Annotated in this window: 53 protein-coding genes and 1 pseudogene (2 of these 54 cut by a window edge); 28 read left to right on the top strand and 26 right to left on the bottom strand. The window is 42.4% G+C overall.

All coding sequences use genetic code 11. The features are described 5' to 3' along the window. The 3 genes in view from MUCPA_RS34730 to MUCPA_RS34720 are tightly spaced (at most 59 nt apart) and all read left to right on the top strand, a layout consistent with a single transcriptional unit that may run on beyond the window. Window positions 1-306, top strand: partial view of a universal stress protein gene (locus MUCPA_RS34730; protein ID WP_008513237.1) — the 3' end only. 531 nt of this gene lie to the left of the window's left edge; the window shows 306 of its 837 coding nt (coding positions 532-837); its start codon lies off the left edge, out of view; its stop codon occupies window positions 304-306. A gap of 37 nt (window positions 307-343) precedes the next feature. Then, on the top strand, window positions 344-1,183 hold the full coding sequence (locus tag MUCPA_RS34725; RefSeq protein ID WP_008513235.1) for a universal stress protein: 840 nt from the start codon (window positions 344-346) through the stop codon (window positions 1,181-1,183). A 59-nt stretch (window positions 1,184-1,242) separates the two neighbouring features. Beyond that, a complete protein-coding gene (locus MUCPA_RS34720) occupies window positions 1,243-3,936 on the top strand; it encodes a cation-translocating P-type ATPase (protein WP_233276823.1) in 2,694 nt (897 codons plus the stop codon). Window positions 3,937-4,313: 377 nt separating this feature from the next. On the opposite strand, the gene MUCPA_RS34715 is transcribed toward MUCPA_RS34720, so the two are convergent. Together MUCPA_RS34715 and MUCPA_RS34710 are read right to left on the bottom strand one after the other, a co-directional pair. Next, window positions 4,314-5,393, bottom strand: a complete 1,080-nt coding sequence (locus tag MUCPA_RS34715; RefSeq protein ID WP_233276822.1) for an AI-2E family transporter — start codon at window positions 5,391-5,393, stop codon at window positions 4,314-4,316. Window positions 5,394-5,422: 29 nt separating this feature from the next. Further along, window positions 5,423-5,908: a hypothetical protein gene (locus MUCPA_RS34710; protein ID WP_008513228.1), complete on the bottom strand. Its 486-nt coding sequence runs from the start codon at window positions 5,906-5,908 to the stop codon at window positions 5,423-5,425. Window positions 5,909-6,033: 125 nt separating this feature from the next. Here MUCPA_RS34710 and MUCPA_RS34705 point away from each other — a divergent pair, with 125 nt between their 5' ends. The 14 genes from MUCPA_RS34705 (at window position 6,034) to MUCPA_RS34640 (ending at window position 19,545) form a co-directional block, all read left to right on the top strand. Continuing rightward, window positions 6,034-6,378: a hypothetical protein gene (locus tag MUCPA_RS34705; RefSeq protein ID WP_040626841.1), complete on the top strand. Its 345-nt coding sequence runs from the start codon at window positions 6,034-6,036 to the stop codon at window positions 6,376-6,378. After that, window positions 6,375-6,881 carry a universal stress protein gene (locus MUCPA_RS34700; protein ID WP_040626839.1) on the top strand — a complete coding sequence of 169 codons (507 nt, stop codon included), beginning with the start codon at window positions 6,375-6,377 and terminating at the stop codon, window positions 6,879-6,881. The genes MUCPA_RS34705 and MUCPA_RS34700 overlap by 4 nt, the downstream gene beginning before the upstream one ends. 51 nt (window positions 6,882-6,932) lie before the next feature. Further along, window positions 6,933-9,461, top strand: coding sequence for a cation-translocating P-type ATPase (locus MUCPA_RS34695; RefSeq protein WP_008513224.1), 2,529 nt, complete (start codon window positions 6,933-6,935; stop codon window positions 9,459-9,461). Further along, window positions 9,458-10,573, top strand: a complete 1,116-nt coding sequence (locus MUCPA_RS34690) for an Acg family FMN-binding oxidoreductase (RefSeq protein ID WP_008513223.1) — start codon at window positions 9,458-9,460, stop codon at window positions 10,571-10,573. The genes MUCPA_RS34695 and MUCPA_RS34690 overlap by 4 nt, the downstream gene beginning before the upstream one ends. A 69-nt stretch (window positions 10,574-10,642) precedes the next feature. Then, window positions 10,643-11,098, top strand: a complete 456-nt coding sequence (locus MUCPA_RS34685; protein WP_008513222.1) for a hypothetical protein — start codon at window positions 10,643-10,645, stop codon at window positions 11,096-11,098. Window positions 11,099-11,114: 16 nt separating this feature from the next. Then, window positions 11,115-11,927: a DUF6544 family protein gene (locus tag MUCPA_RS34680; RefSeq protein ID WP_008513220.1), complete on the top strand. Its 813-nt coding sequence runs from the start codon at window positions 11,115-11,117 to the stop codon at window positions 11,925-11,927. 63 nt (window positions 11,928-11,990) lie between these two features. Continuing rightward, window positions 11,991-12,827, top strand: a complete 837-nt coding sequence (locus tag MUCPA_RS34675; protein WP_040626837.1) for a PstS family phosphate ABC transporter substrate-binding protein — start codon at window positions 11,991-11,993, stop codon at window positions 12,825-12,827. Window positions 12,828-12,830: 3 nt separating this feature from the next. After that, window positions 12,831-13,721: a phosphate ABC transporter permease subunit PstC gene (gene pstC, locus MUCPA_RS34670; protein ID WP_008513215.1), complete on the top strand. Its 891-nt coding sequence runs from the start codon at window positions 12,831-12,833 to the stop codon at window positions 13,719-13,721. Further along, window positions 13,718-14,563, top strand: a complete 846-nt coding sequence (gene pstA / locus MUCPA_RS34665; RefSeq protein ID WP_008513213.1) for a phosphate ABC transporter permease PstA — start codon at window positions 13,718-13,720, stop codon at window positions 14,561-14,563. Before pstC ends, pstA begins: the two co-directional genes overlap by 4 nt. After that, entirely contained in the window at window positions 14,556-15,317 is a 762-nt protein-coding gene (gene pstB, locus MUCPA_RS34660) for a phosphate ABC transporter ATP-binding protein PstB (RefSeq protein ID WP_008513211.1), read from the top strand. Before pstA ends, pstB begins: the two co-directional genes overlap by 8 nt. 281 nt (window positions 15,318-15,598) lie before the next feature. Further along, window positions 15,599-16,138 carry a cupin domain-containing protein gene (locus MUCPA_RS34655; RefSeq protein ID WP_008513210.1) on the top strand — a complete coding sequence of 180 codons (540 nt, stop codon included), beginning with the start codon at window positions 15,599-15,601 and terminating at the stop codon, window positions 16,136-16,138. Window positions 16,139-16,237: 99 nt separating this feature from the next. Then, window positions 16,238-16,483: a hypothetical protein gene (locus tag MUCPA_RS34650; RefSeq protein WP_008513208.1), complete on the top strand. Its 246-nt coding sequence runs from the start codon at window positions 16,238-16,240 to the stop codon at window positions 16,481-16,483. 14 nt (window positions 16,484-16,497) lie between these two features. Then, complete coding sequence (locus MUCPA_RS34645; RefSeq protein ID WP_008513207.1) at window positions 16,498-17,574, top strand: glycoside hydrolase family 130 protein; 1,077 nt, start codon at window positions 16,498-16,500, stop codon at window positions 17,572-17,574. 399 nt (window positions 17,575-17,973) lie between these two features. Then, window positions 17,974-19,545, top strand: coding sequence for a sensor histidine kinase (locus MUCPA_RS34640; protein ID WP_008513205.1), 1,572 nt, complete (start codon window positions 17,974-17,976; stop codon window positions 19,543-19,545). Window positions 19,546-20,014: 469 nt separating this feature from the next. Here the strand turns inward: MUCPA_RS34640 and MUCPA_RS34635 are convergent, their stop codons facing one another. Then, window positions 20,015-20,467: a pyridoxamine 5'-phosphate oxidase family protein gene (locus tag MUCPA_RS34635; protein ID WP_008513203.1), complete on the bottom strand. Its 453-nt coding sequence runs from the start codon at window positions 20,465-20,467 to the stop codon at window positions 20,015-20,017. Window positions 20,468-20,528: 61 nt separating this feature from the next. Next, window positions 20,529-21,089, bottom strand: a complete 561-nt coding sequence (locus MUCPA_RS34630; protein ID WP_008513201.1) for a helix-turn-helix domain-containing protein — start codon at window positions 21,087-21,089, stop codon at window positions 20,529-20,531. Between the two features lie 484 nt (window positions 21,090-21,573). On the opposite strand from MUCPA_RS34630, the gene MUCPA_RS34625 reads away from it, so the two are divergent. The 6 genes and pseudogenes from MUCPA_RS34625 to MUCPA_RS39665 all read left to right on the top strand — a co-directional run bounded on the left by MUCPA_RS34625 (window position 21,574) and on the right by MUCPA_RS39665 (window position 27,592). After that, entirely contained in the window at window positions 21,574-21,927 is a 354-nt protein-coding gene (locus MUCPA_RS34625) for a cupin domain-containing protein (RefSeq protein WP_008513200.1), read from the top strand. Next, window positions 21,920-22,564 (top strand): HAD family hydrolase, encoded by a 645-nt coding sequence (locus tag MUCPA_RS34620; protein ID WP_008513198.1) that lies wholly within the window; start codon window positions 21,920-21,922, stop codon window positions 22,562-22,564. Before MUCPA_RS34625 ends, MUCPA_RS34620 begins: the two co-directional genes overlap by 8 nt. Continuing rightward, window positions 22,551-23,750 carry an acetate/propionate family kinase gene (locus tag MUCPA_RS34615; protein WP_008513196.1) on the top strand — a complete coding sequence of 400 codons (1,200 nt, stop codon included), beginning with the start codon at window positions 22,551-22,553 and terminating at the stop codon, window positions 23,748-23,750. The genes MUCPA_RS34620 and MUCPA_RS34615 overlap by 14 nt, the downstream gene beginning before the upstream one ends. Window positions 23,751-23,756: 6 nt before the next feature. Continuing rightward, window positions 23,757-26,147: a phosphoketolase family protein gene (locus MUCPA_RS34610; RefSeq protein WP_008513194.1), complete on the top strand. Its 2,391-nt coding sequence runs from the start codon at window positions 23,757-23,759 to the stop codon at window positions 26,145-26,147. After that, window positions 26,140-27,177, top strand: coding sequence for a class I fructose-bisphosphate aldolase (locus tag MUCPA_RS34605; RefSeq protein ID WP_008513192.1), 1,038 nt, complete (start codon window positions 26,140-26,142; stop codon window positions 27,175-27,177). Before MUCPA_RS34610 ends, MUCPA_RS34605 begins: the two co-directional genes overlap by 8 nt. 23 nt (window positions 27,178-27,200) lie before the next feature. Then, window positions 27,201-27,592 (top strand): annotated as a pseudogene (locus MUCPA_RS39665) (triose-phosphate isomerase). Window positions 27,593-27,727: 135 nt separating this feature from the next. Here the strand turns inward: MUCPA_RS39665 and MUCPA_RS34595 are convergent. Continuing rightward, complete coding sequence (locus MUCPA_RS34595) at window positions 27,728-28,492, bottom strand: PRC-barrel domain-containing protein (RefSeq protein WP_008513190.1); 765 nt, start codon at window positions 28,490-28,492, stop codon at window positions 27,728-27,730. Between the two features lie 271 nt (window positions 28,493-28,763). On the opposite strand from MUCPA_RS34595, the gene MUCPA_RS34590 reads away from it, so the two are divergent. Together MUCPA_RS34590 and MUCPA_RS34585 are read left to right on the top strand one after the other, a co-directional pair. Continuing rightward, window positions 28,764-29,546, top strand: a complete 783-nt coding sequence (locus MUCPA_RS34590) for an HAD-IIB family hydrolase (protein WP_008513189.1) — start codon at window positions 28,764-28,766, stop codon at window positions 29,544-29,546. After that, the gene (locus tag MUCPA_RS34585) at window positions 29,533-30,606 is read left to right on the top strand and encodes a glycoside hydrolase family 130 protein (protein ID WP_008513187.1); all 1,074 of its coding nucleotides are present in this window, start codon (window positions 29,533-29,535) and stop codon (window positions 30,604-30,606) included. Before MUCPA_RS34590 ends, MUCPA_RS34585 begins: the two co-directional genes overlap by 14 nt. Window positions 30,607-30,659: 53 nt before the next feature. On the opposite strand, the gene MUCPA_RS34580 is transcribed toward MUCPA_RS34585, so the two are convergent. The 9 genes from MUCPA_RS34580 to MUCPA_RS34545 form a co-directional block, all read right to left on the bottom strand. Further along, entirely contained in the window at window positions 30,660-32,489 is a 1,830-nt protein-coding gene (locus MUCPA_RS34580; RefSeq protein WP_008513186.1) for an ABC transporter ATP-binding protein, read from the bottom strand. Continuing rightward, a complete protein-coding gene (locus tag MUCPA_RS34575; RefSeq protein ID WP_008513184.1) occupies window positions 32,486-34,210 on the bottom strand; it encodes an ABC transporter ATP-binding protein in 1,725 nt (574 codons plus the stop codon). Before MUCPA_RS34575 ends, MUCPA_RS34580 begins: the two co-directional genes overlap by 4 nt. 13 nt (window positions 34,211-34,223) lie before the next feature. Continuing rightward, window positions 34,224-34,625: an MFS transporter gene (locus tag MUCPA_RS34570; RefSeq protein ID WP_008513182.1), complete on the bottom strand. Its 402-nt coding sequence runs from the start codon at window positions 34,623-34,625 to the stop codon at window positions 34,224-34,226. An 81-nt stretch (window positions 34,626-34,706) separates the two neighbouring features. Continuing rightward, window positions 34,707-35,363, bottom strand: coding sequence for a BON domain-containing protein (locus MUCPA_RS34565; protein ID WP_008513180.1), 657 nt, complete (start codon window positions 35,361-35,363; stop codon window positions 34,707-34,709). A 138-nt stretch (window positions 35,364-35,501) separates the two neighbouring features. Then, the gene (locus MUCPA_RS34560) at window positions 35,502-35,897 is read right to left on the bottom strand and encodes a hypothetical protein (RefSeq protein WP_008513177.1); all 396 of its coding nucleotides are present in this window, start codon (window positions 35,895-35,897) and stop codon (window positions 35,502-35,504) included. A 102-nt stretch (window positions 35,898-35,999) separates the two neighbouring features. Further along, window positions 36,000-36,653, bottom strand: coding sequence for a BON domain-containing protein (locus MUCPA_RS34555; protein WP_008513176.1), 654 nt, complete (start codon window positions 36,651-36,653; stop codon window positions 36,000-36,002). Window positions 36,654-36,762: 109 nt separating this feature from the next. Then, a complete protein-coding gene (locus tag MUCPA_RS34550) occupies window positions 36,763-37,194 on the bottom strand; it encodes a cupin domain-containing protein (RefSeq protein ID WP_008513174.1) in 432 nt (143 codons plus the stop codon). A gap of 35 nt (window positions 37,195-37,229) precedes the next feature. Continuing rightward, complete coding sequence (locus tag MUCPA_RS37390) at window positions 37,230-37,457, bottom strand: SHOCT domain-containing protein (protein ID WP_008513172.1); 228 nt, start codon at window positions 37,455-37,457, stop codon at window positions 37,230-37,232. A gap of 120 nt (window positions 37,458-37,577) precedes the next feature. Continuing rightward, window positions 37,578-39,644 (bottom strand): copper-translocating P-type ATPase, encoded by a 2,067-nt coding sequence (locus MUCPA_RS34545; RefSeq protein ID WP_008513170.1) that lies wholly within the window; start codon window positions 39,642-39,644, stop codon window positions 37,578-37,580. A 353-nt stretch (window positions 39,645-39,997) separates the two neighbouring features. On the opposite strand from MUCPA_RS34545, the gene MUCPA_RS34540 reads away from it, so the two are divergent. Beyond that, on the top strand, window positions 39,998-41,077 hold the full coding sequence (locus MUCPA_RS34540; protein WP_217220375.1) for a lysylphosphatidylglycerol synthase transmembrane domain-containing protein: 1,080 nt from the start codon (window positions 39,998-40,000) through the stop codon (window positions 41,075-41,077). Window positions 41,078-41,086: 9 nt separating this feature from the next. Here the strand turns inward: MUCPA_RS34540 and MUCPA_RS34535 are convergent, their stop codons facing one another. The 12 genes from MUCPA_RS34535 to MUCPA_RS34480 all read right to left on the bottom strand — a co-directional run bounded on the left by MUCPA_RS34535 (window position 41,087) and on the right by MUCPA_RS34480 (window position 55,276). Further along, window positions 41,087-44,617: a chemotaxis protein CheB gene (locus MUCPA_RS34535; RefSeq protein WP_008513165.1), complete on the bottom strand. Its 3,531-nt coding sequence runs from the start codon at window positions 44,615-44,617 to the stop codon at window positions 41,087-41,089. 192 nt (window positions 44,618-44,809) lie between these two features. Beyond that, entirely contained in the window at window positions 44,810-45,847 is a 1,038-nt protein-coding gene (locus MUCPA_RS34530) for a zinc-dependent alcohol dehydrogenase family protein (protein WP_008513162.1), read from the bottom strand. A 103-nt stretch (window positions 45,848-45,950) separates the two neighbouring features. After that, entirely contained in the window at window positions 45,951-46,505 is a 555-nt protein-coding gene (locus MUCPA_RS34525; RefSeq protein WP_008513161.1) for a helix-turn-helix domain-containing protein, read from the bottom strand. Next, a complete protein-coding gene (locus tag MUCPA_RS34520; protein ID WP_008513159.1) occupies window positions 46,502-46,759 on the bottom strand; it encodes a hypothetical protein in 258 nt (85 codons plus the stop codon). Before MUCPA_RS34520 ends, MUCPA_RS34525 begins: the two co-directional genes overlap by 4 nt. 233 nt (window positions 46,760-46,992) lie before the next feature. Beyond that, a complete protein-coding gene (locus tag MUCPA_RS34515) occupies window positions 46,993-47,994 on the bottom strand; it encodes an MlaD family protein (protein WP_008513158.1) in 1,002 nt (333 codons plus the stop codon). A gap of 6 nt (window positions 47,995-48,000) precedes the next feature. Next, the gene (locus MUCPA_RS34510; protein ID WP_008513157.1) at window positions 48,001-48,780 is read right to left on the bottom strand and encodes an ABC transporter ATP-binding protein; all 780 of its coding nucleotides are present in this window, start codon (window positions 48,778-48,780) and stop codon (window positions 48,001-48,003) included. A gap of 5 nt (window positions 48,781-48,785) precedes the next feature. Next, window positions 48,786-49,556, bottom strand: a complete 771-nt coding sequence (locus MUCPA_RS34505; protein WP_008513155.1) for an MlaE family ABC transporter permease — start codon at window positions 49,554-49,556, stop codon at window positions 48,786-48,788. Between the two features lie 43 nt (window positions 49,557-49,599). Further along, window positions 49,600-51,252, bottom strand: a complete 1,653-nt coding sequence (locus MUCPA_RS34500; RefSeq protein WP_008513154.1) for a L,D-transpeptidase family protein — start codon at window positions 51,250-51,252, stop codon at window positions 49,600-49,602. After that, window positions 51,252-52,856: an oleate hydratase gene (locus MUCPA_RS34495; protein WP_008513153.1), complete on the bottom strand. Its 1,605-nt coding sequence runs from the start codon at window positions 52,854-52,856 to the stop codon at window positions 51,252-51,254. Before MUCPA_RS34495 ends, MUCPA_RS34500 begins: the two co-directional genes overlap by 1 nt. Window positions 52,857-52,921: 65 nt before the next feature. Next, complete coding sequence (locus MUCPA_RS34490; protein ID WP_008513150.1) at window positions 52,922-53,581, bottom strand: BON domain-containing protein; 660 nt, start codon at window positions 53,579-53,581, stop codon at window positions 52,922-52,924. Window positions 53,582-53,857: 276 nt separating this feature from the next. After that, window positions 53,858-54,703 (bottom strand): CHAD domain-containing protein, encoded by an 846-nt coding sequence (locus MUCPA_RS34485; RefSeq protein ID WP_008513149.1) that lies wholly within the window; start codon window positions 54,701-54,703, stop codon window positions 53,858-53,860. A 90-nt stretch (window positions 54,704-54,793) separates the two neighbouring features. Then, window positions 54,794-55,276, bottom strand: a complete 483-nt coding sequence (locus MUCPA_RS34480; protein ID WP_233276821.1) for a DsbA family protein — start codon at window positions 55,274-55,276, stop codon at window positions 54,794-54,796. A 363-nt stretch (window positions 55,277-55,639) separates the two neighbouring features. Here MUCPA_RS34480 and MUCPA_RS34475 point away from each other — a divergent pair, with 363 nt between their 5' ends. Together MUCPA_RS34475 and mgtA are read left to right on the top strand one after the other, a co-directional pair. Next, window positions 55,640-56,500, top strand: a complete 861-nt coding sequence (locus MUCPA_RS34475) for a universal stress protein (protein ID WP_008513147.1) — start codon at window positions 55,640-55,642, stop codon at window positions 56,498-56,500. Window positions 56,501-56,504: 4 nt separating this feature from the next. Then, window positions 56,505-57,671: the 5' end (the start) of a magnesium-translocating P-type ATPase gene (mgtA, locus tag MUCPA_RS34470; protein ID WP_008513145.1), read on the top strand. Its footprint extends 1,371 nt past the window's final position; 1,167 of the gene's 2,538 nt are visible here — the first part of the coding sequence; the start codon lies at window positions 56,505-56,507; the stop codon falls past the right edge of the window.

Here is a 57,671-nt window from a genome sequence, read left to right as displayed (position 1 = left end):
ATGCCCTGGTTACGTAGTAAACCTACCGAGGTGGTATCCGTTGCCGATGAAAAAGAGTACATGGAATTCCCCCGCGAAACCGTGGTAAAAGAATTTATTGCCTGCCATTATCCAGATGCTGATTATACAATGTTAAATGGCGACCCGGAAAATGAAGTGGTCACCTATCTTGAAAAAAGCGGTAAAAACTGCCTGATCGTATTAGGTGCTTATCATCGAAACGCCGTTTCGCGCTGGTTTAAATCAAGCATGGCCGATAGATTGATGAAGGATATTCATATGCCTTTATTCATTGCGCATCATTAATCAATGCTGTATTAAGACAGCTTAACTACAATTAATTATGGAAAAGATACTTGTTACAACAGATCAGTCCACTAATTCAAAAGCCGCCATCCGGTTTGCTGTCAAATTAGCGAAGCAACGTAAAGCAGAATTGATCATCCTGCATGTTTACCATCTTTTAAAGCCTTTCAATTGGAGTGACAGTGAATTTAAAGAGTATGGCGATGCATTCAGGGAGAAAATAGCAACGGAATTAACATCATTCATTGCCGAAATCTATCATGATATTCATGAACCCGAAATCCAGCATCAATTGGTGCTGGTATCCAATATCGATGTGGTAGATGGCATTATGCAATATGCAGCTAAACATGATTGTTCTTATATCTGTATCGCTACCCGCGGTGCTGGTGTATTGACTAAAATATTTGGAACCCATACCGCCAAACTAATCACTCATTCCCATATACCGGTGATCTGCATACCAAGTGGTTATCATTTAAAAGAGCTGAAAAATATTCTTTATGCGTCTGATATGACCGATTACGAAAGAGAATTGGTAAAGATTGTTGCTTTTGCAAGGCCCATCAACGCAAGCGTGGAGATGATGCATATCTCTTATCCCTTCGAGTTTAGTTTTGATAAAGAATTGATGGAAGCCACTTTAAAGAAAAAAGCAGATTACGAAGTGACCATTCTTAACAAAAAAAGAGACATTACCAATACCCTGCTGGAAGATATAGAAGATGCGATTAAGGCTAGCAAATCTTCGCTTTTGGTTTTATTTACGCATCAGTCAAGATCTGTGTTTGAAAAGCTATTTTACCCATCCAATGCAGAGGATTACTCATTTTATGGAAAGATACCGCTGCTAACTTTCAATAAAAATGAAAACTAAATAAAGATGGCCTGTTTCGATTTTTTGTCTTAAATATATATTAACCCTTTTCTATGCTAATGAAATACCCTTTAGATCATCCGTTTTCGTTAGCTGCCGAAGATGTTGTAAAACAAATACAAACCGACATTCACAAAGGGATTAGCCAGAACGAAGCGGTTAAGCGATCGGAGATGTATGGGCCGAATATCTTTAAGAGGCAAAAGCAAAAAAGCCTTTGGTGGATCATGCTGGTGCAATTTAAAAGCCCCATAGTTTATCTGCTGTTTTTTGGCGCGGTCGTGTCCCTTTATTTTAAGGATGTATTGGAAACCATTGCTATCCTGGTTGTTATTGTGATCAACGCCCTGATCGGTTTTTTTATGGAAATGCAGGCCCGTAGCTCGATGAACGCGCTCAAAAAAATGGATATTATACTGGCCAGGGTGATCCGTGAGGGAAAAACCAGGGCTATCCCGTCCGAACAGTTGGTACCCGGCGACCTCGTACCGCTGGAGGCTGGGGATATCATCCCTGCTGATGGCCGTTTAGTAGTTGTAAACCGTTTGCAATGCGATGAATCTTCATTGACCGGGGAGTCACTCCCATCTGATAAAGCTATTGATGCGTTAAAAGAAGGTACAGTTATTGGCGACCAGCATAACATGGTTTTCAAGGGCACCTCAGTCATTAACGGCAATGGAAAAATGGTGATCACCGGTATAGCCGCCCAAACCCAATTGGGGACTATATCTTCCCTGGTGGCAAGCGCCGCTGATACCATTACTCCGCTTGACAAGAAATTAAATAAGTTGAGCCGTAAACTGATCTGGATAACATTAGGTATGACGGCAATCTTTGCGGTAACCGGTTTTATACAGGGTAAGGCGCTGTTGACGATTATCGAAACCTCCATAGCGCTGGCCGTGGCTGCCATACCCGAGGGTTTACCTATCGTGGCAACCGTAGCTTTATCATACGGTATGTTGCTCATGGCTAAACGAAACGCGATCGTGAAAAAATTATCTTCCGTAGAAACGCTGGGCAGCACCGGGGTGATCCTGACGGACAAAACGGGCACGTTAACAGAAAATAAGATCCATGCCGATACTTTCGCCTTTCCGGATGAAAACGTAAAAGTTCATATTGAAGATCATGTATTAAAATTCCCGGAAGGGGTAATCAAATCAAGCGTCGAAAATTTTAACAAACTGTTATTGACAGGCATTTTGTGTAACGACGCGGTTTTGAGTCCGAATGCAAAAAATAAAGATAATACCAAATATTCAGGTGACCCCGTTGAAGTGGCGCTGTTTCAAATAGCCATAGCCGCAGGCTTGGATACCGCCGTGCTTCTAAAACAATATGTTCGTATCGGCGAAGTGCCATTCAGTTCGGAGATCATGATGATGGGTACTTTGCACCGAACACCCGCAGGGGATTTTGCGGCAGCCAAAGGTTCGGTTGAGCAGTTATTGGAAAAATGCAGTAATGTACAATCGGGTGCGCATATCAAAGTGCTGGATAGCAAGGAGAAAAAGGAAATTCTTTCAAAGTCAGAGCAAATGGCAACTTCGGGGCTGCGGGTACTGGCTTTTGCTTACCGGTCAGCTAAAAGTCTGGATGCAAAAGACTTTATGAATAATTTAACCTATATAGGTATGGCCGGTTTCCTTGATCCGCCCAGGACAGATATTAAAGGTGCCATTTTAAACTGCCGGAATGCCGGAATTAAAGTTGTGATGATCACCGGCGACCATCCCCAAACAGCGCTGAATATCGCCCGGAAAGTGGGTTTGATTGAACAAGATAACCAAAAGGTGATTACCGGTAAGGAATTGCCAAAAAGTGATTCATTAACCAAAGAGTGGCGGCAACGCATACTCGATACCGCTGTTTTTGCACGGGCCTCGCCCAAACAAAAACTGGAGATCGCAGATGTTTTTCAACAGGATGGTTTCATTGTTGCCATGACGGGCGACGGGGTTAATGACGCACCAGCATTGAAAAAAGCTGATGTAGGGATAGCGATGGGCATCAGAGGCACCCAGGTAGCTAAAGAGACGGCCAGTATTATCTTAAAAGACGATTCGTTTACTTCTATTGCCGAAGCAGTAGCGCACGGGCGCGAGATTTTTCAAAACATTCAAAAATTTGTGGTATACCTCGTTTCCTGCAACCTGAGCGAGATATTTATTGTAACTATTTTAGGGATTGTTATGCCCGGAGCTACGTTATTACCTCTACAGATCCTATTTCTTAATATGGTTACCGATATCTTTCCCGCACTGGCACTGGGCTTGGGGTCTGGCGATCAAACTGTGATGCAGCGGCCTCCCCGGGATCCTAAAATGAATATCATCACCAACAAAAAATGGCTGACGATAGCTCTATACTCTGCCAGTATCACCGCCGCAGTGATCATTGCTGTAGTGTATTGTAAAGAAGTGCTGCATAGCGATGACCGTACCTGCAATAACGTAGCTTTTATTACGCTTACTTTTACCCAGTTATTTCATGTGTTCAATATGTCATCGGCTGGTGACCAATTGCTGAATAACGAGATTACAAGGAACAAATTTGTGTGGATCGCGCTCATTATTTGCAGCAGCCTTACTTTTATGGTCTTCGCTGTTCCTGGTATGCGTTTGGTTTTAGGCTTATCCGTACTTTCATTAAAAATATGGATAGTTACGATCATTGTTAGCCTGTTACCGTTGATTACTATCCAGATATATAAAGCCTTTTCTGGAAAGCAACAAGCGAAGGCTTAAATAACCGTTGACTTTTCTTTAACTGCCGATGGATTCCTGGTTTGACCATGCCGGTAAGGATAGGTTAAGCCAAGAAAGCACCTAACCAAATTTTAAAAGTTTCCTAAGTCGTAAAAAAGAAAAACCAAATACTAATTAAGGGATAGTGGTTGCTTTTGAAAAGGTAGCCCAGAATTGTTGTACGATAAATAAAATTAGTAAATAAGTTAATAGCCTGATAGGCATTAATCCCGAAATTTCAGAACAGGTGCGATACGATGTGAAGATTTTAAGCAGTAAGATGACAACCGTTAAAATCAACGTCATGAGGATAAACGGCGCAGGAATTAATACTTGTTCGCCTTATAAATTATCGGGGCTATTGATAATTCCTTACATCAAACCTTCATTGGGCTTTTGGCAGGCCTTTCATCTCCCAGTAGCACGCCCCATTGTTTGTAATTTCCGGACCGGTCAAAAACTATTTTTAAAATGGAAATTATCGGCATCGCCAGAAACATGCCCGATAAGCCAGCCATAACCCCACCAATGATGATCCCAACTATGGAAACCAGCGCATTAATTTTTACTTGTGAACCTACTATACGCGGCATCAGAATATTGTTGTCCAAAAACTGAACGAATGTAATAGCGCCTAAAACGATAAGTACATCGCTGATCTTATCCGATGACGCAAGCGTTAATAATACCCCTAAGATATTTCCGATTAATGCCCCCAGGTAAGGGATCAGGTTTAAAAAAGCGAATATAATACCGATCAACAAGGCATTCTGAATGCCTAATATCCACAATGCTCCGCCGAGCAGTATGATGATATAAGTGATCTGTATCAATAACCCGATAAGGTAGCTTTTTACCATCTTTTCTGTTTGCCTGATTCCTTCTTCAACGTTAAGGTGTTCATTAGCGTTAAACCACATTAAAATAAATTTCAAAAATAAATTCCTGTATAATATGATCAGGTAAATATAAATAGGTAGAAGCCCGATGAATATAATGACGCCGGATAAGGAACCTGCTGCGCCGCTCAGCATTCCGCCTAACGAACTGAACAGCTTTTTGCTCTGTTCATTAATGAATTTCAGTTGTTCTGCCGGAGAATAGCCAAAAGAATTACTGATCCAGATGCTGAGACTATCCAAATGCCTGGTAACTGTTCGCTGTATCTGGGGGAAATCATCCAGCAAAGCCGATACCTGGCTGGTAAACAACCAAATAACAAGGGCCAAGCTAATAATTAATAAAAGTATGGGTAAAAAAATAGCGATACTCTCCGGAATTTTCAGCTTTCGAAACAAGCGAAAGATGGGCATCAGCATGAGTGAGAAGAAAAAGGCCATTAGCAACGGCATAATTACTGTATTCCCTAAAACAATCAATGCCCCTAACAAAAAGAGTCCCAGCAACTCAACTGACCGTTTTACTGTTAAGGGCAAATCTTTAATAGTGGTGCCCATGATAAACATTACTTTTATTAGAGATTAATTTAATCATTGTCTTTCCCGCTTCCTTCTTTCGCAGGCGATATCGCGTTGGTTCCGATCTCGGTATGCCTGATCTGTCCACCGAGGTAACCTGTTCTGGCAACGAGGCCAAATCCGATTAGGGTAGCAAATAATGCGATCAAGGCAATCGGCCGGATCAAGGACTGGCTTTTCCAGGTTACAAAAAGCCCGGCCATCGAAATTACACCGACGACGATCAAACCGATCAAGGATGTCAGCGCAGATTCAGCATGTTCTTCAATCATATTTTTAGAGATTCCTTGTATATGCTCGACAGTTTCTTCTGCACCTTCACCGGTTGCATAAGCTATACCGGCACCTATAGCCGAAATGATCAGAACATGATAAGCGGCGATCAATGTCGTATTGCTTTTTCTCCATATTCCATGGATCAACACAAACGCACCTAATATAGAACCGAATATCGGCAGGTGGGTGATCAGTAAATGGATGTGTGTTTGACTCATGATCTTTTTTATCAAAGATGTCAAATAATGGGCTTGCTTTTAATGACGGCTATCAGCCATTAAAATGATTAAGATCATTATTATCAGTGATTTAAATGCCAGATTTGCAGTCTATAAAAGCTGTTATGAAAACTATCCTGATGCTGACTGATTTCTCCGAAAACGCTACGCACGCAGCCTGTGCTGCGGCCAGTATCGTTGAGAAATTACACACCGATATCCTGCTTTTCAATACCTATTACGATCATCCCATATTGCCAGCTTATGGCGGCGGGCCATGGGTGGTAGAAGAGTTTGTGTTCCGCAAAGAGGATAGTACAGCACAACTTTCGCATTTAGCCATTAAGCTTAGGCACGTCATTGCGGATCCAACAAAAAATGGCTTCAGGCCCAAAACGGATTACCAGAGTGGTGAAGGGTCGCTCGGCGGGAATGTTGAGATTATTCTAAAGGAAAAGAGATTGATATGATCGTGATGGGAGGAAGTACAAACAGCGGCCTTGAACACTTATTTTTTGGCAGCGACACGATGGATGTTATCGATCATGCCAACTGCCCTGTCCTGGTTATACCTCCAAAAGCTTCATTAAAAAAATTAAATAAGGTTACGTTAGCTACCGCATTTGAACTGGCCGATATTAATGCCATCACGTACCTGGTGGATCTGTCTGAGCACATCGGTTTTGAACTGGAAATCGTTCACATATCATTATCGGAAAAGGACGAGGAACCCGTTAAGGAACGGATCCATAATCACGTCCGCGCTTTAAAACAAGCCAATGTCACCTATCAGCAGATCAGGGGAAAAGATGTGATCAAACGGTTAAAAAGAATGTGTAAAGACAACGGCTCAGATATCCTGGCCCTGGTACACTATCAGCACGGTTTTTTTGCCGATATCTTCAGGACGAGTAACACGGAACAGGCACTATCCGGAAATCATTTGCCGATAATGGTCATTCCGTCGCTATAATTAACCCATAAGGTGACTATCATATAGTCCTCCTGTTAAACAATTACCCAGATGCCTTTAGAAAAATTAACTATACAGGGACTAACCGCAGCACAGGTAACTGAAGCCAGGGCCAAATACGGGCGAAACGTTTTAGATTATAGAAAGGAAAACGGGTTTATTGATGCGGTAAAAAGCCTAGCAAAAGAGCCGATGGTAATTTTATTGCTGGTTACCTCGTGTATTTACTTCATCAGTGGAAAAACCGGCGACGGTATTTTTCTGGCTTCGGCAATTGTGCTGGTGGCTGGTATTTCCTTATACCAGGATTCTCGCAGCAGGAACGCACTCGAAAAATTAAAGGAATTTTCCCAGCCGTCCTGCAAGGTAATCAGGAATGGAAAAGTGGAAGAAATAAAAAGTGAAGACCTCGTAATTGGTGATAGCTTAAGGATAGAAGAAGGCACCTCTATTACCGCTGATGGTGTTATCGTTCAATCCAACGACTTTTCTGTTAACGAAAGTATTCTGACGGGTGAATCTTTAGCTGTTTACAAAGATAAAACTGTCATTGACAATTTAATTTTTCATGGAACCACGGTAGCAAGCGGCCTGGCCATAGCAACGATAACCGCCATTGGTAACCAAACCCGGCTTGGAAAAATCGGCAAAAGCCTGGAAGCTATTGTTGAGGAAAAGACACCACTGGAATTACAGATCAACAATTTTGTAAAAAAAATGGTGATTGCCGGTGTTATCGTATTCCTGATTGTGTGGGGCATCAACTATTTTCATTCCGCTAATATTTTAGATAGTTTGATCAAAGCACTTACCCTTGCGATGAGTATTCTGCCGGAAGAGATCCCGGTAGCCTTTACTACTTTCATGGCTTTGGGTGCGTGGCGACTGATGAAGATGGGCATTGTAGTAAAACAGATGAAAACTGTTGAAACGCTGGGCAGTGCATCTGTAATATGTACCGATAAAACCGGGACGATAACGGAGAATAAGATGAGCCTGGCGAGGGTTTATCTGCTGAAACAGAATCAGATTTTAAAAGCAGAAAGCATCACTGGCGAACCTGAAAAGGAATTGATCAGGATTGCGATGTGGGCCAGTGAACCCATACCTTTTGATCCGATGGAAATTGCCCTGCACGAGGCCTATTCAAAAAGCTCCAAAATGGATGAACGGCTTACTTATAAAATGATCCATGAATATCCGCTGGGCGGCAAACCGCCCATGATGACCCACCTGTTCGAGAATGCAGAGGGGGAGCGCATTATCGCAGCAAAAGGTGCACCCGAAGCGCTGATTAAAGTCAGTGATCTGTACGATATCGAGAAAGACCGTATAACTTCTGCAATTAAGCAACTCGCAGCGGAGGGATACCGTGTATTGGCTGTCGGGCAGGCCATTTTTAACGGTAATGAATTCCCAGCTACCCAGCAGGAATTCAAATTTGCATTTAAAGGGCTGGTTGCGTTTTACGATCCGCCAAAGAAAAATATCAGTGCAGTAATGCAGGATTTTTACAAAGCCGGTATCGCAGTAAAGATCATTACGGGCGATAACGCGGAGACTACCGGAGCTATCGCCCGTCAAATTGATTTCCACGGTTTTCATCAATGTATCAGCGGCGATGCGCTGATGCAATTGTCTGACAAAGAGCTCGGGGATAAGGTAGAAACCGTTAATATTTTCACCCGCATGTTCCCGGATGCCAAACTCAGGATCATCAATGCCTTAAAAGCTAAAAACGAGATCGTAGCCATGACCGGCGACGGTGTGAACGATGGCCCCGCACTAAAGGCTGCAAACATTGGCATAGCTATGGGCAAAAAGGGGACAGAAATTGCCAAACAGGCAGCGTCGCTGATCCTGCTGGAAGATGATCTCTCCAAAATGGTTGATGCCATAGCGATGGGCAGGCGCATTTATACTAACTTAAAAAAGGCGATCCAGTATATTATCTCCATCCATATCCCTATCGTATTAACTGTATTTATTCCTTTGGCCCTGGGCTGGATCTACCCCAATATATTTTCGCCGGTACATATCATTTTCCTGGAATTGATCATGGGGCCAACCTGTTCCATTATTTATGAGAATGAGCCGATGGAAAAGAATACCATGCTGCAAAAACCACGACCGTTCAGTACCACTTTTTTTAACTGGAAAGAATTAACCACCAGTATTATACAAGGTTTGGTGGTCACAATTGGCACGCTGGCAACCTACCAGTATGCCGTAAGTAAAGGGGCAGATGAACAGCTAACCCGTACCATGGTATTTACCTGCCTGATCGCCGCCAATATATTATTGACACTGGTGAACCGTTCCTTCTTTTATTCAGTGCTCACGACCATCAGATATAAAAATAACCTCGTTTTGCTAATCATCAGTATCACCTTGCTTATTTCAGCTACTTTAATTTATGTAAGACCGTTAGCAATTTTCTTCAGTTTCGAGCCATTAAAATTTGAACAGCTTTTAATCAGTGCGGGTATCGGCTTTTTGTCGGTAATATGGTTTGAACTTTTTAAATGGCGAAAACGAATGACAGCCAAAAAGATTCCTGCAAATAATACCCCATCATGAACAGAAGGAAATTTTTAGGTATAACAGGGGGATCGATTGTTACAGCTGGGATAACCTATTACGCCTTGAGCGATAAAAGCAATTTTGAGAGAGCTGATTTGAAGCCTGATACCGCAGTTAAAACTCAATTGACCGATGATGAACGGCAAATATTATTCCTTGCATCGCTGGCCCCCAGCGGGCATAATACGCAACCCTGGCTGATTAAATACATTGAACCTATGCACTGGATAATCTGTAACGATAAAACAAAATGGTTACCGGCTGTCGATCCGACTCAAAGGGAGACCATGCTATCCATTGGCGCATTTATTCAGAATATAGAATACGCCGCCAGTCACCTCGGCTACCGCTGCCAATTCAGTCTAATGGCTAATACTAACCAGGACGAAAAGGTAATGGAAGTAAAACTGATCAAGTCGGGAAACCTCTTCAGGTATGATACCAAAACTATCATACAACGCAGGACCGTAAGATCAAACATGCTGACCGAAGCATTGAAAACTGAAGATGTCAGGCTGCTAATGGCCAATGAAACTGATTTTATTCGCTTTGTACCCCGTACAACTAAAGCTTATCAATATCTGAACGAACAAACCATCGAAGCCAATAAGATCCAGTCTTACCGTAACGCAGCGCAAAAAGAACTTGCTGACTGGATCAGGTTTTCAAATAAGGATGCAGAGCAATACCGTGACGGTTTAACTCCGGGAAGTATGGAAATCGAGGGTATTTCCGGCTGGGTGGTGCGAAACTTTTATGGGAAACCGAACGTGATGGGTAACAGCTTCAGAGATCAGAATATCAAACAGGCAGAACAGCAGGTAGCATCTTCGGCCGGCTGGTTTTTAATCACAAGTAAGGATGCTTCTGTGCCGAGCCTCATCGAAACAGGGCGGCGGATGCAGCGGCTGTTCCTGAAAGTAAGAGATCAAAATATCGCTATACACCCCATGACCCAAATACTGGAGGAGCCGTCCATACATCAAGGCCTTAATGCCTCTGTCGGGATCACTGACCGGGTGCAGTTCATTTTAAGGACAGGTTATATAAAAGATTATCCCGAACCGGTTTCGTTAAGACGGCCGGTAGACTGGCTCATACGCTCCTGACGAAGAAACAATCCATTCAATAACAAATAAGATATTCTAAATTCTGACCAACACACACCTTGCAATAAAATGAAATCAACAATAGGGCGAAACTGCCTGATCTTATTATTGGGTTTTCTGAGTTTAGGGGCTATAGGTGGAGGTGCATCACTAATCATTTCGCCAAATGGCAGCTTGATAGGTATGCCATTGTTCCTGCTGAAGAAGTCTCCTTTTCATGATTTTTTAATACCAGGGATCGTTTTATTTCTATTGCTTGGCGTAGCTCCATTCGTGTTAGTTTTTGCACTGATCAGAAAACCGGCATCTGAATTTGTCGAAAAACTTAACTGCTATGATGATATGCACTGGGCCTGGACCTTTAGTATTTATACGGCATTTATACTGATCGCATGGATACAGTTGGAAATGATGTTTTTACAGGCGGTAAGCTGGCTGCATACTTTCTATATGTCTCTTGCCATTGCTATATTATTTGTCGCCTTATTGCCGGCAGTCAGGAGTTTATATCAAAAATCATCTTAATTAAAATAGGAAGATTATGCTCATTACAGTAATAGTCATTACAGCGCTTTTAGCAGCATTTATCATTGGTAGGGTTAACCTTGCTGTCCGGTTCGGTAAAACCGTGAACCGGCTTTTTGCTTCAGCAAAACCAGTTTCAGATAAAACCTTTAATTACGACCAACTAACAGGTTTACCAAAGCCTGTGCAGCGGTATTTTAAACATGTTTTAAGAAACGGGCAACCTTACATCAGTTACGTCAGTCTTTTACACGACGGGCAATTTAAAACGGGCCTGGATAAGGACTGGACGGCTATTAAAGGCGAGCAATATTTCACCGTCGAAAAGCCAGGCTTCATCTGGAAAGGTACAACCTCCCTCTTCACTGCCCGTGATATGTATATTGCTGATAAGGGCAGGCTTATCGTTTCCGTTTTGTCCCTTTACAATGTGGTAGATGCACAGGGAGAGAGCTTTAACCAGGGCGAATTGTTGCGATGGCTGGCTGAAGGGGTTTGGTTTCCCACCAACCTGCTGCCAGGGGATCGACTGAAATGGATAGCCATTGATGAAAATACAGCAAAACTTACCTTTAGCTATAACGGAATGTCGCTATACTACATTGTAACATTTGACGGCGAAGGGTTGATTACCCAAATGGAAACCAAACGCTATATGGAAAAAGGCCGGCTGGAAACCTGGATAGGTAAAATGGCCGGTTATAAGCAGATCAACGGCGTATTCGTACCAACAAACATAGAAGCCATATGGAGGTTAGAAAAAGGCGACTTCTGTTATGCTAAATTTAGGGTAACCAAAATAGTTTACGACCAGCCCCGAATGTTTTAATTGGTGATAGGTATTTAACATCAATATCATATTCGAACCCTATATTACAAAATTAATAAGTTCATGATGAGATACTTACTGTGCTTATTAATCATCCTGTTGGTTTCGTGTAGCGACGCAGGCAAATTTATCAAAGTAAAGGGCTCTGATACGGAGGTTAAATTGGCGGTTAGCCTGGCAGAAAACTTTTATAAGGTACACGCCGATTTCAGTGTGGCAATCTCGGGCGGCGGATCGGGTCTTGGTATTGCTTCATTGCTTAACGGGCAAACTGATATAGCCAATTCATCCAGGCCACTGAACGCAGAAGAAATTGTGCTGCTGAAGGCAAAAGGCATTCCTATACGGACAGTGATTTTTGCAGAGGACGCCACAGCTTTTATAGTTCACAAAGATTTTCCCCTGGATTCTATTGATGTGATGTCGTTAGCTAAGGTATTAAACGGGCAATATAAAACCTGGAAACCGCTTACAGGCAAGGATATACAGATTAATATTTATGGAAGGCAAAGTAATTCGGGAACACATTCCTTTATCAGGAGCAAATTAAAGATTGAATTTAGCCGGGATGCCAAGGAAATGAATGGCAATGCCCAGATTGTGGAGGGCATTAAGCACGACAGATCCGGAATTGGTTATGTTGGTGCCGGTTATATACTCAATAACGGAACCGAACAACCCATAAAAGTATTAAAGATAATTGCTAAACCTGGAAGCATTGCGATTTCGCCCTTAGATATCAAAGCAATTGCCGCGCACCAGTATTATTTTCAGCGACCGTTATATCAGTTTATACCCCTTACATCCTGGAATAAAGTGTCTGCATTTATTGATTTTGAAAAAAGCGCGGCAGGACAAAAGATCATCACTACATCCGGTTACTACATTATCCCAAAATAAGATATGAAATTAGCGATCAGAGAAAAAACAGATCAAGCTGCCAAATTATTGTTCCGGATGACCGGCCTGATGGTGATCGCGATACTGGCGGGTATATTCTTTATGCTGCTGTGGAATACAATTGCCTTTTTTTTGAAAGTAAAGCCCTGGGATTTTATTACCGGCACACAATGGAGTCCATCAGGAACCCCTGCTAATTATGGTATGCTGCCCTTGTTAGTGAGCACCAGCCTGGTTACGCTGGGAGCCATGTGTATCGCGATTCCTTTAGGTATAGGAACCGCCTCCTTCCTGTCGGACTACGCGGGCAGAAAGCTAAAAAGCGTATTGAAACCAGCCATAGAGATGTTGGCTTCCGTCCCATCAGTAGCTATCGGATTTTTAGGTATCGTCGTATTGGGCCCAGGCATTGCCAGTATCACAGGTCAATCAAATGGATTGAATGCGCTTAATGGTGCTGTATTATTAGCTATCATGTCATTACCTACCATTATCACCGTAACCCAGGACGCGCTGGAGGGTGTGCCGAACGCCTATAAAGAAGCAAGTTACAGCGTTGGCGCCAACCGGTGGCAAACCCTGATACAAGTAACCATACCAGCCGCGGCACCGGGTATTTTGGCAGCTGTTATGCTGGGTGTTGGCCGTGCCATTGGCGAAACGATGACGGTATTAATGGCCACCGGCAACGCATCCGCTTTTCCAAAAGGATTTTTTCATTCGGTACGAACCATGACGGCTACCATCGCTATTGAGATGGGGGAGGTGCCTTATCAAACTACGCATTATTACGCGTTGTTCGCCATTGCGGCAGTGCTGTTTTTAATGACGTTATTGGTGAATATTGTTGGTGAGTACTTTGTAAACAAATACCGAAAATACCAGGCAGCATGATGAAAAAGCTCACACCAATTATTGAATGGGGAACTTTGCTTTTAACCACAGGTTTGGTTTGTTTTTTCCTGTTAGCCATTTTGTGGGATCTGATCAGTAAAGGGTCTTCGTCCTTATCCTGGGCATTTATCAGCACTTCACCAACTGATGGGATGACCAAAGGTGGTATTTTACCTGCCATTATCGGCACGGTATTACTCACATTGATCACAGCCTTAATAGCGGCACCCTTTGGTATTTGCTGCGCAATCTACCTGAATGAATACGCTACGGATAGTTGGCTTACCAGGATCATCAGGGCCTCGATACGTAATTTAGCGGGTGTACCGTCTATTATTTATGGCTTGTTCGGGCTGGCGTTGTTTGTACAAGGCCTGCAAATGGGAACTTCGCTTTTAGCTGCGGGATTAACGCTGGGCCTTTTATCGCTGCCCTATATTATCATTACCACCGAAGAAGCGCTTAGGCGCGTTCCCAACAGTATGCGCGAGGCTGCTTTAGCAGTTGGAGCCACCCAATTTGAATCTATCCGCGATGTGGTATTGCCGTCTGCAGTACCAGGCATGTTAACCGGCCTGGTACTCACGCTATCCCGTGCAGCCGGGGAAACAGCGCCAATTTTATTTACCGGTGTAGCTTTTTACATCAATAAACCGGCAGGCTATTTAAACCAGGAATTTATGGCGCTGCCTTACCATTTGTATATGTTATCTACCCAACACCAGGCTATTGAACAAGTAAGGCCTTTAGCTTACGGTACGGCATTGGTATTAATCATTGTGGTGTTTTTTCTGAACCTTTCAGCTTTTTATATACGTTATCAGCACAGTAAACATGAGTAAAGAGCATATCAAACTATCAGCAACAGCAGCTAAATTATGGTTTGGCAACAAGCAGGTATTAAAAAACGTAACTGTAGCTTTTCCTCAAAATAAGATCACGGCACTAATCGGCCCGTCTGGTTGCGGTAAAAGTACCCTGCTTAGATGCTTTAACAGGATGCATGATCTTTCGGCCGATGTGAGGATTGAAGGGGATTTTTTACTGGAAGACCAGAACCTGTACAAAGGGAAACTTTCGGCCACCGAAGTCAGGCGGCGTATCGGGATGGTTTTTCAGCAGGCCAATCCCTTCCCAAAAAGTATTTATGAAAACATCAACTACGGTTTAAAGATCAATAATATCCCTAAAGACCAGCGACTCGGTATTATTGAAAATGCATTGAAAGAAAGCTACATATGGGACGAGGTGAAAGATGACCTGCAGAAACCAGCTACCCGGCTCTCGGGCGGTCAGCAGCAGCGCTTGTGTATAGCCCGGGCCGTTGCCCTGCGCCCTGAGGTGATCTTGATGGATGAGCCCTGCTCGGCATTAGACCCGATAAGCACCGCCAAGATAGAAGAGCTTATACTGAAGCTGAAAAAAGATTATACCATCGTAATTGTGACGCACAATATGCAGCAGGCACAGCGGATAGCTGATCAAACTGTTTTTATGTACCTGGGCGAGATAATTGAGGCGGGCGATACGAAACAGATCTTTGATAAACCCGCTAATGAACTGACAAAGAATTATGTGAAGGGACATTTTGGATAGTATAACTGTTTGTTTTGATATTGAAATCGGCATCCGTCATGGGTTCATCATCTATCCGGTACTAAAAAAAATAAACAGGGCACAAGAGAAAGTTTCTTTAATTTGAAAGGGTAAATCCTTCAGCGGCCAGAAGACAAACGGTTGCTTGCCTCATCTATTTCCCTCTAAAATCTTAACTGTCTCTCATTCAATTTGATTGACGCTGCAGCATCATTGTTTATGATGATGGCTGTCACTTCTTTAACCCTTTATTAAGGTCACTTTTATAAAAAAGATTTACCATGAAAAAATTATTGTTTCCAATTGCGCTCTTAACAGCAACATTAGTATTTGCCAATGGTTTAAGAGCCGCCGGCCGACCGTCAGGGTCAATGCTGGTTACAGACACTATCCTGAAGGCTAAACAAACCCAAAAAACGCAGATGAAAGGATTTAAAACAGACATCCAAAAGGATGCTACCGAAAACAAGAACTTCAGAAAGGTACTTTATACCGCCAAACACCTTCAGCTAGTGCTGATGAGCCTGAAGCCTGGCGAGGAAATCGGCTCGGAAACACACGCCAAAAGCGATCAGTTCTTTCGGTTTGAAGGAGGCAGTGGGAAATGCATCATTAATTCAACCACCTATATCGTAAAGGATGGCGACGTTATTATAGTACCTGCCGGATCTAAACACAATGTTATTAATACCGATGCGTACAAGGACCTGAAACTATATACAATTTATGCCATACCGCAGCACAAGGACGGCATCATACGTGCCACAAAAAAAGATGCGGAACAGCATGAAGCTAAATTTGATGGTAAAACAACGGAATAAGTTTTCCTTATCAATATATTTGCCCGGCTGCATTTTAAATGTTGCAGCCGGACTTTTAAAGTATAGAAGTGAACTTTATTCTTCGCCGATACCCATCTTATGAAATTCCTGCGATTTAATTTTTGTCACCCTGTTAAAGGGAATGTTCATCTAACGTTATTATCTAAAGATACCCCTAAAAGCCAGCATTCGGTATTTGACAGCCAAGAAACAAATCTGATCGAAGTGCCGATTGACCATTGTGAGGATGGAAAATGGAAAATTGAATTAGACTGGGAATATGAAAATGAATTCTTTATGCATAAAAAGGAGTTTGAAATCAAAGCCCACAAAAAGATTTATTAGCTAACTATTACCACATGGATGAACTTCAAATGCATCGTATCGGGATAATCATGAGGCCTGAACCAGGCAATGAGATGGAGGTCGAAGGTGTATTGAATCCTGCTGCAATTCGCGGACCTGACGGAGACCTCTATTTATTCCCACGGCTGGTGGCGAAAGGTAATTATTCGCGTATTGGCATAGCAAAAGTAATATTCGATGAAAAAGGCGAACCGGTTGGTATAAAGCGTCTTGGAATCGTATTGGAACCCGAGGCCGAATATGAAAAAAGGCCGGAAGGTGGCGGGTGTGAAGACCCGCGGATTACCTATTTTGAGCCGATACAGCAGTACATCATGACGTACACTGCCTTCTCGTCAAAGGGGCCGCGTGTTGCTTTAGCTATTTCAAAAGATCTACTTCACTGGGAACGTTTAGGGCTCGCGGATTTTGCGGATTATAAGCTGATCACCTTTAATGACGTATATAATAAAGATGCCTGTATTTTTCCCAGGTCGATGACGAGTCCGCATGGCGATACTTCCATGGTAATGCTGCATCGCCCGTTATTTCCCGGCACTACCCCTGAAGATATCATGTGTGACCCCCAAGATCGCAGGATCAGAGACCACCACGAATGTATCTGGATATCCTATAGTGATCTGATGTTAAATGGCACTAAGGCTGAACACTTACAGGAGTTTGAATCGAATAGTCCGCTGGCACTGCCGGAAGCGGCCTGGGAAAAGATCAAGATCGGTGCGGGAACACCGCCGGTGATGAGCCAGCACGGCTGGCTGATGGTTTATCATGGTGTCCATCAAACCTTGCCTGTTAACAATGAACCTCATCACCTGGTTTACTCAGCCGGGCTGATGATTTTAGATAAAGATCACCCTGACAAAATCCGCTACCGTTCAACAAGCCCCGTATTGAAGCCTGAGTTATTGGAAGAGCGCGTTGGGATTGTCCAAAGCGTCGTTTTTCCAACGGGAATTGACAGGCGGGACGATTTGGGAACGCCAAACAGGTTTGATATCTACTATGGCATGGCGGATAATTGTATTGGGGTGGCAAGACTTGATATCCCTGATAACATAACTCTATTTTAGAAAAACAATATAACACAACAGTGCATTCCATTATATCCCTGAAAAATAGAAACCATTTTTCGCACTTAGTAATTATCGGATAAACATTTCAAAAATTATACCTAAAATTTTAACGGTCTTTTTAAAGTACACGGGTACTCCCTCTTAGAAAAACCGAGTGAAATTTCCGGCATCCTTACTCCTTAGACAAAAAAAGAAGTTACTGACCGCTGGCCAGTCATTTATCTATAAGACAGCCGTATAACCAACTCGAATTTTCACGCATGACCGGAAATTGCCAATTAAAACCCGGAAAATACCGATCGCAAAATTCTATGGAGCGATTATTGACGTAAATGTAAATTAACAATCCGCATTTTTATTTACCGTTAATAATCGTTAGCTGCGTCGGCGGCCATTATGGATACAAACAACATTGCGGAGCAATTAATCATTGCCAACCAGGATAAGGCCAGATTTGAAGCAGAACTGATCCTTGCGAATATAGAGCTGGATTTTCAGAATGAGGAAAAACAGAAGCGCTCGGCAGAACTGACTATTGCCAATAAAGAACTGGATTTTCAGATCAGAGAAAAAGCGGATCGTGCTTCCGAACTAATTCTTGCTAATAAGGAGCTCCATTTCCAAAACGCAGAAAAGGAAAAACGTGCAGCCGAGCTGGTTATCGCCTACAGCCAACTGGATGTACAGAACCGGGAGCGTGAAAAGCGCGCTGCTGAGCTCATTCTGGCCAATATCGAACTCATTTTTCAAAATGGAGAAAAGGAAAAACGTGCTGCCGAGTTGGTTATCGCCTATAGCCAATTGGATTTTCAAAACCGGGAGCGTGAAAAACGCGCTGCCGAGCTAATCCTGGCTAATACTGAATTGATTTTTCAAAATCAGGAAAAGGAAAAACGTGCTGCGGAACTTATACTTGCCAATAAGGAACTGATCTTTCAGAATATTGAAAAGGAAAAACGCGCTGCAGAACTAATTATAGCCAACAAAGAATTACTTTTTCAAAATGAAGAAAAAGAAAAGCGGGCGAATGAGTTAATTATAGCCAATAAGGAATTGGTTTTCCAAAATCAGGAAAAGGGTAAACGTGCAGCGGAACTCATCATTGCAAATATCGAACTTGATTTCCAGGACGAGGAAAAGGAAAAACGCGCAGCTGAACTCTTGATCGCGCTAAAAGAATTGGGCTATCAGGATGAAGAAAAAAGCAAACGTGCTGCTGAACTTATTATCGCCAACCGGGAACTGCTGGTTCAAAAACTCGAAAAAGACAGGAGAGCGGTCGCCGAAGCTAAGAAAGACGAATTTTTCAACATGGTAAGTCATGAATTTAAAACCCCATTGACGAATATTAAAGCCATTCATCAGTTACTGGAGAAAAAAACAGACAAAACGGATAAGATTTATCCTTTTCTTTCCAATGCGAGCAACAGCATCAAACGACTTGAAAAACTGATCGCGGACCTGTTGGATGTCACCAAGATCAATTCTGGACAAATTGATCTGAATATTGCCGCATTCTATTTTGCAGATGCTTTAACCAATAGTATTGCTAATGTTGAATTGGCTTCTATTCAGCATGAGATAATTCTTCAAAACTCCGTTGATCTTTTTTACGGCGGAGACCAATACCGGATCGAACAGGTATTGATCAACCTACTGACTAATGCCATTAAATACTCACCGGATGCTCACCAGGTAATAGTTCATGCATCGATGGATAATGGCCAGATATCGGTATGCGTAGAGGACTTTGGAATAGGAATCGACAAGAAAGATATGGTGCATTTATTCCAGCGCTTTTATCGGGTCAGTAAAACAGCCTTACAATATCAGGGTGTCGGACTCGGTTTGTATATCGCTTCGGAGATTATAAAAAAACATAAAGGGACTTTTTACATCAAAAGTGAACCTGGAAAAGGCAGCACTTTTTGTTTTAATTTGCCTTTAAGTCCATTAAAGTTAACGTGAAGAACCAGCCGGTTAAAACATGATCTTCATGATACTTAAAGAAATCAATCTTTTAAACGTTAAGCCCCTATTATTTCTTTAATTCAGCCCAATTCTCAGCATAGGTAAACGATTACTATAGAAATCGACAAGTGATGCAATAATTTTATTTTATTGGAGGAGCGCGTTTGGATTAATGTCAAGTGGAAGGAAACGCAGTTTGAAACTGTAACCCTGTCAATCAGCTGTTGAAGGGATTGCTTTTATGCCGGGAACTAGGTTTGGCGCGTTAGTTCATTTAAGTTGCTTGTTTTTAAAATTCGGTCTTCAGGACCTTATCTGTGCCGTTGATTAGGTCGGCTACTTCTGCCTTTTCAGGCTCACGGTTTTTATTCTGGACACAAAGCTGGTAAATTTCGGCCAGCAAGCCGATGTGCTGGTAGCCAGGAAATCTATGGATTCATTTTTTTGAGTATAAAGTGAAATAAGTTTACCTGGCTTCAAACCTCCCGGTTTTTTTATCTACGACGATTTTGTACATGATGAGTTCAACCGTTGTCCCTATATCACTTTCGTTATCAACGAAACCGTGTTCGCGAGTAACCGAATCATCGATAATAAATGGCGTAATTCTATCCGTCAATTGTTGTAAAACCTTTTGCTGTTCGGCCATTCCGGTAATCTCTTCAAATTTTCCCCATGCGATCACGCTTTGCCAGTCGGTCACGTTTTTTATTTTATCTACTTCAAAGCAAATTTCCGGGTTCTGCCTCATCATATCGATCTTCATCCCTTTAACAGAATGGCAATAAATGTTTGTGCCATCATACACATAATTAACTGGCACAATGTAGGTAACGCCTGCTGAATGGCATCCAAGGCGGCCGATCAGCTGGTCTTTCAACAGGGCTTCTATTTGGTTGTTGTCTAATTCTCTTAACATCTTTATTTTTTTATGATCTTTTAATAAGAAACTTTAAGTAAGCGTCATGCGCTTTATTATTTCAGGGATCGACGATGCCCAATTGTCTGTTTTCTTTAAACTTTTTAAAATGGGACGGCGTTAAACCTGTAATTTTCTTGAATTGGTTGGAAAGATGAGCTACGCTACTGTAATGTAATTTATAAGAGATTTCCGTTAACGAGAGTTCATCATAGACCAACAACTCCTTTACCCTTTCTATTTTATGCATGATAACATAATGCTCAATATTGATTCCAACCACTTCCGAAAATAAATTAGCCAGGTAGGTGTAATCATGGTTTAATTTCTCACTTAGGTAGTCAGAGAAATTAACCTTTGCAGGCTCATCGGAATAATGGACCAACTCGATAATGACTTTTTTTATTTTTTCAATCAGGATACTCTTTTTATCATCCAGTAATTCAAGGCCATGCTTCAACAGTAAAGTTTTAAATTCCAGCAATTGAGCATTAGACATGGTTTCCAAAATTTCCACTTCACCAAGCTCGACGATAATGTAATGAAGAGATAATTTTTTGAGTTGCTGTTTGACCACCATCTTGCAGCGTATACATACCATGTTTTTAACATAAAGTTTCATATTCTAAAGGGGGTAGGAACGTAAAATCAATGATTTGCTGAACGGTCTTATAACGACAGCAGAGCCGTCATAAGAAGTAAATTTGATGGATGGAACACATTGTTGAATTACATTGAATTTATTGCTTGATGCGTTCATGTAATACCAATATGCATAACGATAAGGAATAAAAACAAGATTAGTTTTAATCAAATCGAAAAATAAAAAACCTCAGGTTAAATTCTCGATTTTAGTTTTCTACAACGGATATCATCATCTGACTTACAATCTGCTATTCCCTTATCGTTATGACAAATCGGCCATTCTTAATGTGTGAAATATGTAACATTTCTAAGGAGTTGTGTAACAATTAGAATTCCCGGTCACGCCATCTTTGTGCTAGAGATTTTAACTGCTCTGAAATACCCTCAATTAGAATCTACCTTCTGATAGCTAAAAAAAATCACAAAAAGAAAAGTGTAAAAAGATATTTAAATCAAAAACCATGGAGAAAAACGCATCAGATAACACTGAACTGGAAACAGGTAAAGCACACATTATCGTGGAGATTATTGAATATGTACCCAATGCCGTCGTCATCAAAACCATTATTAAAAAATCGACAGGAAACATCAGCATTATGTCTTTTGACAGCGGGGAAGGATTAACCGAAAAAACGAGCCCTTTCGATACTTTCGCGCAGATCATTGAAGGAAATGCAGAGATTGTTATTGATCATGTTTCCAACCATCTTAAAGCAGGTATGGGTATTATTATACCTGCACACCTCCCCAACTATATCAAACCAAACGGCCGTTTTAAAATGATTCAAACCGTTATTAAAAGTGGTTATGAATAAACAAAACATTACAGGCCTGTTCCTGGATATCGGCGGTGTCTTGCTTACAGATGGCTGGAACCGCATTGCACGCAAAAAGGCTGCTGAATATTTTAAGCTGGACCATGATGTAATGGAAGACCGTCACCACATTACCGTGGAGACCTTTGAATTGGGTAAAATAACACTTGAGGAATATTTGAGAAGGGTTGTTTTTGTCGATCATCAGAATTTCGAAATACAGGATTTTAAAGAATTTATATTTGCCCAGTCTACGGGCAATTTCGAAATGCTATCCCTGATTGCTGCACTTAAAAAGGAGCACAATTTAAAGATCGTGATCGTCAGTAATGAAAGCCGTGAATTGAATGAATATAGAATAAAAAAATTCGGTCTGACTGATCTTGCTGATTGTTTTATCTCCTCTTCTTTTGTCCGCCTTCGTAAACCCGATACCGATATGTTTAAGCTGGCATTAGACATTTCGCAGGTGCCCGCCAAACAAATTATCTATATCGACGATCAACTCATGTTTGTCCATCTCGCTGAAAATTTTGGCATCAATACCATTCACCATACAGATTATCAGTCAACCAAAGCAAAATTAGGATCCTTTGGACTGTGCGTAATTAATGATAGCTATAATGGAAGCAGGTAAAAACCAAGTGCTTACCATCAACGGTGGTTCATCGAGCATCAAGTTTGCTTTATATCAAGCCGATATAAGGTTAAATGAGATACTGTCAGGCGAAATAGAAAATATCGGCCAAAAAAGCATTGCACTGCGATTTAAAAATCCCGGGCATCATCCGACTCATAAAATTGACCTTAAAACTAATGACTATGAATCCACCGCTAGCTGGCTGATTGGGTGGCTGGAAAAACAGGTAGATTTTGAACTGGTCAAGGGGATTGGGCATAGGGTGGTTCAAGGCCTGGACCATGATAAACCGGAAAAGATCACCGATGATCTAATGAACGATTTGAAAAAGATCAGCGCCTTCGATCCCGAACATCTGCCTGAAGAAATTAAAATGATCTCCGTTTTCAGGAAGCGCTACCCGGACCTGGTACAAGTCGCCTGTTTTGATACTTCCTTTCATACCACTATGCCGCCTGTGGCAAAGTTAGTCTCCATTCCACGTCGATTTCAGGCTATGGGTATTAAACGGTACGGCTTTCACGGGCTTTCTTATGCCTATCTAATGGAACAGCTTGACCTGGAAGAATGGCGTGAAACGTCGAGGCACAGAGTGATACTAGCGCATTTGGGGAACGGCGCAAGCCTCGCAGCTGTTAAAGAAGGTAAAAGCATAGATACCAGTATGGGGTTTTCACCGGCGGGCGGTATACCTATGGGTACACGGTCCGGTGATCTTGACCCTGGGGTAGCCTGGTATTTAATGAAAGCCCAATCGCTTAGCCCTAAACAGTTTAATCAGCTTGTTAATCATGAATCCGGCCTGTTGGGTATTTCTGAAACCAGCGCCGATATGAGGGAGCTGTTAAAAATCCAGGCAAATGACAGGCGCGCTGCAGAAGCCGTTGAGCTATTTTGTTACCAGGCCCGAAAATCCATTGGCTCATTTGCCGCAGCCCTTCACGGTTTAGATACGCTGGTGTTTTCAGGTGGTATAGGTGAAAATTCTCCCGAGGTCCGTGAAAGGATCTGTCACGGTCTTGAATTTTTAGGTATAGAGCTGGATAAAGAAAAAAATTCAAATAACGAACCGTTTATCTCTGCCGACATCAGTACGATATCAGTTCGTGTCATTCCAACAAATGAAGAATTAATGATAGCGAAGTCGGTTTGCGATGTTTTGGACTATAACATTAAAAACTAAACACCTATGGAAACAGCAATGACCAGCCCCGAGGTTGAAATGATATCCCCGGAGTTAATTCAAAAAATGAATGCTTACTGGCGTGCGGCCAACTACCTGTCCGTCGGGCAAATTTACCTGTACGACAACCCGCTGCTGAAAGAACCGCTAAAATTAGCCCATGTAAAACCGCTTGTGGTCGGGCATTGGGGAACCACACCCGGCCAAAACTTCATTTATGTACACTTAAACCGTGTTATTAAGGAGTACGATCTGAATATGTTTTACGTAGCCGGCCCCGGTCATGGCGGCCCGGCGATCGTAGGCCAGGTTTACCTAGAAGGTACCTGGACAGATGTTTATCCCAATGTAACCAGGGATGAGGCTGGCTTAAAGAAGCTTTTTACACAGTTTTCCTTTCCCGGCGGGATTTCTAGTCACGTCGCACCCACAACTCCAGGCTCGATCCACGAGGGCGGTGAACTGGGTTATTCACTCAGCCATGCTTTCGGGGCTGCCTTTGATAATCCAGACCTCATCGTAGCCTGTGTTATTGGCGATGGTGAGGCAGAAACGGGACCATTGGCTACAGCCTGGCATTCTAATAAGTTTTTAAACCCAATCACCGACGGTACGGTACTTCCTATCCTCCATTTGAATGGTTACAAGATCAGTAACCCAACGCTGCTGGCCAGGATTGAACATGAAGAGCTGGAAAAATTCTTGGAGGGCTGTGGCTGGACACCTTATTTTGTAGAGGGTGATGACCCCGAAGCCATGCACCTGTTAATGGCATCTACCCTGGAAAAAGTAATTGCACAGATCCATCAGATTAAAAATGATGCAATAGCAAACGAAAAGTCAGTCAGGCCGCGCTGGCCAATGATCGTGTTGCGCTCGCCCAAAGGATGGACGGGGCCTAAAATAGTCGACGGGTTTCACGTTGAAGGCACATTTCGGTCGCACCAGGTTCCGCTTTTAATTGACGCCGATCATCCGGAACATGTAGCGCAATTGGAAAGCTGGATGAAAAGCTATAAACCCGAGGAATTATTTGATGAGAACGGCACCCTGATCCCGAAATTAATGGATTTAGCGCCAAAAGGTGACCGGAGGATGGGTTCCAACCCACATACCAATGGTGGCTTGCTACTTCATGATTTGCGTATGCCTGATTTTCACATGCATGCGGTAAGTGTACCATCACCCGGTTCAGTTAGTGTTGGGGATACTACGATACTCGGAAAATTTCTGGCTGATGTCGTGAAACTTAATCCCGATAATTTTCGTGTTTTTGGCCCTGATGAAACCCTATCTAATCTGCTCGGAGCTATTTTTGAGACGACCAATCGTCAATGGGATGCCAGACAGGCGGAGTATGATGAGTTTCTGGCACCCGAAGGCCGTGTGCTTGACTCACAACTTAGCGAGCACCAGTGCGAAGGCTGGCTGGAAGGTTACCTGCTGACCGGCAGGCATGGCATATTTAACAGCTATGAAGCGTTTATCCGTATCATCGATTCCATGTTTAGTCAGCATGCCAAATGGCTGAAGGTAACTAAAGAGTTGCCATGGCGAAGAAATATCGCGTCGCTTAACTATTTGTTGGCCTCTCATGTATGGCAGCAGGACCATAATGGCTTTACGCACCAGGACCCGGGTTTCCTGGATCATGTGATCAATAAAAAAGCTGACATTGTGCGCGTTTATTTACCAGCCGACGCCAACTGCCTGTTATCGGTTGTTGATCATTGCTTACGAAGCCGGGATTATGTCAACGTCGTAGTGGCTGGCAAGCACGCCTTACCGCAATGGCTGACTATGGATGCAGCTGTTATACATTGTACAGAAGGCATCGGCATTTGGCAATGGGCGAGTAATGACCAGGACTCAGAACCCGATGTGGTGATGGGCTGCTGCGGAGATACCCCGACCTTGGAGGTACTGGCTGCTGTTTCCATCCTGCGGGAGCATTTGCCTGAGTTGAAAGTCAGGGTAGTGAACGTTGTTGATCTGATGAAATTACAGTCAGCCAGCGAACATCCTCATGGGTTAAGCGACCTTGATTACGATTCACTCTTCACAAAAGATAAGCATATTGTCTTTGCTTTTCACGGTTACCCATGGCTGGTTCACCGCTTAACTTACCGAAGAACAAACCGTAATCTTCATGTGAGGGGTTATAAGGAAGAAGGCACTATTACCACCCCTTTTGATATGCGTGTACAGAACGATCTTGACAGGTTTCACCTGGTCATTGACGTGGTTGACCGTTTAGAAAATTTAGGGGCTAAAGGTTCTTACCTGAAACAAATAATGCAGGACAAACTAATCGAGCACAAGCATTTCATTGACATACATGGCCAGGATATGGCGGAGATCCGTAACTGGAAATGGAACATAATTAACCATGAATGAACAGACACTCATAACGACCGCCAAGGCGCTGACAGCAGGCTATAAGGGCTTGCTGGCTATGGATGAAAGTAATAGCACCTGTAACAAAAGGTTTGAAGCCATCGGGATTCCGCAAACCGTAGAATATCGCAGAGCTTATCGGGAATTGATCATTACTACGCCGGATCTGGGCAAGTATGTCAGCGGGGTGATCCTTTACGATGAAACCATCCGTCAGCAAAAGAAAGATGGTACAACGTTTATAAAAGTCATCCTTGATGCAGGTATTATACCGGGAATAAAAGTTGACATAGGCGCAAAACAACTGGCAGGGCATCCCGGAGAAAAGGTGACGGAAGGTTTGGATGGATTACGTGACCGGCTAAAAGCGTATGCGCTAATGGGTGCCTGTTTTGCTAAATGGCGTGGCGTTATCAGTACTGATGATACTTTGCCAACCCATGGCTGTATAGCGGCAAATGCCCAGGCACTGGCACGTTATGCCGCCCTATGCCAGGAAGCTGGACTCGTACCTGTTATAGAACCGGAAGTGCTGATGGATGGCGACCATAGCATCCATCAGTGCTTCGATGTAACGGAGGAATGTTTACGAGCAGTTTTTGCCGCGTTATACCTGCAGAATGTGATGCTGGAGGGAATAATATTGAAACCCAATATGGTACTGCCGGGATTGTCTTGCGAGGTACAGGAATCGATAGATGAAATTGCTGATGCTACGATAAAATGCCTGTTGCGAAACGTGCCGGCAGCGGTGCCAGGCATCGCTTTCTTATCAGGTGGCCAGCCCGCCGAACTGGCTACTGCCAGGCTGAATGCAATGAATGTACGATTCAAATCGGGCATGCCATGGGATATTGCCTTTTCTTTTGCCCGTGCCATTCAGCAACCAGCGCTGGAAATATGGAAAGGGTATGAAGCTAACGTTTTAGCAGCGCAGCAGGCCTTATATCACCGTGTGACGTGTAATGCCGCTGCCCGTCGAGGGGAATATAACATGGATGTCGAGAACGCTGGCCAAAGCGGTACTTAATTCATCAGATAAATAACCACACGATGCGAAATAAAGTTATAGCGGCAAACTGGAATATGAACGACAGTTATTTAAAAGGTTTAGCCTTATTTTCAGAAATGCTAAAGCTGGTACACGAGGAGGTAAAGGGTAATCGGGAAATTATTATTTGCCCTCCATTTATCCACTTGCATGTATTTGGCCAACTATCAAAAAATCATTCCCGAATATCAATTGGCGCCCAAAATGCGCACCAATCGGACTCGGATGCGAGATTTCCGCGAAAATGATACGGTCAACATGCGCAGACTATGTGATCCTTGGCCTTTCTGAACGCTGGCTTTATTTACATGAAACCAATAAACTGATTGCAAAAAAGATTGATCGGGCACTTTTAAATGCCCTGAAAATCATATGTTGCTTTCGTAACAGCTAGCAGCCTGCTTTATTTCTGTTTTGCGGGCTCTTTATAAACGATTGGGAAACCCAGATAGCTTAGGATTCATGCGTTAAATATTGGAACCGGAAAGTTGCCACAATTGAAACATTCCTTTTCTGTACAAAATTTCCCTTATAAAATTTCCATCGGAATGACAGGTAAAGTAACTTTTATCTCGCGTTCTGTTTCCCATGGATTAAATACAGTTTCTTTAAATAGCTTACTTTTTTTAACCGCTGAAATAGTAAGATCTACATATACTTTGGAATTATCCCAGTCCACTTTAAGAATATCAGCTACCGCTATAATAACTTTCTTTCCTCCTAACCAGTTATGGGTGTCAATAACCAGGTATAATAGCTGCCAGGTCTGGTCGTCAACGACAAAATCGTGAATATGCCCGATATCGCCGTCCTTTGCATGAACATGGTACCCGGTTACTTTTTTAGTACTGCGCAAATGCAAATCATCCTTAGATCCTTTTTCATCGCTGGATGGTGGCATAGTGCCTTTACCTTCAATTGACGGAAAGGGAATACTAACACCCAGATAACCACCGGGATAAAATCCACTCAACCAATAACCTTCCCAGGCATAGTGATCATATAACTCGATTTCGTGCTGACGATAAACAGGTTTATGGATATCGATATCCGGGCTATTTTCGACCTGTTTTTTTGTAAGACTGACCTTAAAAAAACGATTAAGCCAATCCACCTTTTTTACTGCATGCGGTGCGATCAAAACTTCACGACCGGATAGCCAGCCGCCGGTCTTGATGACTAAGTATTCTATTTTCCAGGTTTCATCGTCAAAATAGAATTCTTTAACGTCTCCGATTTCCCCGTTTGAAGCTTTTAAACTATAGCCTGTTAAGCTGTTTATGTTTCGTTCCATATAAGTATTTGATTTTTTTTATAGCCAACAATTTCCTGACTGATTGCCCATCAGCATGGAAGGATAACAATCGGAAAAATGCCCCTTCGGGCTTGCATAACGAAAGTAGGGTAGATTCGGCTTTGTGTTGTTATACAACTTTGTGTTTTAGTTACATGATTCACACATTGAGATATGTGTGAATCATGTAACTGATTTCCCTAATCATGTAATATTTAAAGTAATCAAAGAATCACCTTTGTATGACCTTATGGATTAGATCAGAAACCCTATGAAAAAATTAAAAAAACTGGTAGTGTTTGATCTTGATGGTACACTGGCAGAAAGTAAGGCAGCTATAGAAACTCAAATGGCCGAACTTTTAAATAAGCTCATTCAAGTTGCCAAAGTTGCCATTATATCAGGGGGCGACTGGCCCCAATTTCAAAAACAGGTTTTATCAAAGTTACCTCAAAAGCAGTTTCTAAAAAACCTCATTATACTGCCTACTTGCGGTGCTAAATATTATCAGTACAGATCAGGATGGAAGCAACTGTATACTGAAAATTTTACAAAGATCGAAGCAAATCGCATAATTGACAATTTGCAAAAAGCGGTAGCCGGATCAGGTTTGAAAATTGAAAAGACCTGGGGAGAACAAATAGAAGACCGGGGAAGCCAGGTCACCTTCTCAGCACTTGGTCAGCAGGCTCCGCTCAATGAAAAAAGAAAATTTGATCCCGACTTTGCCAAACGCAGAAAAATAAAATCCTTACTCGAAAAAACGCTTCCAGAATTCTCTGTGGAAATGGGTGGTGCTACTTCTATTGATATTACTAAACGCGGAGTTGACAAGGCCTATGGTATTTACAAACTCCATCAAATACTTGACATTAAAATCAGAAAAACTATATTCATCGGTGACGCGCTGTTTGAGGGAGGCAACGACCATCCGGCAACTACAACCGGGGTGGCTTGCATTGAAGTAAAAAACCCCGGTGAAACCAAAATAGTTATACAAACCATTATTGCTTATTTAAATATGGATAACAAAAAGAAGCATGAATCCATTTAAGTTAAACCGCCTGGGTACGATTATGAGATCCCAGCCTGGTAATCCGCTGGAAGAAGAAGGGGTTTGTAACCCGGCTGTTGTTCGTGGCCCCGACGGTCATCTGTATTTATTTCCAAGATTGGTTGCTAAGGGTAATTACTCGAGAATTGGTATTGCTCGGGTGCTTTTTAACGAAGCCGGTGACCCTTTTGGAGTAGAACGACTTGGAATAGCCCTCGAACCTCAGGAATCTTACGAAAAAAGGCCAGGTGGTGGCGGGGGGTGTGAAGATGCGCGGATTACTTACGTGGAACCTTTACAATATTTCCAGATGACTTACACCGCTTACGGGCCTGATGGGCCCCGGATCGCCATTGCACAGTCTAAGGATCTTTTAAATTGGGAACGACTGGGACTGGTTAGCTTTTCACCTTACAAGCATATTAATTTCAACGGGGTATTTGATAAGGATGCCAGCCTTTTTCCAATCGATATGCTAAGCCCTCATGGGCACCCCTCCGTGGCCATGCTGCACAGGCCGTTGTTTCCGGGTACAAGCCCGGAGGAGATCGTAAAACTTGATAAAAAGCATAAAATCGATCTTGATCTAGAAAGCATCTGGATATCTTATTGCAACTTAAAGCACGAAACCGATGCTGCCTACCGACACGCCCAATTCACCTCGCACCATAGACTGGCCAGTCCGGAGCAGGCATGGGAACAATTGAAGATAGGTGCGGGCGCGCCCCCTGTACTTACCAGACACGGCTGGCTGTTGGTTTATCATGGAGTACATGAATTAGAGGGATCAACAAAATATAGCCCGAAGTTATGTTATTCAGCAGGCGTAATGATTCTATCCGAAAACGAGCCTATGAGAATCTGCTACCGTTCTAAAGCTCCTGTGCTAATACCGGAACTGGAAGATGAAAGGATAGGGACCATAGCTAATGTGGTTTTTCCCACAGGTATAGATTGTCGGACTGACCTGGGCCAATCGGATCGTTATGATGTTTATTACGGAATGGCGGATGACTGCATTGGCGTAGCTACAATGAAAATACCGGATCTGTTGCCGTAAGATGAGATGCACTCAAATGATTGTTTAAGTCAGCTTATACAATTGAGGCCGGATCACTCGAACTGCCCCTGGTATAATTGATAATATCTGCCTTTCTTTTCCAGTAATTCTTTATGGTTTCCGCGCTCTATAATTTCTCCGCTTTCAAGTACCAGGATCTCATCCGCGTTACGAACGGTCGACAAGCGGTGCGCAACGATAAAGCTGGTACGTCCGTTCATCAATTGATCCAATCCTTTTTGTATAAATTGCTCGGTGCGCGTATCAATGGAACTGGTGGCCTCGTCTAATATCAATATAGAAGGCCGCGATACCGTAGCGCGCGCAATATTTAACAACTGCCTTTGCCCCTGGCTGAGGTTACCTCCGTCATTTTGGAGTAAGGTTTGGTAGCCCTTTGGCAAGCGTTGGATAAATGAATCGGCACCCGATAGTGTTGCAGCAGCAACCACTTCCTCGTCACTAGCCTCCAATCTGCCGTACCGGATATTTTCCATCACTGATCCTGTAAAAAGATGCGTGTCCTGCAATACAATGGCGAGTGACTTTCTCAAGCTGCTGCGCTGTACCTTCATGATATCGATGCCATCGATCGTGATGAGTCCCGACCAGATATCATAAAATCGGGGCAGTAAGTTCATGATGGTTGTTTTACCTGCGCCGGTAGAACCCACTAAAGCGATTTTCTGACCTGCTTTGGCAATAATGGCTATTTCTTTTAACACTGCGATACCATTATCATACCCGAAAGTCACCTCATTGAACCGGACGTCGCCTTTAATATTGACCAATTGGACCGCTGCCGCGGCATCAGCTACTTCCGGTATTTCGTCCATGATCTGAAATATTCTTTCAGCACCGGCTAACGCCCCCTGCAACGTATTATACTGACTTGATATCTCGTTCACAGGCCGGCCAAATTGCCTGGAATATTGCAAAAAAGCCGCCAATCCCCCGAGGTCTAAACCGCTGAAGATGGCCAACAGGCCGCCTACCGTTGCTGTTAAGGCGAAATTGATGGTATTTAAGTTTTGGATGATCGGTTGCATCACACCTGAATATAACTGAGCCTTGGTCGCCTTATCCCGAAGATCAAAATTCAACTTTTCAAAGTCGTCTTCCGCTACGGCTTCAAAACAAAAAACCTTCACAACTTTTTGGCCGGTAATCATCTCTTCAATATAGCCATCGACAGCGCCGAGCGCTATTTGCTGGTTGGCAAAAAAACCCTTGCTTTTTTTTATGATGGCAGATGCGACCCATAGCATAAAAGGAACAACAATTAGCGTTACTACGGTAAGCAAAGGACTTATATAAACCATTAGGGTAAAGATCCCGGTCAGCGTAATGGCACTTGTAAATAACTGCAGGATGCTGGTGTTTAAAGCGTCACTAACATTATCCATATCGTTTGTAAAACGGCTCATCAGCTCCCCATGGCTAGTACTGTCAAAAAACTTTAAAGGCAATATCTGTAATTTGCTAAACACATCGGTGCGAATAGCACTGATCGTTTTTTGCGCGATCACGATCATCAGCCGGTTCAGATAGATACCGGTGATGGCACCGATTATATAAATACCAGCCAGTAGTAGAATCATACTTATCAATCCGGGAATATTACGGGGAATGATGTAGTTGTTAATAATCGGACGCAAAAGATAAGAACCCAGCAAAGTAGAACCAATATTGATCAGCAAAAGAAAAAGGACCAGAAACAGCAAAGCCCTTTGCCGGCTTAAGTAGCGCCACAGGCGAATGATGACGAGCCGTGAATTTTTGGGTTTTTCTATGGATAGATGCCCGTGTTTTCCGGGGAGGCCTGCTGGTGCCAGCCGGGCGTTGTTCTTGGCCTGATATTTTTCGTTGCTGTCGCTCATCATTGTAACTGCTGAGAGTTATAAATTTCCTGGTAAACGGAGCTGTTTTTAATTAGCGCGTCGTGGGAGCCAGTGCCGATTATTTCGCCATTATCCAATAAAACGATATTGTCTGCTGATACGATCGAACTGATCCTTTGCGCTATGATGAATATGGTTGTTCCTTTCAGATGCTCCCGAAATGATGACCGCATTTTAGCTTCCGTGATGGTATCAACCGCGCTGGTACTATCATCCAGAATTAATATGACCGGCTTGCGCAGAATTGCCCGGGCAATACAAAGCCGCTGTTTTTGCCCGCCTGATACGTTGACTCCGCTTTGTCCCAAAATTGTCTCATATTGTTCGGGAAGGGACATGATAAAATCATGGGCCTGGGCATCTTTAGCAGCAGTTATTATTTGATCATCTGTAGCTTTTTGATTTCCCCATTTAAGGTTTTGTCTGACCGTACCCGAAAACAGTTCATTTTGCTGCAGCACCAGTTTAAGGTTATTGCGAAGGTTTGGCAAAGTGTAATCGCGAACATCCACGTCGTCAATCAATACTGTTCCGCTGGTCACATCATACAATCTCGGGATCAATTGAACCAGCGTACTTTTGGCGGCTCCCGTTGCACCTATAAGCGCGACGGTTTCACCCGGCTTAATTACTAAATTGATGTTTTTCAAAACGAATTCCGTTCCATCAGCATGGTATTTGAAAAATACATTTCTAAACTCAACTTTTCCCAAACCGACCTGGAGATTCTTTTCTTTTGCGGCAGGCGAATCAACGATATCAATTGTTGTGTTTAATATTTCCAATACCCTGTCAGATGAGGCTTCAGCTCTGGAGAAGGTCATAATTATCATAGACAGCATCATCAGTGACATCAGTATTTGGGTGATGTAGGTAATAAATGACATCAGCTGCCCAACCTGGAAAGTGCCTGCAATAATCGCTTTTCCACCAAACCAGACGATGGCTACGACGGACAAATTCATCACCAGTTGCATCACAGGCATGATCAGCACAACCATGCCAGATGCCTTAACCGCCATGGCTCTTAATTCATCATTGGCGTACCCAAACTTCTTCTTTTCGAAATCTTCCCGGACAAAGGATTTAACTACGCGTACATTCACCAGGTTTTCCTGAACGACTGCGTTGACTCGATCCAGCTTTTGCTGCATTTTTTCAAAGAACGGAAAGCCCTTGTGTAAAATGACATACATGCAAATGGCTAAAACCGGGATAGCAACAGCGATAATAATCGCCAAACCAGCATTAATAGTAACGGCAATAACCACAGCAAACAGCAACATCAATGGCGCGCGGAATAATAAACGAAGTGACATCATGATCACATTCTGAATAATATTAACGTCATTGGTCATCCGGGTGGTAAGTGATGCGGAACTGAACCTGTCTAAATTGGAGAAAGAAAATTCCTGTATTTTGCTGAACATTCCTTTTCTGAGTTCCGCGGCAAAGCCGACAGAAATTTGAGAAGAGTAATAGATATTGCCGACGTTGGCTGCTATGGCGACCAGGGATAAAATCACCATAAAGCCACCGGTATGCAGGATATATGTCAGGTCTTTCTGCTTTACTCCAAGATCCACGATTTTAGACATCAGGAACGGTTGCACAATTTCGCATATGACATCGATAATGACCAATAATGGCGCGAGGATCAGGGCCTTCTTATATTTGGCGAAAAAGGGAAGGTATTTTTTCATGAATTCTCAGCTTTCACGAAGAAGGGGGTTTTGATTTTTCGGTTGTGATCTCCATTACTTTGATCTCGGTTTTTTCCTTGACAATATCCTGGCGGATCAGGCCAAACAAACTCATATAGGCGTTGGCCACATAAACCAATGCAAACCCAGCTATCACGTAACCTGTCCAGTTTGTCATCAATAGCTTATAATCAGTCAGCAATAAAAATATAATGGTTACGTAGTGGCTGAAGCAATACTCGCAGGTAAACAGGTAAAAAAACTTCCTTTCCAGCAGTGTCTTTCCTTCCTTACTTCGTTTAACGCAATATTCCCTTGGTTCCCGGAATACTTCTTCATGCGTTACTGTCCAGGCGACACAGGCTATCGGGATGGCTAATAAGAAAAGCCAAAAGATCTGGGTAGAGTTTGACATAAGTGGCTACAAATAAATCATACTTTGGATGGAAATTGACATGACCGGGAAAACGACCTCATTTTCTCGCTTAATTACATGCTAATCTTTAAGTTCAAGAGACAGTTCATTCTTCACAGTATTAACACCGGGCGCCTGCCAGGCGATCCTTTCCGCTTCTTCTTTTTGATAATAGGAATTAACTACACCGGTTAAAGTAACCGTTTTGCCATCAACCTCGACCCTGACATCCTGATTATCCATAGACCAATTGAGCTTGAGCGCATTTTCGAGGTGCTTTTTCTCCACTTCATCGGGTGTGTCAGCCTTGATAACGATCATGTTTCTTACTTTCGTTATTCCGGTAATGTTTTTCAAACTTTTGGTGGCGGTTTGTTTTTGAAAATTCCACTGAAGTGTTCCTTCCAGTGTTATCACCCCATGCTCCACCTTAATTTTTAATTTTTCTGCAGGAACCCAGCTTGCCGCCAATGTGCTTAATATCTCCCGGGCAATTTCCTGATCAGTTTTGCGAATCTCACTACTCAAAACGACCTCGATCAGTTCTATGATGACTTTCACCCCAGCCACTTTTTTGGCAGCTTCTTCCGCTTCTGCTTTTTTGGCATAGCTGTCAACTGTCCCGGCCAGTGTGATGATACCGTCTTCTGCAATAACACTAATTTTAGCTGTATGTAATAAGGGCTCCCAAAGGAGCGCATTCTCAACATCTGTTTGTAAACCCTGGTTTGTTTTCATAAGAATAGCAGCCTTAATTTAGACCACTAAACTACCCGTAATTGCCTGGTCAGCTATTACGGAATTCCAGTTTATAATTACATCATTCACACATTTGAACAGGAATTTAGCATGGACTGTTGTACTATATTTAATCCTTTAAATCAGAAATAATCGTTTCGAGAAATAATCCCGCACAAAAGAATGCTGCTGGTTCTCTGTAAGTTTATCCGCCGGTATGACTTCAATAACAATATCAGCGAAACGGTGATCTTTCCTTAAGATGTTGAGCAGTTCTACTTTTGCGTCGGTCGGCCCGAAGAGAACGACATCGTTATAATTCCTGATGATCTCCCCAAGAGCTTTGTAATAATCAGCTTCCTCACCTTGCTCTTTATTATGCATTAACTTTTCACTTCTGCCAAGCGCGTTTTCTTTTTCCTGATGTGTGAATTTTGATTCAACCGTAGTTGTTTTAATGGGATCCACTGTAAATTCCATGATATGGGCATTCTGATGATCCATCCAAATACCTAAGCCTTTTTCCGTTGTCATTATCTTTTGTTTAAAAATTGCATGAATATCATTACCCGTACAGGTTATAAAAATACAGGAACCAGTGAAGTATGCCGCACTGGTTCACTGGAAACAGATATACTAATATTCAATAATCAGTTCATTGTCTACGCTCCAAACTCCCGGGGCATTCCAGGCAATTTGTTCTGCTTCATCTTTGGCGTAAAATGAGTTGACCGTACCCTTTAGCGTAACATGGTTACCTGTTACATCGACGTTAATATCCAGATCGTCAATTGACGAATTCCGTTGCAACGCAGATTTGATGGCTGCCTTCTCAATGCCGTCGTGGATATCAGATTTGATTTTAATATTGCTGATAACGCCCATTACGCCGGCAAGATTCCTGATGGCTATTTTGGCAGCTTCTTTCTGATAATTCCATTCGAGTTCACCTTCCAGGGTCACCCAGCCATTTTCAACTTTAACTTTAATTTTGTCTTCCGGAATTTGCCAGTTCCATTTCCAGGCTTTTAAAACCTCGTTGGATATTTCCGTATCGCTCTTTTTACCGAAATCGCTATATTTAATGGTTATTTCTTCGGCTACAGCTTTAACACCGGCTACGTTTTTTGTCGCATCTTCCGCCTCTATCTTTTTAGCATAACTGTCAACAGTGCCTGTTAAGGTCACTACACCATCTTTGGCTGTTACCCCAATCTCAGCGGCATTCAACAGCGGTTCCCATTTGATGGCATCCTGAACATCTTTCTGCAATTCTTGATTCGTTTTCATTTTAATTGTCTTTATCGTATATTGATTAGTGAAGTATCGGCCATTGAGAATCATCTTGAATCCAAGTCAAAAAAACCGGCAAGCCGTTCATCTGGTTGACCGGAATCTTTTATTCCGTTGTCTCTCCATCAAATTTCTCGGGGAAATCCTCGGCTTCTGCTTTAGTGACCCTAACGATCCCGTCCTTATGATTAGCTGGTGCATAAATGGTATACATTTTCAGTTCAGCGGAGGTGCTGGTATTAACAACATTATGTTTAGCTCCGGCCGGCACTACAATTGCATCGCCATCACTAACGTCGTACTCAGTTCCGTTAATGGTACATTTACCTATACCAATTTCGAAGCGGAAAAACTGATCATTGGCGTTATGAATTTCCTCTCCGATTTCTTCGCCGGGCTTCAGTGTCATCAAGACCACCTGCATGTGTACACTAGTATAAAGTACCTTTCGGAAATTGACATTTTCCATTACATCTCTTTCGATATTCGAGTGAAATCCTTTAACCGGATCCACCAATAAATCCACACTGTCTTTCATTTTATTTATATTTAAGGTAATATGATATTGCGGTTTTAACTTCTTTGTATGTATTCCATTTCGATGATTTTCTTTCTTTCATGATATTCCTCAGGCCCTATTTCTCCGGAGGCAAAACGCCGCTGCAGGGCATCGAATGGGCTACGTTTTCTGTTGCGCTGGCCGGGTATATCGTATGGGATAGCGAATATCCAAAACAATAGTATGATCCAAATGAACCACCAGATGAGGTCCATACCCCAGAAATAATTGTAATAAAACATGCTGCTGATTTTTAGAATGAATGGAATGATAACACTGCAAAACTGCTATCTTTTGCCGCGATAAGTATTACGCAATTCTTTTAATAACTTACATGATTCACACGTTTGGTGCCGGCATCGCTAGTTCATGGATTTTACCTTTAACAGACTTGCATTGATGGCCACGACGATGGTACTAAGGGCCATTAATGCGGCGCCGGCAGCGGGGTTTAACATAATTCCTTCATTATAAAGCACACCTGCTGCCAATGGCAAGGCAACAACATTGTAACCCGTGGCCCAGATGAGGTTCTGTATCATTTTACGGTAGGTGGCTTTTCCAAATAGTATTAAACTTACAATGTCTTTGGGATTACTGTTAACTAAAATAATCCCGGCTGTTTCGGCTGCAATATCACTCCCAGACCCCACGGCTATGCCGATATCTGCCTGGGCCAGTGCCGGGGCATCATTTACACCATCACCGGTCATGGCCACAAACTCACCTTTTTTTTGCAGCTCCTTTATTTTTTCCTGTTTTTGTCCGGGCAATACTTCCGCCATGAAACTATCCATTCCCAATGTTTTGCTAACGCTTGCTGCAACTTTGAGGTTGTCGCCCGTAAGCAGCAACGATTTAATATTTTCCTGCTTTAAAGCCTTGATCGCTCCTGAAGACTCCGGCCTTATCTCATCAGATAAAGCAATATACCCTGCCAGTTCATCAGCTATAATTACAAAGACCACTGTTTCCGTATCATTAGCTTTGAAATCACCAGGAACTGTGATTTTATTTTCTTTTAAATAGCCTGGACTAACAACCAATACTTTTTTATGCTCAACAGTAGCCTGAACCCCCTCACCGGTAATCGCCTTAAAATCTGCTGCGGGAGGAATGGCAATCTTCAAATTCTTTGCTTTTTGCAGGATACCTGATGCAATGGGATGTTCTGATTTCTGTTCCAGAGCGGCAGCCATTCTAATGAGTTCGCCTTCCTCTAACCCCTTCTTCAGTGGAACTACTTTTGAAACCTCAAATTTCCCCATGGTTAACGTCCCTGTTTTATCAAATACTACCGTCGTGATCTTTCTCGAATCTTCAAAGGCATTCCTGTTTTTAATCAACAGACCATATTTGGCTGCTAAAGAGGTTGATCTGGCTACTACCAGGGGTACGGCCAACCCCAGTGCATGCGGGCAACAAATCACAATCACGGTGACCATTCTTTCGATTGCAAAGGCTAACGGGTGACCGGTTAAATACCAGTAGAAAAAGGTAGTCAAACCTGTTGCCAATGCGATAACAGTTAACCATTTTGCAGCAGTATCTGCCAATAATTGCGTCTTGGATTTTGATTGCTGTGCGTCATCAACCAGTTTTATTACTTGTGACAGGAACGAGTCTTTTTCAGTATGACTTACGGTAAGTGTAAATGAGCCGTTGCCGTTTACCGATCCGGCAATTACTTTATCGCCTTTTTCTTTCTTCACGGGTTTTGACTCACCAGTAAGCATACTTTCGTTCAGGTAGCTTTCACCTTCTATAATGATCCCATCCGCCGAGACTCTTTCGCCCGGCTTGATCAGTACAATGTCCCCCGCTTTAAGCGTATCGGTTTTAACATCCTTTACTTTATCAGAAATAACCAGGTGGGCATTATCGGGCATTAATGCTACTAATAGCGCTAATTCCCGCGAGGCCCCTACGATTGATCTCATTTCTATCCAATGCCCTAACAGCATAATCAGGATAAGTGTATCCAACTCCCAGAAAAAATCCATTCCTTTTAATCCAAATACAACGGCGGTGCTGTAACCGTAGGCAACTGTGATGGCAAAACCAATCAGCAGCATCATCCCTGGTTTTTTTGTTTTCACCTCATCGACTAATCCGGTTAAAAATGGCCATCCTCCATAAACAAACACAAAAGAAGAAAGCGCTAATAGTATATAGGATGAACCAGAAAAGCTCCAATCTACCCCCATAAACCGCTGGATAATGGTTGACAAGAGCAGGATAGGAACGGTCAGGATAAGCACCAGATAAAACCGCTTTTTAAAATCAGCAATCATCATCGTATGGTGATTTTGATTCTCCTTACCGGGAGCACCTATATGCTGCATTTTACTATGATCCATTTTTAATTGCTCGTTCATCTGGCTTGTTCTTATGGCTAAATAATACCTGTTGAAAATTACACGTCCCATTTTTATTAACGTTATAAAATTCTTCTGATGAATTACATCATTCACACTTTTATCTGATTTGAAACTGGTTATCTAATGCGGTAGACCCATTGTAAACGTGTGAATTATGTAAGCAATGACCGATATCATGTAATAAAAGGAAGAGGCATTCTCAGCATCTTTATGCTATTAGTATATTCTTAATAAAGCACAACGCAATTTCCTGAACGCCGCTAAATGAGGATTAAATTAAGAGCCAGACTAAGAAATGAAAATTAAAATAAGTCCCGAACAGGGCTGCGTACCGGGATGGCTTACTGATCAAGGTCAAAATCTGCCCTTAATAGAAGTCCCCCAGCTGCTTTTAAAAGCTATTGAGATATGAAGAAAACCCACTTTATGTAAAAGATCATAGCATGGTTAAAGTGAAAGCAGTACCGACAAGTTTTTTTACGCCTTCCCGCATCCTTTTTTATGTGTTTTCAATTGTTGTTTTTTACTTCGCCATTCACTACATCGGCAAGCTGAAGAACATTGAAGAGCTGATGCTGCAAATGGAACCGGCCTGGTTGTTCCTGGCCGTATTTGCCCAGGTATTAACTTATCTTATTTACGCCTTCATCATCAAGCTGCTTATTAAAGATAAACCAGGAACAACTGATTACTTTTTGCTGTTTAAATTATCCATCGTCATTATGTTTGTTAACCAGGTGCTGCCTACGGGTGGAATCAGCGGAGATGGATATATCTTTAACCAACTGATCAAAAGAAAAGTATCGAGATACAACGCCTTTACCGCGATGGTATTGGAATCGATCAGTTATTACGCCGCTATACTTATTTTACTTCTCCTTTTTTATACCTGGTATCTTAACAAGGTCACGCACGTTAACATTTTGATAACGTACACAGTGCTCCTGGGATTTGTGTTTTATATCTTACTGTTTGTTTTAGTGCTTATTATAAGTAATGGGCATAATCTATCCTTTGCAATGCATAAGCTTGAAAGGTTTGGTTTTATTAAACGTTTTATTGAAAAAGCCAGTCTTTTATCCCTGCAAAACGAAAATGAAGGAACTTTTAAAATGCTTGGAAGAAAGAAAAAATCTATCATTCAAACAATAGGCCTGCAGCTGATCATCGTTATGAGTGATATAATAACTGTCTTCGCGCTGGTAAAAGGGTTTCATGTAGCCATGCCGTTCCCAATTGTTGCTTTCGGCTTACTATTGTCTCTCGTCATTGGCGCACTTCCTATTTCGCCCGGGTCACTTATTGTTTACGAAAGTGCAATGACCTATTTTTTAACCAAGTTAGGGGCACCGGTTCATGCTGCACTGATCATTACTTTACTTTATCGTTCCCTGACCTTTTGGCTGCCAATTCCTTTGGGGTTATTGGTTTACAGAAATCTGCAGAACAAGACTATTGTAAATAAGTCCGATAACCTGTAGAACTATATTTTAAAGTGGCAGACTAAAATGAAAAGTTGATCCTTTTCCTAATTCACTGTCTACCCACAGGCGGCCCTTATGACGATTGATGATCTCGTTTGACAGGTAAAGCCCAAGTCCAAAGCCGGCAATTTTAGCATTGCTGGCGCTTTCGATCCGGTAATACCGGTCAAATAATTTAGCCTGGTCGGGCAAACTGATACCCAGACCCTCATCTGTTACGCTAACCTCTACTATTGATCTCACCGTCCTGCACGATACCTCTATATTTCCTCCTTTTGGTGAATACTTAACAGCATTACTTAACAGGTTAGTTACTACCTGTCCGATTTTATTCCTATCCGCGTTTACGGATATGGTTTTAAAAGGAAGCAGGTTGATCTGGTGATTGGTAGTTGTTGTCAGCATTTCTTCTTTGATTTCCTGGAGCAGCCCGTTGACTTCAAAGGTTTGTGTACGCAGATAAATTTTACCTTCCTCAAGGCTGGCCGCATCTAAAAAACCAGTGATCATGGTCCCCATTTTTTTAATTTGCTTATTTGCTTTTTCCACAGCTAAGAGGGTTCCCTCGTCATCGTTTTTTTTAGCCTTTAATGCCAGCAACTGCATATTGGCCTGAAGTGAGGTCAACGGTGATCTCAATTCGTGGCTGACCATGGCGATAAAATCGTTCTTTCTTAACTCATTGAGTTTATGTACAGTGATATCCAGCAAAACGCCGCTAAAATAATTGGGAATGTTTTCTTTGTTGTGGGTAAGGTTTCCAACCGCGCGTATCCATCTTAATTTTCCATCATGATGTCCTTGCGAGGGAAACTCTATATCACACTTTTTACCGCCATTGATAGTTTCTTCTATAGCTTCGCTAACAATCAATTGGTAATTTCCTGCGATTTGTGCAATCGCTGCCGGGAATGTCATCATTTGAGCAGACTCAAATCCAAACAATTCTTTAAGCCTGGATGATGAGGTAAACTCACGGGTTTTTACGTTGATGGACCAGGTGCCCAATTCGGCGGCCTCTATCGCCATACCCAGCATTTTGCTGCTCAGGTCGAGCTCCTGTTGTGCTTTCTTCAGTTCTGAAATATCATTAAAGGTAATGATGGCACCATTTCGTTTATTGTCTGCCTGCCGTACATAGGGCATGGTCATGACTTGGTACCAGTCTCCGTTATTAGTTTCAATTTCCTTGGTAATTACATTGCCTTTGGCCAACACTTCGGTAATGTCGGCTAAAATCGTTTCAAATTTAATGTTCGTAGAGATATTGCTCAACGGCCGACCGATATCAGATGGCAGCAAGTTGATTTGTTTTACTGCTCCCGGCGAGAACTTCATGAGCAAAAGATCATCGTCCACAAATAGCTGCCCGTTGACATTGCTCCTGAAATAGTTATTCATGTCATCGTTGGTTTCCAGCAACTCTTTGTTTTTTGACTGGTATTCAGCGTTAATCGTGTGAAGCTCTTCATTAACTGATTGCATTTCTTCATTAGTACTTTGCATCTCCTCGTTGGCAGAAATGAGTTCCTCGTTGAAAGACTGCATATTTTCGTTTGATGAGTCGAGCTTCTCCAGGGCTGACTGTAATTTATCTTTTAACTCTTTTACTTCCTCTTCCAGGTTGATAGCATATTGATCCTGGTAAACTTTAGGATCATAAACGTCTACTTTATTCTCTGCTACTGACCCTGATTTATCTTCATTGAGGGTGACAACGAGCATTTTCCGGTTACTTTGATCAGCCGGAAAGGGCCGTACAGCCATGTTAACTTTCAAGGTTCTCCGTCCAATCTTCATTTTTATATGCTCAACTACAGCCTTCTTGCCGGTATTCAAAACGCTTTTACTAAGTGAACTAAAGGCAACTGCAAGAGGCTTCGATAAAAGTTCTGCGAGGTTCGTAGTGAAGTGTTTTTGTAGCAGATATTTTTTGGTATCCCCAAATGATTTTACCACCTGGTTTTTCTCATCAACACATAAAGAAAGAAAATCCAGGTCCTCAGTTAAACCGGTAACAACTGTTTCTACTATGGTTTGCCTGGCATCTTTAGACATCGTTTCTGCCATCGGCATCGGAAGGCTGTGTTTCGTGTCCAGATAGTCCGGCATACTGAACGCGTCGAAGTTTACCGTGCGTTTGGCCACTAAATTCTGGTAGATCTTCCATTTAGAACTCACTACCCTCAGGTTTTTAATGATATGCATGGGGTTCTCGCTTGGACCCAGAAATAAATAGCCGTCTTTTTTTAATCCGAATAAGAGCATAGCAAATACCTTTTTCTGCAAAACAGGGGTCATATAGATCAGCAGGTTACGGCAGCTGATAAAATGCATATTACAATAAGGCGGGTTCTTTACAAGATCGTGCTGAGCGAAAATGACCATTTTACGGATAGCAGGGCTGATGCGGAAAGCGGAGCCCTCATTTATAAAGTATTTTTCCAGCCTTTCCGTAGAAACGTGTTTTTTTATGCTGAGGCTATAAAGACCCCTGCCTGCATGAGCTAAGGCAAGGTTGTCAACATCCGTTGCGAATATTTTCACTACGGTATCTTTAAAATTGCCCTGTAATTGTTCTTGAATCAAGATTCCCAAAGAATAGACCTCTTCGCCGGTGGCGCATCCGGCAACCCAGATCTTCAGTTCTTCATCCGGTGCAAGCAGCTGCAGCAGGGCTGGTATGATTTCCTTTTGAATGACCTCAAATGCCTGCTTATCCCTGAAAAATGATGTTACGCTGATCAGAAAATCTTTCGAAAGAACTTCTACCTCGTCAGGGTTTTTCTTTAAATACGCCAGATAATTAGAAAGAGAAGGGAAATTAGCCGCTGCGGCCCTTCTTCTGGTTCTTCTTAAAATGGTTGCTTGTTTATAATCGGAAAAGTCCAGCGGTGAATTCGCTTTGATCAGGTCAACAATCGATTTAATATTTTTATCGTCATCTTCTTCAGATATCTCCAATCCGTACTTGATATAGTCTTCGATAGCTGCGGGCATCAATGCAGGCTCCAATATAAAATCAGTTAAACCTGTAGCTATGACATGGGCAGGCATGCTTGGGAATCCTGAAGTTTCCGGATTACGTGCCATGACTATTCCGCCTGCTTTTTTTATTGCTTTAATACCTTCGGTGCCGTCCGAACCCAACCCCGAAAGAATAATACCGATCGCTTTTTTTCCGCAGTCCGTAGCCAGAGAGGTAAAAAATGTGTTAATAGTTAAGTGGGGACCTTTAATGTCCTTCTTATCGCTTAAAAACAATTCTTCTCCGCTTATTGTCATATACTTATCATTTGGGATTAAATACACTTCATTGCTCATCACCTTCATCCCCTGAGCGGCTTCCTTAACAATCAATTTACTGTGTCTGGCCAACAAATCGACCATACGGCTTTTAAAGTCAGATGATAAGTGCTGGATGATAATATACGAAACGCCATCTAAGGGAGTATGGTCGAAAAAAACGTTGATCTCTTCCATGCCACCCGCAGATGCGCCAATAGCGATAATGTGATGGGGGGCAGTTAATTGCATATGAATTGTTTAAAGAATGGTTTTAGTAGTCGGAGCCGAAATTTACGATATAGAATATCATTGAAATTTACGTTATTTTTTTGACATTCAGTGTTTTATTAAAGACATCATTGCATGAATCGAGCCTGCTTATTATTTGTCGGCGGTGTCATAGCGTTTATGAATAGCCGATCGTTTAAAAACGGCCTCACATTACATCACCAATACGGCAGCCCCACGTATCTTTCCGCCCCTGACCGCAGCTAAGGCTTCATTTGCCTCATGCAATGGAAAAAACCTGGTTTCTGTCTTTAACTTAATTTCGGATGCCATTTCAAAAAATTCTTCCCCGTCTTTACGGGTCAGGTTAGCCACAGACCGGATAACCCTTTCTTCCCACAATAGGTCATAAGCAAAGGATGGAATATCGCTCATATGTATGCCTGCGCAAACCACACTGCAGCCTTTATCAATATCCTTTAGTGCTTTAGGGATAAGATTTCCTACCGGTGCGAAAATAATTGCGGCATCCAGCCTGACGGGAGGTGCAACACTGGAATCACCGGCCCAAGCGGCACCCAGCCGCGTTGCAAATGCTTGAGAGGCGATATCGCCATCACGAGTGAAAGCATATATTTCTTTTCCCTGGTGCAATGCTATTTGTATCAGGATATGGGCTGCCGCGCCAAATCCGTAAAATCCCAATTGTTTAGCCTGTGCCCCAATCATTTTATAAGACCGATAGCCGATAAGGCCTGCACAAAGCAGTGGCGCAGCCGCAGGAATACCATATTGGGCAGATAAATGAAAACAATATTTCTGAAATGCAACGGTGTATTCGGCATATCCCCCATCAATTGTATAGCCGGTAAAAAGGGCATTCTCACAGAGGTTCTCCTGGTCCCTCATGCAGTATTTACAATACCCACAGGTATAGCCCACCCATGGAACGCCAACCAAATCGCCTGTTTTAAATTGTGTAACGCCGCTTCCAGTTTGAACAATGGTACCGATAATTTCATGACCTGGGATAAGTGGGAGCTTGGGATCAGGGAGCTCACTATCCATAATATGCAGGTCGGTACGGCAAACGCCACAGGCAATTATTTTAATGAGTACCTGCTCTGCTGCAGGAACAGGCAATGGAAGTGTTTTACTTGTTAATGGCTGGCCCGCAACTTCCATTACCATGGCTTTCATGGTTAACGGCAATGGTTGCTGATGGCTGCCGACTGAAAGATTACTTGTCATTGTTATCCTGATTTGTTATACAAAACTCACTAATTCCATAGCTTAAATGTTATGTAATTCAACCAATTAGTTACATTATTCACACTTTAGAAATAACCTTTTTTTATCCGGCTTGCCGATAATTCTCAATGCTGGATTTTTTGAAATCAGAAGGGGTTATACCGGTGATTTTTTTAAATTGATTGCATAAGTGGGCAACACTGCTATAACTCAACTTGTAAGATATTTCCGTCAGCGAAAGCTTATCGTAAACCAGCAGTTCTTTCACACGTTCAATTTTATGGCTGATCATATAATGTTCGACATTGACCCCTTCTACTTCAGAAAACAGATTGGCCATATAGGTATATTCATGGTTCAGTTTTTTACTTAAGTAAACTGAAAAATTTATACCTAAAGGCTCATTTTCATAATGTATCAACTCAATAATGACCTTTTTGATTTTATCGATGAGCATGCTTTTTTTGTCATCCAATACGATAAGGCCGAACTTTAGTAACCCGGTTCTGAATTCATTCAATTGGGTATTAGTAAGGGGATCTGTAACTTCGACTTCCCCTAATTTAACTACCGTATGATGCAAGCTCATTTTCTTTAGCTGTTCCTGCACGACCATTTTGCAGCGAATACAGACCATATTCTTGATATAAATCTTCATCGGGTCGCTGGAATGAAGTTAGGGTTGTCATTAATTTCAAATTCTTCCTGGTGAATAAAAAATTTATTGTCGGCTTCCCAATCGAGCGTAACTTTATATTTCCCATCTCGAAAGCCCATTAAGGGTATTTCAACAAGATTGCTTGCTTTGCTATCCAGTAATAATTGTTTTAGCGGAAAATTGGGCCATCCGGGCATAATGATCTGGGCATGACCTTTAACCGGGTGAGTGAAATTAAATTTTAACGTTTTCATAGGTGATTGAATTGAATTGGTAGTAAAAAATATTAACTCCAAATTCAATATATTTACCTGTTAAATAAGTGATCTTCGACACTTATTTGAGTGATCTTGATTATAGATTGCTATTCAAGCGGTGGGAGAATGATCGATAACTAAGATACCATACATTATCGCCTCGTTAAGAGGTACTTAACAACTGATCATCTCCACGGTTCGTGATATAGTTATCTAAACATACAACATCTCTATTTCATAGTCTGGCGGTTAATGCTATCTTTTTGTTGCTTTTTTGCTTGCGTTTTAAAATAGCCACGCACTAGAAAATTATGCTTTAAAGCTTGTACGATCTGATTGAAGCCATCCGTCCCTTTTTGGACATTATCCATACTGGCATTAAGTTTTTCAGTGATCACAGAATCACGCAAAAGCGCATGCAGTGGCCCCTTGCCGTATGCCAGATCATGATTGATATTACCGGCCATACTATTGAGTTGACCGGTCATCTTATCCGCATTATCACTGGCTGATCTGAGCTTAATTACAGCGATATTTAAATTCCCCGCAAAGGCAGTATCGCTTAACAGCAAACCGGCGGCTCCTTTACCCTGTTTGAGATGAATTACTATTTGATTGAGACCATTAGTCATGTCGCTGGCATTACTGCTGGCATTGTTGATGTTTTTTAATGATGATCTTAAGCTGATCCCGATATTTTTATCGTTCAGGACATTAAAGATGGCGCTGGTATCTAATTTTAGAACAGTAGTTTTTAACACTTCTGATATTGTCGCAATATTGTTATTGGTCTTTGAAAGCGTCTGTAGCATTTGATCCATACTGGCCAGTTTTTGAGCGGCCAGCAAATCTCCGCTTTTGACTACCGGGCTGTTTGGTTTTACCGGCTGTATATTGATTACCTTATTCCCCATCAATCCCTCTGTACCGATGGCCGCTTCTGCGTTCGTATGGATATAGGCCGTTACTTTGCTGTCGATAAGCATACTTACCTCTATGGTGGTGTCATTAACAATGTTTATACTTTTCACCGTTCCAGCCTGTATGCCAGAGAAAAGCACATTATTACCTTCCATTAAGCCGTTTAAATTGTTAAAACGTGCTTTTAGCACAAACCCGCTTCCAAACATACTGGCATTATTTCCGATCATATAAAAGGAAACTATCATCACGATTAAGCCGGCTAATACAAATACGCCCAGCTTGATATTATTTTCACTTTGTTTTGCCATGATCTATTATTCAAAGAATTGTTTTATTTTTTCATCAGCTGAATGTGCGAGCTCATCATAAGTACCATCCGCGTAACACTTACCTTCTAATAGTAAGATCACCCTGTCTGCTATATTTTTGACGCAGTTCATATCGTGTGAAATAACAATGGAAGAGGTATGGTATTTCTTTTGCAGTTTCAGGATCAGACTGTCAATCTCCCTTGAGGTAACCGGGTCGAGCCCGGTGGTGGGCTCATCATACAAAATGATCTCCGGCTTCAGGATCAGGGTGCGGGCAAGCGCTACGCGCTTAAGCATTCCTCCGGATAATTCTGCGGGCATCATATCAACCGTGTTTTTCAAGCCAACATTCTCCAGTGCTTCAGATACCATCTGGTTTACCTGTTTTGGTGTAAGATCGATCCAGTGCCTGCGTAATGGAAATTCCAGATTTTCACGGACAGTCATAGAATCATAAAGAGCATTGGCCTGGAAAAGGAAACCGATCTTGGTTCTGACCCGGTCCAGCTCATCAGGGCTTAACCCGGGTACGTTGTCACCGAATACCAGTATTTTGCCGCTGTCTGGTTTCAACAGCCCGATAACGCATTTAATGAGTACGGATTTCCCTGCACCCGACTTTCCCAATACGACTACGTTTTCTTCCTGATGCACCGTCAGGTTGAAATCTTTCAACACCACATTCTTTCCAAATTTTTTAAACAGGTGCTCAATGACGATCACCGGCGCTCCTTTAGCCACATGATCTTCAGGGCTTAGTTCATCTTTTGCTGCTGTTGCCATACCCATTAATTTAAGCCTAATATGTTTGTGAACTGAACCGCCAGGAGGTCGATAATGAATATGAGGACAGAAGATAATACGACGGCAGAATTGGCTGAAACGCCAACACCCTGTGTCCCCTTGCTGGAGTTGAACCCTTTATAACAACCGATGATGCCCACCGCGAAACCAAAGAAAAAGGTTTTGGTAATCGCCGGTAAAATATCGCTGAAGCTCAGGCTTTGGAATACCTGTGTAAAAAAGAAATGCAAGCTGGTTACGGAGCTGAGGTTGACCCCAATATAGGCTCCGAATAAGGAAATGGCATCGCCCAAAACAGTTAAAATTGGAAGCATTAAGGTTGTTGCCAATACGCGGGTAGCTACCAAGTATTTATAAGGATTTGTGCCACTCACTTCCATAGCATCTATTTGCTCTGTTACTTTCATCGAGCCCAATTCAGCGCCGATGCTGCTGCCTATCTTCCCGGCAAAAATTAAAGCGGTGATCACCGGCCCAATCTCTCTCACAATGGCTATACCTACCATAACCGGTAGTTCTGACTGTACGCCATAACTTACGAGCGAGGGCCGCAACTGCATGGTTAATACCAGGCCCATGATGAAACCGGTAAGGCCGATCAGCGGAAATGATTTATAGCCAATGGTATAACACTGGCCGAGCAGTTCCTTAACTTCAAACCTGGGCCTTAGCCCATGTGAAAAAAAGTGACCGGTAAATTTGGCCATGCTACCTGTTTCATCTAAAAAACTACGTGTATCTTCGATTAAAGCCATTTTGTTATTTTTAATATTAGGGTATCTATGACCATTTCATATGCTAATTTGTCTCGTAAAATCCTTCACCGGAAATGATCATGCGGGCAAGCCGGTCATCAAGGCTATAGATATCTTTTCTAAAGTTTAGCAATCCCCTTCGATCAGTAAAGGCCGTGAAATAGGTAATAAAGACAGGAACTTTATGCTCCAAGCTCACATACTGTTCTTTACCAGAATTCATAGCCCGCTTAATTTTGATCCCACTCCATTTATTATGGTTTTTGAGCAGGAAAGCGGCCAATTTAGCTGGCTCCATAATACGGATACAGCCATGACTAAAATCCCTGGTTGTTTCGCCAAATAAAGATTTTTTAGGAGTATCATGTAAATAAATATTGTAGCTGTTGGGAAACAGGAATTTCACCAGACCGAGTGAGTTCTCCGGTCCGGGCTTTTGCCTGACTATTGGAAGCCCTTCTTTGTAGCCGGTAATCTCCATCTGATGCCGCAGAAGATAATCAGGTGATTTTTTAAGGCCGGGAACAACCTCGGCTCGCACGATACTTTGCGGTATGTTCCAATATGGACTGAAAACAACATATTTGATTTCCCCGTAAAAAATGGAAGTTTGATGAACCTTCTGCCCTACAACTACGGGACAGCTCCATAAAAGGCTATCTGCATGGTATACATGGAGGGTAAATTCAGGGATATTTACTGCCAGGAAATCGGCATTCAGCGACACAGGTAACCAGCGGGCTCGCTCCATATTAACAAGAATCTGTTTGATCCGGATTTTTAATGGCACATTCATCGCCATTATAGTTTCTTTATTCAACCGTCCGCTGGTATCCAGCCCGTTCCTGTATTGGAATTGCTTCACCGCGATTATCAGATCGGCATCGTATGACTCATTGAATGTATCGCCCTGAAAATCCTGTAGCCTGAGTAAACGGATTTTGATTTCTTTTATGGCTGCAGAAGTGTCGCCTGGTTTTAAGTTTACACTTTTAGTATCGACGGGTTTCCATTCATCCGCAGCATCCAACGAGCGGTATATCTTTAAGAAATGCCTGAGCAATTCATATTGCCGGTAAACCGGTTCATTGGCGGAGAAAGATTTAGCTGGGGCTTTTAGTAGGCTATCTAAATATTGATCGTAGGCTATTTTTTTTCTTGGCACATACCATCGCGATGAGTCACTTGCGGAAGTTCCCATGCCCTGCCAGGCAAGCCGGGAGAATGCAAAGTATTGCGAAGTAAGCATGAGCTCCAATATAACATCAGGCCTTATTTTACCCGTACTTATATTAATTCCGTATAACAGCGAGTCCAAAACTGCCTGGTAAGGGAGGATTTTATAAACGCCATCGTTTTTAAGATCCATAGTTCGGTTCGACAAGTTGTCTGCTTGCTCGATTAACCGGCCATCCTCAAACCAGGCAAAAGTAAATTTTCTTTTGCTATAAAATTCCTGCACAAGATCTTCGTAGGAGTTTAAATCCGGGTATTTTTCAAAAAAAACTTTTACTTGGGTGCTGTCAAAATATTCTTTTGACTGGGCACTGAAATTGCCGGGAATGGTTTGGTTCCAGTCTGTCGCTAATGAGTCTTTTTTAGCAGGCGTTTTACCCTGCTGAGCGCAGGCATCGATGAAAAAGCTGATAAATACCAGGATAAGGTAAAGGATTTTTGCCTGTCGGTAATTGAACATTATGAAATCATGGTTTTCATTGCATCAAACAATACATCAATATGATGATCGCCCTTATACATTGGAATCGTTTTTTTATCGAGTTCCAATAATCCGTAAACTGCGGTCTGCGCAGTTCTTACTGAATATTCTACGGTGAATACCACGTCGTCGGGCACTTCTGCGAACTGCCCGATAAAGGCCATGTTTTCCGATATTTCTGGTATAACCTGCGGCCTGTCGCCCGGTGCCCGTATTAAAAACTGACTGGTGATGTACGGCAACATGCAGGGAATGCAGTTAGCGGTTTTCAGTAGCCGGTCGTTTAACGTGTCAAATTGAAGGTGGGAAAATAATTCGGTCAGTATTTCGGTACCGGTACAGTCGGCCATTTTCTTTTTTACAAAGTTTCCCTCATTATCGGGGAACAAGCCATACCCCCAAAAAACGGTCACGTCATCAGGCTGGCCGATGAAATGAGGCTGGTAGGCTAAAACAATTGACATCAGCCAATTGGAGTCCTTAAAAGTTACCAGGCCGCCGGTTCCGGCGTCATTGCCCGAAAACGTTTTCATCCGTTCAAAAAAGTCTGTACCCTGGCAAGTTACCGTAAATGATTCCCATTTTGATTCATCGACATGGTTGTCAAATACCGAAGGATGACCGAATTGGTCACTGTGTTTTGCAATGGCTTCCCATAATTTCCAGCTGCCGTCACGTTTATCAGTAATGAGTTCGGGGGCAGCATGCATCGATCCTAAACTTGAATCAGCAGTCATTGAGCCAATGGTTACCAGTACCATATCGTTTACGCCAATCTTTACAGATTTCTTTTTTCCGCCATCAATTAAATGAATTTGCTGCACGGTCAGCTTTTCGCCCGTTAATGAGAAATCCAGATCGGTTACGCTGACACCTATTTGAAAATGAACGCCCTGCTGTTTTAACCAGTTGATTAACGGCTTGGCTAAAGAATCAAATTGGTTATAGGGCGTCCTGTCTACGCCAGCTAAAGTATTGATCCGTTTAAACTCATGGATAAAACGATGTAGATAACGTTTAAACTCCACAGCGCTGTGCCAGGGCTGAAAGGCGAACATGGTATCCCACATAAACCAGAAGTTGGTCTTGAAAAATTCCGGCGCAAACCATTCATTGATGCGTTTGATGCCCAAATGGTTTTCGCCTACAGCCATCATCTCGATCAGATCAAGTCTGTCCTTATTGCTAAATCCCATTGACGAAACATCTAATATATGGCCGTTTTCCACTACCCGGGCCTGTGAATGGGTTTTAATGTTCCGGTTGAAGGCCTTAATTTCATCCAGTACCATGATGCCCGGATCGGACAGCGATGGAATAAATGAAAAAAGATCATACGTACACAGGTAGCTGAAATTCAGCATCCTGCCGCCACGCATCACGTAACCATCTTCCGGGTTACCTGCACTATCAAGACTGCCGCCAGCAACATTCAGCTCTTCGTAAATTATGATATTATCAGGATTAATTTGGCCATCTCTTATGAAATAAGCAGCACTTGCTAAAGATGCGATACCGCCGCCGATAAGATAGACCTTCCGGTGTTGAGTCGGGTTAACCCGTTTTTTATTTAGATTATTCATTAATAGCGGTCGAATTAAGTTTTGATAGAAACTAAGATTAGCAGAATCCGTAATGCATGGCCTGACTATTTGATATCACCAATAATTAGCTCATTATTTACTACACATACGCCAGGGGCATTCCAGGCCATCTTTTCAGCTACATCTCTTTGATAGAAAGAATGAACGGTACCCTTCAAGGTGACTTTATTCCCTGATACACAGACTTGAATATCCTGGTTATTCAGTGCCCAGTTGCGTGCGATCGCCTGTTCAATTTCCTCTTTTTCAATATCGTCAGGATTATCGGTTTCAATTTCAATATGGTTGGTAAGCATTTTGATACCTTCAACAATACTCGCCGACTGTTGCGCCGCTTGCTTCTGATGGTTCCACTCCAGCTTACCATCAAGTGTAACATGCCCATCTTCAACTTCAATTTGTACGCTATCAACCGGAATGTCCCTGTTTGCTTTTAAGGCACTTAATACCCCCATAGCGATTTCGGCATCGCTTTTTTCATCATCCGCATTCAACTGAATTTCAATTTTTTCCACCAGTGCTTTAACACCGTTTACTTTTTTGGTGGTGTTCACAGCTGCTGATTTCTTAATAAAGCTATCGACAATTCCTGAAAGCGTAATGATACCCTCATTAGCCTCAACGGCGATTTTAGTTTGTTTAAGCAAAGGCTCCCACTTAATGGCTTCGATTACGTCGATCTGTAGTTGACGGTTAGTTTTCATTGGCGTAAGGGTTAATCAAGTTCTTAACAAATGCTGATTTTCAATTGGTCATCTGCTATCAGGTAAATCGGCGTTAAGTGATTTTTTTCGTTCCTGGTAGTCATCACATGGTTAATCTTGTTTAATGTCAGTTGACTATCACTATACAAATCTGATGGCTTTCAGGTATTTAATTGTTATTCAATTCTTACTATTAGTTACATCATTCACACTTTTTGGAGAAGGCGGGGGGGGGATAGGTTATTAGCATCAGCATCAAACTGATTACATGAGCGGTCACTTTACCGGTGATGCCAACGGTAGGATGGAAGCGGTGATTTTTTGTATTTGATCATAAACTTTTTCACGAATGCTGGTTCTTTCATTCATCCATTGAGTTTCAATATTTCGCAGCACTGCTTTTTCATCGTCGTTAATTTCAATATCCGTACATTCCGCATGCAGACAGTCGATCGCAACATTCATGTCATGAAAATCCCCCAAAATAATGGTAAATGAGTCCATTTGCGCTGGCGTTGACAGTAAAGCAAACGATGACAATGTGCCAATATCTGTGGGGATGTAAGGGGATGTGTATAATAAATTCTTCAATTCCTTTCTGATTTCATGTAATGCTACATCGGTAGGAAATACCGGTGCAATTAATTTTTTTAGTGCGTCTTCCTTCGACGCGATAAATTTTTCGATATCTCCCTGGCTTAGATGGTGCGGTAATAAGTCCACAAGGTTTAGTTCTTCTTTTCCAAGCGACTCATGGTTGCTTATAAGTTTAGCGAGCTCCCCGACAGCATGTAGTATTTTGCCAGATAGTAAAGCCAGATAAGTTTGCGGAAGCGCCATATTTTTGGCGGTCAGAGTTTTCCGGATGCAACGCTCTTGCATCTGTAGCGTGCGGATAGTGCCTGATAGTTTATAAAGATCCGCGATATGCCGGGGAACGCAAATTGCGTGATGGTGGTCTTTTACATGCTCCATTAAATACAGGCACGCTTGTAGTTTTTTTACCTTTACGCGAAATGAGCGGATGTCATCTTCCCGAAAATGTAACCTGACCTGTTCAAAGGCCGTGTTTAACTTTTCAAATCTTTTTCTGATAATACTTTCAATTTCCTTGTGCCTCATATGTGTGATTTTAAAAAGAACCGTCCATTTTCATTTGTTACCTGTTCAGTTAAGCTATAAAAGATTGTTGCTTCATAATAACATACTTGCTTAAAGCAACTCCCTCAAATACTGAACGAGGCCACTGCCTGTCCAATCGCCATCAAACTTTTCACCATTAATATAAAAGGTGGGCGTTCCGCTTACGCCACTTCTTAATCCACTTTCAATGTCAGCGTCAATTTTTGAGATAAGTGCCTGGCTTTGTATGTCCTGCCCAAAGCGATCCATATCGAGACCAATCCGCCTGGCATAGGAAAATAGTTCATTTTCGCTTAGGTATGCCTGGTTTTGAAACAACAGATCGTACATTTCCCAAAACTTGTTTTGCAGCGCGGCTGCTTCCGCGGCCAGGGCTGCATCGAAGGCATCCGGGTGTATGTCTGTTAACGGAAAGTTCCTGAAAACAAAGACAATATCTTCGCCCATTGCCTGTATGACATTATTTACTGCCATGTAAGAATCGCCGCATGACGAACACTGGTAATCACCATACTCCAGCAGCACTAAAGGAGCCGCCTGAATTCCGAGCATGTGATCCCGTTTAGTAATCGGGTTTTTAAGGGCTGAGTTCATTGTCTGTTTTAATTGAGTGATTTAAAAAACAGGGTAGCTATTTTTAGCGTGCCCATTTCACATTCGTGTAAAATTGCGCCTATTTCAATCGATAAATATTACTGAATTCTGAAAATATGTTACATCATTCACACATCAGAGAAATGATAAACCCACCTGGTGGCTGAAAAAGAGTTTTATAAATGTGTGAATGATGTAACCAATTCCCATAGTTATATAACAAGTTTAAGGTATGACCCGGCATATTTGTGCGGACAAAGCAAATGGAAAAAAAAGACCAAGGGGCAGCTATATAAAAATTCCTATTAACGATCTAACCAAATGAAAACGATACTATTCCCGACCGATTTCTCAAAGAACGCTATCCACGCGGTTAAATATGGTTATTACCTTGCACGGCAGATAAAGGCGGATATTGTTTTATTCAATGCCGTAATTATACCGGCCGAAGCACCGCAGGCGGGATTGGTAGTGTGGCCAATGGAAGAATCTGATATACTGTTAAAAGACAGTACATCAGAATTAGTTAAACTCAAATCGTCTATTGAAAAAAGCAGGGATCAATCAGGTTTTTTACCATCTGTAAGATGTTTAAATCAAACAGGCATCTTAACGGCCGTTGTCAATGAGGTCATCTCAGGTGAGAAAATCGACCTGGTTGTTATCGGAACACATGGCAGCAGCGGAATAACTACGCTATTATTGGGAAACCATAGCAGGAATATGATTGATAGCGTCACACGTCCGCTGTTACTGATACCACCCGCAGCAAAATTGTCACCGGTTAAAAAAATTGCGTTTGCTACGGACTTTAAAAATCCCGAAGGTGATATTTTATCAATTTCTGTATTGGCTGAACTGGCTACGCCACTCAACGCTGAAATAATACTAACACACATTTATGAAGAGGAAGATAAGAAACCCGAATTTCAGCAATGGATCAAGCGGTTTGTAAAGGAGCTCCCCGAAAAGGTACATTTTTCAAATATTAAGTACAAAATGTATAAAAGTAACGGTGCGCAGTCAGGTCTGGAATGGCTCTGTAACAACGGTCGGGTCGATATGCTCGCCATGGTACATCGCTCACATAATTTTATTGATAGTCTTTTCAGGGGAAGCGAGACACAAAAAATGGCACATCAGATACCAATTCCTTTGTTGGTTTTTCCAGATAGAACCTAAAATCATGGGAACGGATCAATACAAAGCCTTTTGGCAATTTAGCCAGGAGGCGGCTTTCAAAATGTTGAACACCGGTGAATCCGGCCTGGAGGAACAGGAAGCTGCCAAAAGAATAGGGGAGTATGGAAGCAACACGATAAAAACTAATTCCCGATATTCTGTCTTTTTTTTGTTTTTAGCTCAATTTAAAAGCCCAGTGACCATCATGCTGATCGTAGCGGCGCTACTGTCCGCGTCTTTGGGCGATGTAATGGATACGGTTATTATTTTAACGATTGTACTGATCAGCAGTTTCCTTGGTTTCTGGCAGGAAAAAGGCGCAGCAAATGCCGTAAAAGAATTGCTGAAATTAGTACAGTTGCATTGCGATGTTTTACGTGGCGGAAAGAAAAAGGAAATAACGGTGGAAGAAGTGGTACCGGGTGACCTGGTTATCTTATCCGCAGGCGATCTTATTCCGGGTGACAGCTTATTGATAAACTCCCGGGAATTGTTCGTTGACGAGGCCGCCTTTACAGGTGAAACCTATCCTGTTGAAAAACTTTGTGGTGAACTGCCTGTCGATACCCCACTCTCTAAAAGAAGCAATGCTTTGTTTATGGGTTCCCATGTCATCAGTGGTAAAGCAACAGCCCTGGTAATTAAAACTGGCGTTCAGACAGAATTTGGCAAGATTTCCCTGGGCTTACAATCTAAAGCACCCGAAACAGATTTCGAGAAAGGCATACGTAAATTCGGCTATATGCTCATGCAGATTACCTTGTTAATGGTGCTGATCATCTTTGCGGTCAATGTGTTTTTACATAAACCTGTGCTCGATTCTTTTTTATTTTCCCTGGCGCTGGCCGTTGGCCTCACCCCGCAGTTATTACCTGCAATCATCAGTGTAAATCTGTCTACAGGCGCAAGGCGTATGGCGAAATTGCAGGTGATCGTCAAACGGCTTTCGGCTATTGAGAACTTTGGTGCCATGAATATCCTTTGTTCGGACAAAACAGGAACAATAACAGAGGGAAAAGTAAATCTGAAGGATACCCTGGATATTAATGGGGTGCACAGCGACAAGGTAATGCAATATGCCTGGCTTAACGCTTCCTTGCAGCAGGGATTTCATAATCCGATTGACGAAGCCATAGCTTCAGGTTATAAGGGACCACCGAATACCTTTAAA

Origin of the sequence: Mucilaginibacter paludis DSM 18603 (assembly GCF_000166195.2) — a bacterium.
In the GTDB taxonomy this organism is placed as follows: Bacteria; Bacteroidota; Bacteroidia; order Sphingobacteriales; family Sphingobacteriaceae; genus Mucilaginibacter; species Mucilaginibacter paludis.
The sequence above is the reverse complement of the archived record's forward strand: the minus strand, read 5'-3'. Positions and strand labels throughout refer to the sequence as shown.

What these genes read in the sequence shown, in the direction of transcription:
- MUCPA_RS34725 (WP_008513235.1), top strand. Translation starts at nt 344, where the DNA reads ATGGAAAAGATACTTGTTACAACAGATCAGTCCACTAATTCAAAAGCC.
- pstB (WP_008513211.1), top strand. Translation starts at nt 14,556, where the DNA reads ATGAGTAAAGAGCATATCAAACTATCAGCAACAGCAGCTAAATTATGG.
- MUCPA_RS34625 (WP_008513200.1), top strand. Translation starts at nt 21,574, where the DNA reads ATGGAGAAAAACGCATCAGATAACACTGAACTGGAAACAGGTAAAGCA.
- MUCPA_RS34630 (WP_008513201.1), bottom strand. Translation starts at nt 21,089, where the DNA reads ATGAAACTTTATGTTAAAAACATGGTATGTATACGCTGCAAGATGGTG.
- MUCPA_RS34505 (WP_008513155.1), bottom strand. Translation starts at nt 49,556, where the DNA reads ATGGCTTTAATCGAAGATACACGTAGTTTTTTAGATGAAACAGGTAGC.
- MUCPA_RS34615 (WP_008513196.1), top strand. Translation starts at nt 22,551, where the DNA reads ATGGAAGCAGGTAAAAACCAAGTGCTTACCATCAACGGTGGTTCATCG.
- MUCPA_RS34655 (WP_008513210.1), top strand. Translation starts at nt 15,599, where the DNA reads ATGAAAAAATTATTGTTTCCAATTGCGCTCTTAACAGCAACATTAGTA.
- MUCPA_RS34515 (WP_008513158.1), bottom strand. Translation starts at nt 47,994, where the DNA reads ATGGCAAAACAAAGTGAAAATAATATCAAGCTGGGCGTATTTGTATTA.
- MUCPA_RS34500 (WP_008513154.1), bottom strand. Translation starts at nt 51,252, where the DNA reads ATGTTCAATTACCGACAGGCAAAAATCCTTTACCTTATCCTGGTATTT.
- MUCPA_RS34645 (WP_008513207.1), top strand. Translation starts at nt 16,498, where the DNA reads ATGGATGAACTTCAAATGCATCGTATCGGGATAATCATGAGGCCTGAA.
- MUCPA_RS34680 (WP_008513220.1), top strand. Translation starts at nt 11,115, where the DNA reads ATGCTCATTACAGTAATAGTCATTACAGCGCTTTTAGCAGCATTTATC.
- MUCPA_RS34555 (WP_008513176.1), bottom strand. Translation starts at nt 36,653, where the DNA reads ATGAAAACGAATCAAGAATTGCAGAAAGATGTTCAGGATGCCATCAAA.
- MUCPA_RS34580 (WP_008513186.1), bottom strand. Translation starts at nt 32,489, where the DNA reads ATGATGAGCGACAGCAACGAAAAATATCAGGCCAAGAACAACGCCCGG.
- MUCPA_RS34530 (WP_008513162.1), bottom strand. Translation starts at nt 45,847, where the DNA reads ATGACAAGTAATCTTTCAGTCGGCAGCCATCAGCAACCATTGCCGTTA.
- MUCPA_RS34720 (WP_233276823.1), top strand. Translation starts at nt 1,243, where the DNA reads ATGAAATACCCTTTAGATCATCCGTTTTCGTTAGCTGCCGAAGATGTT.
- MUCPA_RS34650 (WP_008513208.1), top strand. Translation starts at nt 16,238, where the DNA reads ATGAAATTCCTGCGATTTAATTTTTGTCACCCTGTTAAAGGGAATGTT.
- MUCPA_RS37390 (WP_008513172.1), bottom strand. Translation starts at nt 37,457, where the DNA reads ATGTTTTATTACAATTATTTCTGGGGTATGGACCTCATCTGGTGGTTC.
- MUCPA_RS34525 (WP_008513161.1), bottom strand. Translation starts at nt 46,505, where the DNA reads ATGAAGATTTATATCAAGAATATGGTCTGTATTCGCTGCAAAATGGTC.
- MUCPA_RS34560 (WP_008513177.1), bottom strand. Translation starts at nt 35,897, where the DNA reads ATGACAACGGAAAAAGGCTTAGGTATTTGGATGGATCATCAGAATGCC.
- pstC (WP_008513215.1), top strand. Translation starts at nt 12,831, where the DNA reads ATGAAATTAGCGATCAGAGAAAAAACAGATCAAGCTGCCAAATTATTG.
- MUCPA_RS34545 (WP_008513170.1), bottom strand. Translation starts at nt 39,644, where the DNA reads ATGGGACGTGTAATTTTCAACAGGTATTATTTAGCCATAAGAACAAGC.
- MUCPA_RS34590 (WP_008513189.1), top strand. Translation starts at nt 28,764, where the DNA reads ATGAAAAAATTAAAAAAACTGGTAGTGTTTGATCTTGATGGTACACTG.
- MUCPA_RS34575 (WP_008513184.1), bottom strand. Translation starts at nt 34,210, where the DNA reads ATGAAAAAATACCTTCCCTTTTTCGCCAAATATAAGAAGGCCCTGATC.
- MUCPA_RS34585 (WP_008513187.1), top strand. Translation starts at nt 29,533, where the DNA reads ATGAATCCATTTAAGTTAAACCGCCTGGGTACGATTATGAGATCCCAG.
- MUCPA_RS34705 (WP_040626841.1), top strand. Translation starts at nt 6,034, where the DNA reads ATGAAAACTATCCTGATGCTGACTGATTTCTCCGAAAACGCTACGCAC.
- MUCPA_RS34495 (WP_008513153.1), bottom strand. Translation starts at nt 52,856, where the DNA reads ATGAATAATCTAAATAAAAAACGGGTTAACCCGACTCAACACCGGAAG.
- MUCPA_RS34535 (WP_008513165.1), bottom strand. Translation starts at nt 44,617, where the DNA reads ATGCAATTAACTGCCCCCCATCACATTATCGCTATTGGCGCATCTGCG.
- MUCPA_RS34485 (WP_008513149.1), bottom strand. Translation starts at nt 54,703, where the DNA reads ATGAGGCACAAGGAAATTGAAAGTATTATCAGAAAAAGATTTGAAAAG.
- MUCPA_RS34685 (WP_008513222.1), top strand. Translation starts at nt 10,643, where the DNA reads ATGAAATCAACAATAGGGCGAAACTGCCTGATCTTATTATTGGGTTTT.
- MUCPA_RS34570 (WP_008513182.1), bottom strand. Translation starts at nt 34,625, where the DNA reads ATGTCAAACTCTACCCAGATCTTTTGGCTTTTCTTATTAGCCATCCCG.
- MUCPA_RS34480 (WP_233276821.1), bottom strand. Translation starts at nt 55,276, where the DNA reads ATGCTCGGAATTCAGGCGGCTCCTTTAGTGCTGCTGGAGTATGGTGAT.
- MUCPA_RS34520 (WP_008513159.1), bottom strand. Translation starts at nt 46,759, where the DNA reads ATGAAAACGTTAAAATTTAATTTCACTCACCCGGTTAAAGGTCATGCC.
- MUCPA_RS34710 (WP_008513228.1), bottom strand. Translation starts at nt 5,908, where the DNA reads ATGAGTCAAACACACATCCATTTACTGATCACCCACCTGCCGATATTC.
- MUCPA_RS34595 (WP_008513190.1), bottom strand. Translation starts at nt 28,492, where the DNA reads ATGGAACGAAACATAAACAGCTTAACAGGCTATAGTTTAAAAGCTTCA.
- MUCPA_RS34690 (WP_008513223.1), top strand. Translation starts at nt 9,458, where the DNA reads ATGAACAGAAGGAAATTTTTAGGTATAACAGGGGGATCGATTGTTACA.
- MUCPA_RS34490 (WP_008513150.1), bottom strand. Translation starts at nt 53,581, where the DNA reads ATGAAAACTAACCGTCAACTACAGATCGACGTAATCGAAGCCATTAAG.
- MUCPA_RS34610 (WP_008513194.1), top strand. Translation starts at nt 23,757, where the DNA reads ATGGAAACAGCAATGACCAGCCCCGAGGTTGAAATGATATCCCCGGAG.
- MUCPA_RS34620 (WP_008513198.1), top strand. Translation starts at nt 21,920, where the DNA reads ATGAATAAACAAAACATTACAGGCCTGTTCCTGGATATCGGCGGTGTC.
- MUCPA_RS34700 (WP_040626839.1), top strand. Translation starts at nt 6,375, where the DNA reads ATGATCGTGATGGGAGGAAGTACAAACAGCGGCCTTGAACACTTATTT.
- MUCPA_RS34715 (WP_233276822.1), bottom strand. Translation starts at nt 5,393, where the DNA reads ATGGGCACCACTATTAAAGATTTGCCCTTAACAGTAAAACGGTCAGTT.
- MUCPA_RS34640 (WP_008513205.1), top strand. Translation starts at nt 17,974, where the DNA reads ATGGATACAAACAACATTGCGGAGCAATTAATCATTGCCAACCAGGAT.
- MUCPA_RS34550 (WP_008513174.1), bottom strand. Translation starts at nt 37,194, where the DNA reads ATGAAAGACAGTGTGGATTTATTGGTGGATCCGGTTAAAGGATTTCAC.
- MUCPA_RS34510 (WP_008513157.1), bottom strand. Translation starts at nt 48,780, where the DNA reads ATGGCAACAGCAGCAAAAGATGAACTAAGCCCTGAAGATCATGTGGCT.
- MUCPA_RS34695 (WP_008513224.1), top strand. Translation starts at nt 6,933, where the DNA reads ATGCCTTTAGAAAAATTAACTATACAGGGACTAACCGCAGCACAGGTA.
- MUCPA_RS34565 (WP_008513180.1), bottom strand. Translation starts at nt 35,363, where the DNA reads ATGAAAACAAACCAGGGTTTACAAACAGATGTTGAGAATGCGCTCCTT.
- MUCPA_RS34675 (WP_040626837.1), top strand. Translation starts at nt 11,991, where the DNA reads ATGATGAGATACTTACTGTGCTTATTAATCATCCTGTTGGTTTCGTGT.
- MUCPA_RS34605 (WP_008513192.1), top strand. Translation starts at nt 26,140, where the DNA reads ATGAATGAACAGACACTCATAACGACCGCCAAGGCGCTGACAGCAGGC.
- MUCPA_RS34635 (WP_008513203.1), bottom strand. Translation starts at nt 20,467, where the DNA reads ATGTTAAGAGAATTAGACAACAACCAAATAGAAGCCCTGTTGAAAGAC.
- MUCPA_RS34475 (WP_008513147.1), top strand. Translation starts at nt 55,640, where the DNA reads ATGAAAACGATACTATTCCCGACCGATTTCTCAAAGAACGCTATCCAC.
- pstA (WP_008513213.1), top strand. Translation starts at nt 13,718, where the DNA reads ATGATGAAAAAGCTCACACCAATTATTGAATGGGGAACTTTGCTTTTA.